Below are 46,342 nucleotides of genomic sequence, written 5' to 3' on the forward strand. Positions count from 1 at the left end.
GTTCGCGCACCTGCCGGCCCTTCAGCTCGGGATGGTGGATGCGCAGCGGGCGCGCCAGGTGATGGCCGATCGAGTGGTACGGGTTCAGCGAGGCGAACGGATCCTGGAACACCATCTGCACCTCAGAGCGGTAGCTGGCGATCTCGCGCCCCCCGGTGCCGGTCTCGCGGCCGTTCAGCAGGATCTGCCCCGAGGTGGGGGTCTCGAGCTTCATCAGCATCCGAGCGATGGTCGATTTGCCCGACCCCGACTCCCCCACCAGGGCGATCGTCTTGCCCGCCTCGATCGTGAACGAGACGTCGTTGACGGCGTGCAGCGGCCGGGTCTTGAACCCGGACCGCAGGGTGAACGTCTTGTTGAGGTCGCGTGCCTCGAGGGTTGCCGGCCGGCTCATCGCACCTGCTCCAGACCGGGGCGAGCGCTGTGGCGCACGAAGTCGCCGCGCTCACCCCGCAGACTCGGGAAGCTGGAGAGCAGCTTCTTGGTGTATTCGTGCTGCGGGTTGCGGTAGATCTCCTCCGCCGTGCCCTGCTCTACGATCTTCCCCTGCAGCATCACGGCGATGCGATCACTGATCTCGATCAGCATGGGCAGGTCGTGGGTGATGAAGATCACGGCGAAGCCGAGCTTCTCACGCAGCCGCATGATCTCGCGGATGATGTCGCGCTGCACGACCACGTCCAGAGCGGTGGTCGGCTCGTCCATGATCATCACCTGCGGGTCGAGCGCCAGCGCCATCGCGATCATCATGCGCTGGCGCATGCCACCCGACAGCTCGTGCGGAAAGCTGGTGAGCCGATTCGGGTCGACGCCCACCAGCGTCAGCAGTTCTTCGGCACGACGCTTCTTCTCGGCGCGGGAGGTGCCAGGGCGGTGCGTGTCGAAGATGTCGTAGATCTGCGCCTTGACGCTGATCACCGGGTTGAGCGAGTTCATCGCGCCTTGGAACACCATCGAGATCTTGTCCCAGCGGAACGCGCGCAGTTGCTCGGCACCGAGCGACACCACATCGATGTCGTCTCCGCTGCGGTCGTGGAACGTGATCTCGCCGGCCTCCATCAGCGCCGGCGGCTTCAGCAGGCGGTTCAGCCCGTAGGCGAGCGTCGTCTTGCCGCAGCCCGATTCGCCGGCAAGGCCCAGGATCTCGCCGCGGTGCAGGGTGAGCGACACGTCGCGCACGGCCTTGACCGGCGGGTCGACCTCGTACTCGATCGACACGTTGCGTGCGGTGAGCACGGGCTCGAGCGCGGTCATGCCGATGCTCCCATCGCCTTGGCGGCCTTGCGGACGCTGCGGGCCGCCTGCGGGGCGCCTCGCAGCTTGGGGTTGATGACCTCGTCGATCGCGAAGTTGATCAGGGCGAGGCCGGCACCGAGGCCGGCGATCATCACGCCCGGCGGGATGAACCACCACCACGCGCCGCGGCTGAGAGCCTGACCGGACTGGGCGTCGTTGAGGATGGTGCCCCAGGTGATCGATGAATTCGGTCCGAGACCCAGATACGACAGCCCCGCCTCGTTGAGGATCGCGAAGATGATCGCGAACAGGAACTGCGCCGTCAGCAGCGGCAGCAGGTTGGGCATCAGCTCGACGAGGATCGTGCGCCAGGACTTCTCGCCGGCGACCTTGGCCGCGTACACGTAGTCGCGCGAGCGCAGCGAGCGGGCCTGCAGGCGCAGCACGTAGGCGGCGCCGGCCCACGAGGTGAAGCCCAGGATGATGGCGACCAGCTGCCAGCTGCGGTTGGAGACGAACGAGGCGATGACCATGATCAGCGGCAGGCCCGGGATGACGATCATGACGTTGGTGATCAGCGCGAGGGCATCCTCTCGCCAGCCTGCGAGGTAGCCGGCCAGCACACCGAAGATCAGCGAGAGCGCGATCGCGATGCCGCCGGCCAGCACGCCGACCAGCAGCGAGCCGCGGGCGCCGGTGGCCAGCTGCGCGAGCATGTCGTTGCCGAGCTTGGTGGTGCCCAGCCAGTGCTCCGCCGACGGCGGCTGCAGGGAGTCGTTGCCGGTGAACGTCGGATCCTGTGCGAACAGCGGCACGAGGATCGCGAAGAGGGTGATGCCCACGACCAGCACGACGCCGGTGATGAACTTGCCCGATCGCAGGGGGGATCCGCTGCGTGGCCGGCGGGTGCGCGAGGTCACGACGGCGCTCGTGCTGGACGGCCCGGTGGTCGGGGCGTCGACGGCGCTCTCGCGCGCCTCTTCGGTGGTGATGGTGGTTTCAGACATTCTGGCGAGCCCTCGGATCGACGAACCCGTAGACCAGGTCCATGAAGAAGTTGGCGCCGAGCACGGCGATCGTGATGACGAGGAACAGTCCCTGCATCAGGGCGTAGTCGTTCATCGTGACGGCCTGGAACATCAGCTTGCCCACGCCCGGGTAGGTGAACACCTGCTCCATCACGATGGAGCCGGCCACGACGAAGCCGAGCGTGATCGAGAAGCCCGAGATCGACGGGATGGCCGCGTTGCGTGCGGCGTACGTGGTCATGACACGGCGCGGATGCAGACCCTTGGCCTCTGCGGTGAGCACGTAGTCCTCGGCGAGGGTGGAGACCATCATGTTGCGCATGCCGAACAGCCAGCCGCCGACCGAGCTGACCACGATGGTGACCGCAGGCAGGATCGCATGGGCCACGGCATCGGTGAAGAAGGCCCAGCTGGCCTCCGGCCCGTAGGGGAAGCTGAAGACGTCGTACCCGCCGAAGATCGGGAACCAGCCCAGCGTCACGGCGAAGACGAACACCAGCACGAGCGCGAGCCAGAAGTACGGGATGGACTGCAGCACGGTCGTGGCCGGGATGAGGTGGTCGACCCAGGTGCCGCGCTTCCACCCCGCCCAGGCGCCGAGTCCGACGCCGAGGATGAACGAGATGAGAGTGGCGGTGCCGACCAGGATGAGCGTCCACGGCAGCGCCTCGGCGATGAGCTCGGAGACGGGCTTGGGGAAGTCGGTCACCGAGATGCCGAGGTCGCCGCGGAACATCTGACCCCAGTACTGGAAGTACTGCTGCCAGAGGGGGATGTCCTCACCGCCGAGAAGCATGCGGATGTTGCGGATGGTGGTCTCGGAGACCTCACCGCCGGCCCGCTGCATCTTGGCGATCATGATGTCGGCCGGGTTCCCCGGCATCAGCCGGGGAAGCAGGAAGTTGAGCGAGATCGCGGCCCACAGCGTGAATGCGTAGAACCCGATCCTTCGTAGGTAGAACTTCATTTATCTTGACTTCCTGCGTCCCCGACCGACATGATGCGCGCCGGTGTTATCCGGCCGGCTGGAGATGCTGGAGGATGTACCCGGCAGCGATCGAGCCCCACGAGGGCGGGAACGCGTAGAGGTCGTCCTCGGTCGGCCACCCCGTGAAGTCCTTCGTGTTGTAGAAGGTCTGGGTCGCGTTGACCACCAGCGGGATGTAGGGCACGTCGTCGACGATGTGCTCCTGGATGGTGCTGTACAGCGCCTTGCGCTCGGCCTCATCGTCGGTGCTGACGGCGGCCTGGATGGCGGCGTCGACCTCGGCGTTGCTGTAGCGGCTGAAGTTCCAGCGCCCCGGGGGCACCTCCTCGCCGACCTTGGAGGTCGACTCGACGGCCGCGCCGCCGAACCAGTCACGGTAGATCTGGAACGGGTCGGCGACCGAGGTGCCGATGACGCCGCCCATGATCAGCTCGTACTCGCCACTCTGGCGGGCATCCGAGAACTCCTGCCACTGCACGGTCGAGACGTTGATCTTGATGCCGGCAGCCTTCGCCTGCTCGCCGATCAGCTTGGCCGCGTCGTTGTAGTCGGTCCAGCCGTCGACCGACGTCAGGCTGAGCTCGATCGCCTTGCCGTCCTTGCCGTAGAAGCCGTCCGCATCCTTCGTGTAGCCGGCGGCTTCGAGGATCTTGCCGGCCTCGGCGGCGTCGGGGTCCTGCGGGCTGAGCTTGTCGGCCGAGTCGGCGACCCACTTCTCGTCACGCGGGATCAGCGCGAAGGTCGGCGAGATTTCACCGGTCATGCCGACGAACGCCTTCTCCTTGATGGTCGCGCGGTCGATCGCGACGTTCAGTGCCTGACGCACGGCGACGTCGGTCTGCGCGCCGACGCAGCCCAGGTCGGCGTTCGAGCAGGTGTACAGCACCGTCGGGTCCTGCGGGGTGTTGATCCACTCGATCTTGCCGTTGCCGGTGACCGACTCGGGGTTCGGGATGAACATGCCCGCCCAGTCGAGCTTGCCGGCGGCCAGCAGGTCCTGCGCGGTCTGGTTGTTGTCGACGCCGATGTACTGCACGCTCTTGACGCCCAGCTCGTCGGCATCGCGGAAGTTCTCGTTGGCGACGAGGGTGTACGACTCACTGGTGGTGGTGTCGACGACGTACGCGCCAGAGCCGACCGGGTCCTCGTTCGCGAAGTTCGCGAAGTCGGTGATCTCGCCCCAGATGTGCTTCGGCAGGATCAGGGTCGAGCCGAGGCGCTGGAACGCGGTGGTGTACTGCGCGGCGTCGTAGGTGAGCACGACGGTGGTCTCGTCGGTCGCCTCGGCCGAGATCAGGCCGTTGGCCTCAGGGTTGTTCGGCTCGTACAGGAACGTGAAGGCGACGTCCTCTGCCGTGAGGGGCTCACCGTCGGACCACTTCAGGTCGCTCTTGAGCTTGATCGTGATCACGGTGCCGTCTTCGTTGTACTCGTACGCCTCGCCGAGCATGCCGACGGGCTCGGTGTCGGCGGTCTTGTTGAAGAAGAACAGCGGCTCGTAGATCGGGCCGAGTGCGCCGTGCAGGACGGTGGGGGCGAACGGGTTGTAGTTCGCAGTGATCGGGGTCGTGCTGCCGGCCCACACGCGCAGCGGGCGGTCGTTGGACTCGCCCGAGTCGCCGGCGTCGGCGGTCGAACATCCGGTCAGGGCGAGGGCGAGCACAGACGCCCCCGCGGCGGTGGTCAACGCGATCTTGCGCGTCTTATTGCGGATCATTCGGTCATTCCTCTCGGTGCTGCATTGCAGGAGGGGTTCTCCCCGTGGAGGGCAAACCTCCAGGCGAGGTTTGTTAGGACAGCAACCTAACAAATAAAGATCGAGAGGGACAAGTCGCACCGAATAACGATTGGGACTCGCCGACGGAAATGCCGATCGGGCGGGCTCCGGGCAGGCGTCGTCGCCGGTTTCCGGGCTCGCTTGCGGGCTCGCTTCGGGCTCGCTTCGGGGCTCGCCGAGCAGCGCCGCGAGGGCGCGGATGCTGCGATGTCGAGCTGCGAGCCCGCTACGAGATGCCGAGTTGCGCGGCGAGCACCATCACCGCTGCCCCCCGCAGCACGATGTCGGGCTGGGTGGTGCGGTGGATCGTGATGTCGTCGAAGACGCCGTCGAGGGTGCGTGCGTGCAGGGTGTCGACGGCCGCGCCGATGAACACCTCGTCGAGCAGATCGGCCGGTCCCGACAGCACGATGTCCGACAGGTCGAGGGCGGCGACGATCGGGGCGATGCCGATGGCCATCCGCGCCCCGGCATCGCGCAGGATCTCATCGCGCGTCGCGGGGCTCGCCTCGATGGCTCCGCTCAGGCGCACGACGTTGAGCCAGGCCTCCAGGCATCCGTCTCTTCCGCACACGCAGCGCGGGCCGCCGTCGGTGCCGACCACGACGTGCCCGATCTCACCGGCCGCGAAGCGGCTGCCGGTGAGCGGCTGTCCCCCGGTGATCAGCCCGGCGCCGACGCCGCGGTCGACCTTGATGAGCATGAAGTCGCTGCGCGCTCCCCCGAAGGTGTACTCGGCGAGCACCGCGGCGTTGGCGTCGTTGCCGACGATGACGGGCAGGTCGAGCTCTTCGCGGGTGCGGGCGCGCAGGGGCATCCCCTGCCAGCCCAGGTTGGGTGAGCTGAGCACGACTCCGTCGGTGCTGACGACACCCTGGGTGCCGATGCCGACGCCCAGGATCGGCTTGTCGGATGCTGCGATGAGCCGTCTGGCCAGCTCGAGCATCCCGGCGAAGGTGGCATCGCCGTCCTCGGGCGGGCGCTCGATGGCATCCCTGGTGACGACGTCGCCGTCGAGGTTCATGACCGCGCCCTCGAAGCGGGTCGATCCCGACATGTCGATGCCGATGATGTGGTGCCCGGCGCGGTCGACGTCGATCAGGGTCGCCGGCTTGCCGGGGCCGGAGGCCTCACGCGTGCCGACCTCTCTCACGATCTCGTCGGCGATCAGCTCGGAGACCAGGTCGGAGATGGTGACCCTGGTGAGCCCGGTCTCGCGGGCGAGGTCGGCGCGGCTGACCTCGCCCGCGTGGTACAGGGTTTGCAGCACGAGGGAGCGGTTGTGGGCGCGCGCGTACTCCGGAAGCAGCTTCGCGCGCGATCGCAGTTTGCGCGACGGGCCGAAGGCTCCGGTGAAGCGGTCGACGTGCTTCGCCGACTCGTGGGGTCCGTTCACGTCACACACCTTTGTTAGTAAACTTTACGAACAAAGATAGTACAGGCTATCTCCGGGAAGACTACCGCGCCGACCGTGCTTTGCCCGTGACCGCCGGGGCTGCGGGCACCCGAAACGCAGGACTTCGCCCGAAATGCAGGGCGCATACGGGCATCCGCCCCTGCGTTTCGTGCGAAGTCCTGCAAATCGTGCGAGCGCCTTGCGGGCACAGGCCCGCAGCCGGCGTCACTCCACGGTGACGGACTTGGCCAGGTTCCTCGGCTGGTCGACGTCGAGGCCCTTCGCGGTGGCGAGGGCCATGGCGAAGATCTGCAGCGGCACGACGGCCAGCAGCGGCTCGAGCAGCGGCGAGGCCAGCGGAATGCGGATGACCTCGTCGGCATAAGGCAACACTGCGGCATCCCCCTCTTCGGCGACGACGATCACGCGGGCTCCACGGGCGCGGATCTCCTGGATGTTCGAGACGACCTTCGAGTGGATCAGTGCCGAGTGGCGCGGCGAGGGCACGATCACGAACACCGGCTGGCCGGGCTCGATCAGCGCGATGGGTCCGTGCTTGAGCTCGCCGGCGGCGAAGCCCTCGGCGTGGATGTACGAGATCTCCTTGAGCTTGAGCGCACCCTCGAGGGCGATCGGGTAGCCCACGTGCCGGCCGAGGAACAGCACCGAGCGGGTGTCGGCCATCCAGCCAGCCAGCTGCGAGACGTGCTCGGTCTCGTCGGCGAGCACCTGCGCGACCTTCTCGGGCAGCTCCTGCAGTTCGGCGACGACGTCGGCGGCCGACGCGTCGAGCGATCCGCGCACGCGGCCCATGTGCAGGCCGAGCAGCAGCAGCGCGGTGATCTGCGCCGAGAACGCCTTGGTCGAGGCGACAGCCACCTCGGGGCCGGCGTGGGTGTAGACGACGGCATCCGATTCGCGGGGAATCGTCGCGCCCTGCGTGTTGCACACCGACAGGGTGCGAGCGCCGCGCTCGCGCGCGTACTTGACGGCCATCAGGGTGTCCATGGTCTCGCCCGACTGGCTGATCGAGACGACCAGCGTGTCGTCGCCGATCACCGGGTCGCGGTAGCGGAACTCGTGCGCCAGCTCGACGTCGACGGGCACGCGCGCCCACTGCTCGATCGCGTACTTGCCGACCAGCGCGGCGTACGAGGCGGTGCCGCAGGCGGTGATGATGACGCGTCGGATGCCCGTGAACAGGTCATCCAGTCCGTCGAGCTCGGGGATGACGACCTGGTCGCCCTGCACCCGCCCGCGGATGGTGTTGGCGACGGCCTCGGGCTGCTCGGCGACCTCCTTGGCCATGAACGACGACCAGCCGCCCTTCTCGGCGGCGGCGGCGTCCCACGACACCTCGAACGGCTGCGCCTCGACCGGGTTGCCGTCGAAGTCGGTGACGGTGACCTGTGCGGGGGTGATCGCGACGATCTGGTCCTGCCCGATCGCGAGGGCGCTGCGGGTGTGCTCGACGAAGGCGGCGACGTCGGAGCCGAGGAAGTTCTCGCCCTCCCCCAGGCCGATCACGAGCGGCGAGTTGCGGCGTGCGCCGACGACGAGACCGGGGTGGTCCTCGTGCATGGCGAGGAGTGTGAAGGCGCCCTCGAGACGGTTCACGACGTTGCGGAACGCCGTCTGCAGGTCTTCGGATGCCCGGTACTCGCGTCCGAGCAAAGCCGCCGCGACCTCGGTGTCGGTCTCGCTGAGGAACGTCACGCCCTCGGCGGTCAGCTCATCGCGCAGTGCGGCGAAATTCTCGATGATGCCGTTGTGGATGACGGCCAGCTTGTCATCGTCAGCGAGATGCGGGTGGGCGTTGACGTCGGTGGGGCCGCCGTGCGTGGCCCACCGGGTGTGCCCGATGCCGGTGGAGCCGTCAGGCATGGCGGCATCGGTGAGCGAATCGCGCAGCACGGCGAGCTTGCCGGCCTTCTTGCGCATGTCCAGCGAGCCGGCCTCATCGATGACGGCGATGCCGGCCGAGTCGTAGCCGCGGTACTCGAGACGGGCCAGGCCCGCGAGAAGGATGTCCTGGCTGGGCCGCGGGCCCACGTATCCGACGATTCCACACATGAGTTACAGCGTAAACGGCGCTTTTTGCGAGGGATCCATGCGTAAACGGGGTGACGACCGCGCGCTGGATACAATGGCGCCCATGCTCACCGGGTCACATGCGACGACAACGGACGCCGCCGGGATCCGCTACTACGGTGACGGACGCTGTCGTTCGATCTGGCGTTGGCAGCTCATCCTGGCCTTCACCATCGTCGCCATCGGCGTGGGCGTCGCCCTGCTGACGCCGCGGCTGCTGACCGATCCCGCAGTCAGCTCGGGCATGCTGCTTATCATCCTGGTCACCGTCGTCTCACTCGCCGTGCCGTGGAACCGCTTCGGCCAGGGCGCGGTTCTCGTGCTCCCGGTGCTGAACGCACTCGCCATCGGGCTGATCTACACCGGCGCGGATGCTGCGAGCGCCTTCCTGTGGGTGTTCCCGGTGGCCTGGGTGGCGTCGTACTACTCGGCGGTCACCCTGGTGGCGATGCTCGCGCTCATCTGCACGATGCTGATGACGAATCTGGGCATCCGCGGGTTCACCGTTGCGGCGACGCTCGACATCGTGATGCTGATGATCGCGATGTCGTTCGTCGGCGTGATCATGTTCGTCGGCTCGGAGCGCAACCGGTCGGTGCGCCAACTGCTGCGTGGGCAGTCCGCTCGGCTAGGGCACGCGCTGCAGCGGGTGAATCAGGAGCGGGCGCGCAATCGCCGGCTGCTCGACTCGCTCGAGATCGGCGTCGCGCGCGTGGTGGACGGCGGTGTGGTCGTGATGTCGAACAGCGCGTTCCACCGCATCTACGCACTCGAAGAGCAGCGTGGCTACCATCACAGCTGGGCGGTCGAGTACGACTCCCGCCGCGGTCAGCCGGTGCCGGCGCGGCAGATGACGATCGCGCGCGCCTCGCGCGGCGAGCTGTTCGAGAACCACACGGTGTGGCTGTTCGGCCTGGACGGTCGCTGGCGTGCGATCCGCGCCACCACGCGCCCGATCGAGAACGGCGACTTCGCGGACGACGGCGTGCTGCTCGTCGTCGAGGAGATCACCGAGAACGTCGACCCGCGCGCCGGCGACGATGCGCGGCGCCGGACGATCTCGCACGAGCTGCGCAACCCGCTGACCGCCGTGCTCGGTCACATCGATCTGCTGCTCGAGCGCGACGATCTGTCGGCGCCGGCCCGCACGCAGCTCGACGTCATCGAGCGGGCGGGGTCGCGCATGGAGCAGCTGATCGATCAGGTGCTCGCCGCCCCTGCCGCCGAGGCCGACGACCAGGCGGTTGATTTCGACCTCGCCCGGGTCACGCTGGCATCCGTCGAGGGTTTCTTGCCGACGGCGGATGCCAGTGGCGTGCTTCTGGATGTCTGCCTGTCCGAGCCGCTGCGGCTGCGGGCCGATGCGTTCCGCCTGCGGCAGGTGCTCGACAACCTGGTCAGCAACGCCATCAAGTACGCGCAGCGCGGTGGCAAGGTGACGGTGCACGGCGCCCGGCCGACAGTGGATGAGGTGAGCATCGTCATCACCGACACCGGCATCGGCATCGCCGAGGACGATCTGCCGCGCATCTTCGAGCCGGAGTTCCGCACTGAGCACGCCCGGCGGCAGGGCATCCCCGGCACCGGGCTGGGGCTTGCCATCTCTCGCGAGATCGTCGTGGCCCAGGGCGGCCGACTCGAAGTGCAAAGCCGATTCGGCGAGGGCACCCAGGTGACGGTGACGCTGCCCTCGTCATCACAGGAGCGGTTGTCTCAAGAACGGATGCTGTCATGATCACTTCGACTCTGGCGATGCCGGTTGTCGCGCTGACCACGCTGGCGACGGTGATGTTCATCGGGCTGGGGTTCCTGCCCCGGCCGTCGAGGGCGACGGCGGTGTGGTCGGCCGCGTTCACCGTGGCGATGGTGGGGTCGTACGTCTGGATCGGGCAGGACTACCTGTATCCCGAGCAGCTGCGTGCGGTCGGATCAGGGCTGCTGATCGGGTCGATGGGGCTGATCTGGTCGGGGCTGCGCGCCTACCGACAGCAGCCACGGCAGTATGTGTCTGTCGCGATCACGCTGACCTTCGCTGCGCCGCTGATTCTGCTCGTGGCGGTGCAGCTGGGCGCGTACGGCGTCGTGTTCCGGGTGGTGTTCGCGGCGATGGCGGTCATCGCGGCGCTGATCGTCGCGGAGTTGATGCGTCTGGGTCCGCAGCTGCGCGATGAGGCGCTGCCGCTGATGGGCGCCTCGACGCTGTTCATCGCCTTCGCCGCCATAACCATCGTCAACGGTGTACTGGTCGCCGGCGGCCAGGCGACCGTCTCGGACAGTCTGCTGTTCGTGCGCACGATCAACCTGATCGGTGCGGCGGTGTATGTCGTCTGCGCGCTGATGACAGTGCTGCTGCTGACCAGAAGCGACGACAGCGCGGTACAGGCCGGCAACGGATTCGAGAGCACCGTGCGCACACGGCTGAACCGGGCCGAGGCGGCCGCGGACACCTCCTGGTCGCTGCTCGACATCCGCATCGACGATCCGGATGACATCCGTCTGGCCACCACCACGGCGGCCTTCAATGCGGCGACGCACCGGTTCGAACGGGATGTCGACGCCGTGCTGCCGGCGGAGGCCGATATCCAGCGGATCAGCCCGACCCGGATCGTCGTGCTCATTCCCCGCGCACGGGGCGGCATCCGGGAGCTGCTGCCCGACCTTCTCAAGCGGATCTCATCGGAGCACGACAGCGATCCGCTGCCGGTGCGCATGACGGCGAGTGTCGGCTGGGCGCAGGTGTCGGTCACAGGGTACGACTACGATGCGCTGCTGCGCTGTGCGTCGGCTGCGGCACTGACGGCGCATGCGAAGGGCGGCGACCGCTGGGAGCGCGTGACCGATGCGACCACGTGAAGCGGCTCGCCGGAATCCCGCTCTGAGAAGACGCGTCTCGCTGCTGGTGATCGCCGTGGTCGCTGTTGCGGTGGGTGCCGCGGTGGTGATCGCGGTCGCGCTCGTGCAGCGGTGGGCGTTCACGGCGGCCGCCACGCCGCCGGGGGTGGGCACGACCGTGATCGCACCGCACCAGTCGAAGGCGCAGCGCGCGTTGGCGGAGGACGGGTCGGATGCTGAGATCGCCGCGACCGAATATCTTGCCGCGCAGCCGACGGCGTACTGGCTCACTCCGGAGCAGGATCCGCCCGGTGCGGTCGGCAGGACCGTCACTGCGCTGACGTCGCAGGCGCGGAACGAGGATGCCGCGGTGGCGGTGGTCGTGTACGGGCTGCCCGGCCGCGACTGCGGCAGTCACTCGGCCGGGGGTCTGGCGGCGTCGGAGTATCCGGCGTGGGTGTCCGAGATCGCAGATGCACTTGAGGCGGCTCCCGATGTTCAGAAGGTCGTGGTGCTCGAGCCCGACAGCCTGGCGCTTGCTCCCTCGTGCGGAGACGGGGATCAGCGCTTCGCGCAGCTTCGCGCGGCGGCGCACGAGCTCTCCGGCCCTGACACATGGATCTATCTCGACGGCGGGCACAGCGGCTGGCTGCCGGCCGCTGAGATGGCAACCCTGATCTCGCGTGTGGATGCTGGGACTCAGGTGCGCGGTTTCGCGACGAACGTGTCGAACTACCGGGCGACGCATGACGAGTTCGCCTACGCGCATGAGCTGTCCGGGCATCTCGGCGGGATGCACGCGATCGTCGACACGTCGCGCAACGGCGCGGCGACGGCGGGAGCGGAGTGGTGCAATCCTGCCGGGCAGCGCGTCGGCGAGCCGAGCGGCACGTTCGGCGACGACGTGGTCGATATGAATCTGTGGGTCAAGCCGCCGGGCGAGAGCGACGGACCGTGCAACGGCGGACCCGCCGCAGGAGTCTGGTGGCCCGAGGGAGCAGTAACACTGGCCGGGGCATCCGCAGCAGAACACTAGTATATCGGTGGGGGCGTGTAGCACGACTGTTGGGACCCGGTACTGGCCTCCTTGATGAGGAGCTGCCACCATGCTCGATGAGACTCAGCCGAAGACTGCGGTGATCGTTGAAGACGACCCCGATGTGCGTCATCTGCTCTCCGACGTGCTCGAATCGGCCGGCTTCTCCACGATCTGCGTCGGCAACGGCATCGACGGCGTGCGCGCCGTGCTCACCTATCAGCCGCTGATCACGACCCTCGATGTGAACCTGCCGGGCATCGACGGCTTCGAAGCCGCGCGGCGCATCCGCGCCCAGAGCGACACGCACATCATCATGCTCACCGCCCTCGATGAAGAGGCCGATGTGGTGCTCGGCCTCGGTTCAGGTGCCGATGTCTATCTGAACAAGCCGTTCCGCCCGCGCGAGCTGCGGGCGCGCATCGAAGCGCTGCTGCGCCGGTCGCGCACCAGCGGCAGCAGCGTGCCGCAACAGGAGCAGGTGGGCCCGTCATTCCCGCAGGCGCGCGCAGCCCAGCATCCGACCGCACCGCATTCGAGCGCACCGCATCCGCACGTCTTCCAGCAGCAGCCGATGCAGACGACCTTCCCTCCCCCGCCTGCGGACTGGCAGCCGGCTGCCCAGAACCCCCCGACTGCCCAGAACCCCCCGGCCGCCCAGCACCCTCCGGCCGCGCAACCCGCGCCTCCGGCCACCTCGACGGCGATCGACGAGAGGGACTGGATCTCGCATCGCGATCTTCGGCTGAATCCTGAGGAGCGCCTCGTGTCGGTGCGCGGGCAGGAGGTCGACCTGACGCGTACCGAGTTCGATCTGCTGTGCGCGCTGATGGAGTCGAAGCGGCGCGTGCGCAGCAAGGCGGATCTGACGCTGGTGCTGCGCGGCGAGTCGTACGTCACCAGCTACTTCGTCGGCGAGGCGGACAAGCGCGCGATTGAGGCGCACATGACGAATCTGCGGCGCAAACTGGGTGATTCGGTGTCACAGCCGAGCTACATCGAGACCGTGCGCGGCGTCGGGTACCGGCTCACCGCCGAGGTCAGCTGATACAGACGGTCAGCTGATTCAGACCCGGTAACCCTGGTGGCGGCGCAGCAGCTTGAATATCATCAGCACGGTCTGCGCCACGGTCACCAGCCCGACCACGGGCCATCCGACCCAGAGCACCGACGACTGCGCGACCGGCCCGAGCAGGTTCCACGCCACCGCCAGGCCGACGAGCACGACCAGCAGCAGCACCATGGGTATCCAGTGCGTGCTGCCGCCGCCTTTCTCGGCCTTGGCCTGCATCGCCCAGTTGTCGACCTTCTTGCGGGAGAGAAAGCGGAACCATGACCGCATGAAGTGGCTGAGTCTGATCCACATGAACAGCTCGGCGGGAACGACCAGTGCGGCGAAGAACACATCTCCGGCCGTGCGATCCTTCATGGTCATCGCGATGCGCACGTTCAGCAACACCGCGACCAGCGGCGGCAGCAGCCACCACGGCGAGAAGACGAAGGCATTGATCGACAGCGAGCCGGCCAGCAGCGTCAGGAAAGCGATCCGCACGAACAGGTTGGTCAGCATCCCGAAGTTCTCGAACCAGCGCAGCCGCAGATTCGGGTGCAGCGGCTGGCCCTTGGTGTCGCCGCGCTGCCCGGGCCACATCAGCTCGATGGCGCCGTAGGTCCACTTCACCTGCTGGGCGTCGTAGGCGCGCAGCGTCGTCATTCCGCCGACGTCGGCGCGCGCGTACGGGCTGATCTTGGTCAGATAGCCCGCGCTCTTGATCTGCAGCGACAGCAGCGAGTCCTCGACCTCGCTGTCACGCACCCACGGCGTGCGCTGGTGGTTCTCTTTGATCACTGCGCGCAGCGCTGTAGTCGAGAAGATCGAGAACTGGCCCCCGAGCACGGCCATGTTGCGTCCGCGCAGCAGGTTCTGCAGGTTGAAGGCCGCGAACTGGGTGCGCTGACCGGCGGTGAGAAAGCGGGCGATCGCGCCGGTGATGGGTGCCGGGTCGATCGAGTAGATGGCCGAGATGCCGCCGATGCGCGAGTCTGAGACGGCCTCGGTTTCGAGGTACTCCACGGCGCGGCGGTCGGCGACGGTGTCGCCATCGACGCCGAGCAGGTAGTCGTAGCCCTCGACCAGCGCGTACCCGTAGTTGAGGGCGCCGACCTTCTTGTCGGGGTTCTTGCCGATGTCGTGCACGAACACCTCGGTGAACTGCTCCCCCAGGTCGGTGGTGATCTCGTGCGGACCGGCGAACTGTGAGGCCACGCGCACGGTCCGGTCGGTGGAGTTGTTCACCACGACGTGGATGACGTCGGGCACGCGGGTCTGTGCGAGCAGCGAGGAGATGACCCCGGCGATGGAATCCTCTTCGTTGTAGGCGGGGATCACGCAGCCGATCGTCGAGCGGTGCGCCGTGGTGTCGTCGAGCACCGCCGCGAAGTCGTCGGCGAACCCGAGGTGCTGCTCGATCGGGGCGAGCTCGTCGTACGAGTGCCTGCCCGAATCGGGGCCGGTGAGAGGCGTGACCATGTCGGCTCCTGTTCCTGATCAGCGGGGTGTGGAGGCTGATACGGCGAGTCTGGCGGAGCCGGCTTCGGATGCCCGCGAGAAGCCCCTCGGGTCGGCTCAAGATCTGCCGAGGAGCTGCTCAGGGCTGGGGTGACGAGGTCATCCGGCGTTGTCGCCGGCGTGGATCGCGATCGGCAGGGTCTGGTAGATCACCTGCTGCTGAAAGCTGGTGTCGTCGTTCGCCGCGCCCTCGACCGACACCGTCAGCTCGAACTGCAGGGTGATGCCGTACGTGTCGGCGGGCAGCTGGTGGATCGTTGCCTGGGGCACGAGCAGCCCGCCCTGGTAGCTGTTCAGCAGCAGCCCGCGGGAGGAGCGCAGCGTGTCGGTCGGGACCAGGGTGCGAGGATCGGCGTTGAACAGGAAGGGCGCCGAGACCTGGTTCGAGGTCTGCGCGGTCTGCGACGAGATCGCGATGTGCGAGATGTAGACCCGGCGCTTCTCGGTGAGTACCGCCTTCTCGTCGACCCGATGGTCGTAGACGTTCACGGCGAGGCCGAAGGTCTTCTCGCCGTCGGGTCGCCATTCCATGGTGCGCTTGGGGTCGTGAGCCCACACGTCCAGGCGCACCTCGAGGTCTTCGGCGACGTCACTGGACAGCGAGACCGAGCCGTCGCGCGTGAACTGCGATTCGAAGGCGACGGCGTCGTTCGCCGACGGATGCGGCGTGGGTGTCACTACCGTCGGCACCTGCGCCGCGTTGAACAGGTCTACGGTCTGCGCGCAGCCGGTGAGAGCGGCGACGACGACCAGCCCGGATATCGCGAGAGCGGCGCGGGCAGGGCCGTGGATACGGCGAGCGGTCATGGATGCTCGTTTCACGATCGGGAGGATGTCCGCGGATGCGCGGTTCTCTCACGGTATCCGCGCCCGATCGAGCGCGAGCGCGTGGCGGCGCCGATCGGGTGATTCTCGCGCTGATCTTGCGCTGGTCTTGAGGTTGCTTGAGCGTCGCGCCTTGCGTCTCAGCGGGCGATCGCGATCGTCAGCGAATCGCTGGCCGTCTGCTTGGCGTATTCCTTCGAGGTGGGCGTGGTCTGTGCCAGGAAGTCGTAGGTGAACTGCACGGTCACGAAGGTCGCGTCGGGGTCGACCGGGCCGACGTTGAACGTCTGCGAGTAGCTGTACGGGTCGCTCACCAGGTAGCCCGGTGCGACGGTGGCCACGTCGGCCTGCACCTCGAGCGGCGGGAACGTTGCGTCGGCGTTGCCCGGCACGACGAGCATCGATGCCTTCTGCAGGTACACCTTCTGGCCGTCGTCGGGGGTGATGGTGGTCACCAGTGAGAAGCTGATCGGCTTGACAGCCCCGGCATCCCATCGATCCATCGACAGCGTCGACCAGTATTCGATCTCGGCGCTGACCGCGCCGGCCGACAGCTCCCGCTGGGTGCTGCCCCCGGAGAGGTCGTTGGGCACGGGGGCGGATGCTGTCGGCGGCGGGCTCGACGGCGGGGCGGTCTGCTCGTCAGCCCACGGCGCCGGGCCGCAGCCGGCCGTGACGATGACCGAGAACGCCGCGGCGGCACACAGCGCTGCCCGGCGTGCCGCTGTGATTCGCATGCCGTCTCCCCCGGTGAACTGTTCGGCCTCGCCCAATCCTAGGGGCAGGCGGTCAGCCGTCCGGGTCCCGGGCCGGGACCCGGACGGCTGCTTTTCCCACCCGGGGTGTGCAGGCGATCAGCTGTCGGTCTGCGCCTCGGTCTGCGAGGGCTCGGGCACCGCGGCGTTCGCGTCGATCGCGAGACGTCCTGATGGCATCAGCGATCGTGCCTGCGGCGATGCAGCCGACGACTTCGTGCGCGGCAGGCAGGCTTCGTAGCTGAGATCGCCGATGCCGATGTGCTGGTTCGACGAGCTGTTCTGCCCGGCCACGTAGCGCACCGTGACGGTCTGCACTGTGCCCGGCCAGGTGACGCGCACCCGGCCGGCACCTTCGTTGATCGGCGTGTCGCCCCAGGCGATCGGCTGGAACGGGTTCGAGCTCGTGCCGGCACCGGTGATGTTCGACCCGCGGCTGGCAGTGAAACCGGCCGGCGAGACGTACGCGGTGTCGATCCAGTTGCTCTTGTCGATGTCGTGAATGATGAACGACAGCCCCTCCACCGGTTCACTCAGGTGGAACGTGAGTTCGACCCAGTCATTCCTGTCGACGCGCCCTGACATCTGCATCTCGATGTAGCTCCAGGCCGGATTCGTGGTTGTGCGTGCGACTTCTCCGCTGGCCCCGTAGCCCACCTGCCCGTTCTTGCGCCTGCGTGTCACGGTCGCCGTCACCTGCGATGGCAGGAACGTGAGCGTGGAGGGCCGCGTACCCGGTCTCAGGTCGTCGAAGCTGGTGGTCTGCACACACGATGCTGCGGCTACCGGAACGGTGGCTGCGACGGCGATGGCCGGTGCACTCCAGGCCATGGCCTTCGCGACGGTTCGGCGGCTGATTCCCTGTTTCGAGGCGCGCTCGACGTCATTCATTTGTTTCCCCAGTCTGCACGCGTACTGGCTCTCCCACAGAGCCGTCGGGCACACGCGCGGTTTTGACCTTAGTGGACCCTAACTACGCCTGACAACCGCGAGCTCAGACCTTGCGCAGCTGCACGGTCTCGACGGCGTGGTCGGCGCCCTTGCGCAGCACGAGGGTCGCGCGGTGCTTGGTGGGCATGACGTTCTCGACGAGGTTGGGCATGTTGATGTCGTTCCAGTACCCGAGCGCGGTGGCGACGGCCTCGTCGTCGGTGAGGTGCGCGAAGACGTTGAAGTACGACGACGGGTTGCTGAAGGCGCCCTGGCGCAGCGCGAGGAACCGGTCGATGTACCAGCGCTCGATGTGCTCGGTTTCGGCGTCGACGAAGATCGAGAAATCGAACAGGTCGCTGACGGCGGGGTCATGCGGCGCGGGCGGCGGCTGCAGCACATTGAGACCTTCGACGATGACGACGTCGGGGCTGCGCAGCACGACGTGCGCATCGGGCACGATGTCGTACCGCATGTGCGAGTAGAACGGGGCCCGCACCTCGGGGGCGCCGCTCTTGACCTCGGTGAGGAACTGCAGCAGCGCACGCCGGTCGTAGGCCTCAGGGAATCCCTTGCGGTCCATGATCCCGCGACGTTCGAGTTCGGCGTTCGGGTAGAGGAACCCATCGGTGGTGACCAGCTCCACGCGGGGTGTACCGGGCCAGCGGCTCATCAGCTCGCGCAGCAGGCGGGCGATGGTCGACTTGCCGACGGCGACCGAACCGGCGACGGCGACGACGAACGGCGTGGTGGTGTCTTCCTCCTGCAGGAAGTCGCTGGTGGCCGCGCCGAGTTGGCGGGTCGAGCTGGCGTACAGGCTGAGCAGGCGGCTGAGCGGCAGGTACACCTCGCGCACCTCGGTGAGGTCGAGTCGGTCGCCGATGCCACGCAGCTCGACGATCTCGGTCTCGCTGAGCGGCTGCGTGAGCCCCGCGGCCAGGCGCGCCCAGTCGGCTCTGTCTATCTCGCGGTACGGAGACAGGGGCAGGGTCGGGTCTGCGGCGGTCACGCGCTCCATCGTAACGCCGGGTGGGCCCGCGCCCGTCGAGGTGTCTCCGTGGGCGCTGCGCGAGAGCGTGCCGTCGCGTTACACAGAATCGATGCACCTCGACCGTCCATACTGAGTGCATGACTTCGAGTGATTCCGATTTCGCCCTCCACGCGACACCGCGTCGCCGGCGTCGCTGGCCGTGGGTGATCGTGTTCGTGCTGGTCGGTGCACTGCTCGCCGCCGCGGCGACCGCGGGCGTCTACCTCTGGAATCTGAGCTCGTCGTTCGAGAAGGCCGAGAAGCTTCCGGCCGCCGAGGTGTTCCCGACGGTGCGGCCGACGGCGACGAATCCCGAGGCGGTGAACATCCTGATGCTCGGGTCGGATTCGCGCAGCGGTCTGGATGGCGATCTGGAGGGCATCCGCGGGCAGCGTGCCGACTCGATCCTGCTCGTGCACATTCCCGCCGACAGGTCGGGCGCGCAGGTGATCTCGTTCATGCGCGACAACTGGGTCGAGATCCCCGGGCACGGTGAGCGCAAGCTCAACGCGGCGCTGGCGCTGGGCGGTGTGCCGCTGCTGATCGAGACGCTCGAGGGCATCATCGATGTGCCGATCGATCACGTGGCGATCACCGACTTCGAGGGGTTCAAGGGGCTGACCGAAGCACTCGACGGGGTGTCGGTGGACAACTCGATCCCGTTCACGTCGGACGGCTTCACGTACGAGCAGGGCGTTGTCGATGTGCGTGGCGACAAGGCGCTGGCGTTCGTGCGCGCCCGGTACCCCTTCACAGACGGCGACTACCAGCGCGTCCGCAACCAGCAGTCGTTCATCAAGGGTGTGCTCGACAAGATGCTCAGTCGCGAGACGCTGACCGATCCGGGTCGCATCGCCGCGTCGGTGGATGCCATCTCGCCGTACCTGACGGTGGATGCCGGGCTCGATGTCGCGACGATCGGTTCGCTCGGCTTCAGCCTGCGCGGCATCGATCAGAGCGACATCATCTTCATGACCTCGCCGACGCTGGGCACCGGCATGGTCGGCGACCAGTCGATCGTGCGGCCCGACTGGGAGGGCCTGGCGGCTCTGTCTGAGGCGCTGAAGAACGACACCGTTCCCGAGTTCGCTGCGGCGGGGTGACGCGACCGCGCCCTGAAACAGATGATCGCGGGCGCGAGTAGACCTAAAGACTGAGGTGTGCGCCCGCGATCACGGCGCTGGGGACGCCGATACTGGGGAGACTCCAGAATATTGGCTCGGCTCTCGGCAACGGTATGTCCGAACGGCGAGACCGCAGTGGACTTTCGTCTAGACCTGCGGTGCCTGCCCGTCTCAGCTGACGGGCAAGCGCGCGGCGACGCGCCACTGGTCGCCCTCTGCGCCGGTCGTGAACTCTCCGCTGGCGCCGATCACGCGCTCGGCCATGCGGCGCAGTCCGGTGCCGCTCGAGGGCACGTCTCTGCGGGGCGCCTCGGCGAGCGGACTCAGGATGGTCAGCGCGATCGATTCGTCGTCGGTCTCGACGCGAATGGTGACGTCGCCGGGGCCGGCGTACTTCAGGATGTTGGTCGTCGACTCGCGGACGATGCGCGCGAGCACGATCTCGGCGATGCGCGGAATGCGCTCGTCGCCGGGGTCTCCCTCGGTGACCACCTGGTGCCCGGCCGCCTCGATCTCGGCTGCGGCTTCGGTGATTGCAGTGGCGAGGTCACCGGCGTGCGTCACCGTCGAGCGCGGCCCGTCATCGGCGAGGTCGATCACGAAGCGCAGGTCGGCCATCGCCTTGCGAGTGGCGATGCGGATCGCATCCTGCGAGCCCTTGAGCGTGTTCGGGTCGTCGAGCAGCTGCACATGCAGTGAGACGACGGTGAGATGGTGGGCGATGCTGTCGTGCAGTTCGCCGGCGATCCACCGTCGTTCGGCGAGCACCGCCTGCCGTTCTTGTTCGGCGCGTGCCGCCAGTTGCTGCTCCAGACTCTCACCGCGGGCCGAGGCGAGGCGCAGTGCGAAGCCGATCGCGCCGGCGACGGCGGCGATGACGAGGTAGATACCGACGTTCACCGACTCGCGGTCGACGAGTGCGACCACAGCGGTGGCCACGAGAAAACCTCCGGCGTACGACAGCACGAGCGCTGTGGCACCCAGTCGCAGCACCATCCCCGCGGCGATGGCTGCGGCGAAGAGCACGGCGGCCTCTTTGCCGACGCCCACCGAGACGGCGAAGACGAGGCCGAGGGCGACTGTGGCCGTGGCCGGCCACCAGAGGTAGAGAACGAACACCGCCGTGGCGGTGATGCTGAGCAATGAGCCGACGAGGTCGGCGCCCGGTGTGAAGACGACGTTGATGATGTCGATAGCCATCACGATCGCCAGGAAGGCGAGCATGACGATGCGCTCGACCGTGGTCAGACCCTCACCGCGGTTCAGTCGGAGGCGACCTTGTTCATCGCGCGGTGACAGGCGAAGGGGCATCGCCCCAGTATTGCTCAGAGCGCGGCGGCTCTGACGGATAGACTCAACGGATAGCGCCAAAGATGCGTGCGAGCTGCTCCCAGAAGGACATGGAATTCACCTCCACAAGTGAACATTTGGCCAGGTACGTATTGATCCTCTCGGTTGGCACGAGAGAGCACATCCGTCTCGTGGCCAGACTTGACTGCCCAAACGTCTATATCGCCTCCTGACCTTCCGGCAGCACGGATATGCTCTGTCCATGCCCGAGATCAGAGTCCTCATCGTCGACGACGATCCGCTGGTGCGTTCTGCGCTGTCCCACTTCGTGTCGCGCGATCCCGAGGTCGAGGTCATCGGTGAGGCCGACAACGGCCGTGACGCGATCGCATTCCTCGAGCGCGACCTGCCCGACGTGGTGATGATGGACGTGCAGATGCCCGAGATGAACGGCATCGAGGCGACGGCGGCGATCGCGAAGCGCTGGCCCGACGTACGCATCCTGGCGGTGACCACGCTCGACGGCAGCGACACGGTGCTGCCGATGCTGAGCGCCGGAGCATCCGGATACATGCTCAAGGACTCCAGCGCCGAGAGCATTCTCGCGGGCGTGCGCGAGGTGCACAGCGGTGCCAGTTCGCTGTCGCCGCGGATCGCCGAGTTGCTGGTGCGACATGTGCGCAGCACGGCACCGTCGAGCGAGACGGGTGCGCTGGAGGAATTGACCGACCGCGAGACCGAGGTGCTGCAGCGGCTGTCGCAGGGCATGTCGAACGCCGAGATCGCGCACTCGCTGATCGTGTCCGAGGGCACCGTCAAGGCGCACCTGGGCCGCATCATGGCGAAGTGGCACGTGCGTGACCGGGTGCAGATCCTCGTGGTGGCCGCGCGCGCCGGTCTCATCGACTTCCGCTGATCGCTGGATAGCCTGTAACCATGACCGACGCTGCCCGTTCTGCGCGCCCACCCCTGCGGCGTGCCGATCTTCGACGTATGCGCGAAGCTCTTGACGCCGCACCAGCAACGATCCTGACCGTGTGCACGGGCAACATCTGCCGTTCGCCGATGGCCCAGGTGCTGCTGCGTGCGTCGCTGAGTGATGCGGGGGTGCGGGTACACAGTGGTGGCACGCATGCGTTGGTCGATCATGAGATGACCGAGCAGGCGCAGCAGCTCGCGGTGACGCATGGGGCGAATGCCACCGACTCGGCGGCCCATCGTGCGCGCCTGTTGACAGAAGCGCTGCTGAACGAGAGCGATCTGATCCTGGCAATGGCGCGCGAGCACCGGTCGCACATCGTGCAGATGGCGCCGGCGGTGCTGCACCGTACATTCACGGTGCGCGAGTTCGCGCGCCTGGCGGCGACGCTCAGCGATGACGAGGTGCGTAACGGGGTCGCCGAGGCAGGATCGGATGCCGGAGCGCGCCTGCAGGCCCTGGCTCGCCTGGTCGGCCGCCAGCGTGGGATGGTGCCTGCGCAGCCCGATGAGGACGACGTGATCGACCCCTATCGCCGCTCACAGAACACCTATGACCTGTCGGCGTCGCAGCTCGTGCCGGCCGTTGCAGAGGTCGAGCGCGTCGTGCGGGTGGCGCTGGGCTGACGCCGGTCACCCTCGACCGCTAGAGTGCGCTATATAGACGTTGCAATGTTCTGGATCGTGTTCCTTGGGATCCTCGTCGCGGCCGGCGTCTGGACGTGGAAGACCACGAAGCGAGAGCAGGCAGCAGATACCGCTGATGGCGTGATCGCGAGCTTGTCCATTCCTGGGGCCGCAAAGCGGCGCCTTATGCGGCAAACAGGTCCGAGCTACTAGACCACTCTTGAGACCGCTCCGATACCCGTGCGACGCTTGGCGACACCGTCCAGACTGAGTCAGCCTGCTCGACCGCCGCATAGCTGACATGATCGGAGCGTGAAGCAAAGCGAAGCGAAGGCCCTGATCCGAGACGCCATGCGCCGCGCGCAGTCAGCACGCAAATCGTCCAGCGACGCACTCGCGGATATTGGAGAGGAGAACGCGGTAGAGGCCTTCAGCGCCCTTGAACGTCAAGGCGACGGAGCTTTCGTCGGTGCCACAAACGAGCTCAAAGCCTTCTTGTGGGAGCTGGCCCGTGCACACGATGACACACACCTGCGCGGATACAACACGCATCCCAACTTGCTACCGCGAGTAATAAATGCTCTCACCGTTGCCTTGGGGAAGGACGACCTGCGTGGACAAGCACTACGTGTCAACCTATTGAGGAGTCGCGTCGCCACCGAACTCGGCTTTAAACCTGACACCGGCTGGCCAGAAGGAGGCGAGACCACGGTGTACGACGAGTTAACGCTACTTGATCAGCTCGAACTCGCCGAAGAACAACGGGCGTCACTGGAACTGACAAAGCAACTCATCGCGGAGCATCGGAACGACGTCCGCTCCACCATCAAGTTCGACCTGCCGCACCCGCTGGTTCGACGCTATACCACGCTCGCTCTCTCCTACGCAGATGCGCGAATACGCATTGTCATCGTTCCGACACCGTCGGCTACTAACCTCGTTTCGTTTCCTGAAGGCACCAGCTACGCACTTTCTGTTCTGGGAGGAGGCGCTTGGCCGCCCGGAGTCTCTCAGGTGATGATCGTCTTCGATGGCCTCGTCGACTGGACGACTTCGGTCGAAACCTACGAAGATGAAGCTCTCTCGAGCAGCCGTGGCCAGTCACCGGTGATCCCGTGGGTGGCGGCCGACGTTGTTCGCTCAGCGCTGCTCGCGCTACAGAACCAGGCAGAGGAGGAATTGGATGGGTACTGGATGCCAGTCGCCAACGATGTCCGTTCCTACGAGTTCCAGGTCGGCACTGCCTCCCACCCGAACGCCTACCACCGGCACTACCTGCAGCCCGGCGGTGCACGAGCCACGGTCCTCGACGGGCCGGAGTTCGAGTCTGCACTCGGCGATGTAGAACGCCCACGTCCTTGGCAGGCAGCACGTGTATACGCCCACGGTGCCCTCAGAAGTGCTCGCTACTTCGACTCCGTGGTCTGGGCGAATGTCGCGATCGAAGCGTACATAGACATGGTGCTGAACACATTGTCGACGACGCCGGGACTGGATACTTCCGGACTCGCAAAGGCGACCAGCGTCTTTGCAGACGCTGAGGAGATCGTCGCCCGCGCACACCCCGAGCTCGCTGGAAAGATCAACTGGCCAGTTGCTGAGAAAGCTCCTTCGCGCTTCCGCCAGATCGGTGCCGCGGCTCAGGTAGCAAAGATGACAGTTCCCAAGAAGGAGCTCCAACGGCTCTATGCATCAGTTTCGCGTTCACGTAACGACGCTGTGCACGGGCGTTCGATTGATTCCGTGAAAGCGGTCGAGGCACGCACAGCGCTTACCGCTCTAGATGACTTTGTCGAGAAGTTTCGTGCGAACGAAGTGTGAGTTGTATTTCGCGCACCTCACCCAGCAGGCGCAGCACACACTCGGTAGCGCCCGCCCTCGACCAGCATCTCGGTCTCGCAGGCCGCGCCAGTGAGCCGAGGCACGTCGGCCATGGCGGGGGCATCCCAAAGGCCCACGTGGGCGCCCGAGAGCACGATCGGTGCAACGGCTGCTCCCCACGGGTGGGCCGCGATCCACTCGGTACCCGTCTGGTCGACCCACTCACGGATCGGTGCAACGTCCGCGCGCTGGGTCGCGAGGGTTTCGCCGCGCGGTTGCGAGGTCTGAGCGAGGTGCCCGGCGACGCTCCAGGTGAGCGACGCACACAGCAGCGCGGTTGCGCCGACCGCCAGCACCCGCGCGGCGGCACCCCGCGTGTACAACACGCGCACTCCCCAGAGGGCGACGATCACGAGCACGGGGAAGAACGCGAGAACTCCGGATGCCGGGTGCCGCACCCACAGCGGAGTGTGCGCCGCGGTGGCCCACCAGCCGATGAAGGCGAGTGATCCGACGCCGGCGGCGGCCGCGAGCATGAGAACGTGTTGCGTGTGACCGGTGCGGCGCTCGTCGGCGTCGACGCCTTGCCGCGGGAGCACAAGGCCGAGCACGGCGATGAGGATGCAGAGCAGGGCGGTGACGAGCGCGATGCCTGTCGGCACGAACCAGGCACCGGCGAGCGTGTCGAGTTTCTGCACCACCGTGGTGGGAGCGAAGCGCTGCCCTCCCCCGCGCACAAAGCGCACCAGCTCGCGCAGGTGGTCGATATACGTGAACGACTTCACTCAGAGCAAGCTTGACTACTACGTGCAGCTCGACGTCGCGGCGGAGTCCACCCAGTGCACCGCACCGGACGCACCGAGTTTCGCGCTCACCGCGACGCTCGCCAACACGGTCACCCCCGAAATGGCTCCTGACCTGCCGCGTTCCATCGCCCCGGCAAGGTACTTCGAGAAGGGGCGTATCGCGACCAACCTCGTTTTCTACGGCCCGGTCGGCTCGAAGTCGGCGACCGTGACTGTCGACGGCAAGGCGCAAGACCGCACGTCTCTGCCGCATCGCGGTCGCCCTGCGGTCATGGTGCCGGTCTACAACGACCCGGGGCAGCAGCACACCGTGACCGTGCAGTTCCACGGTCCGGCGGGCGAGTACGGCCCACTCGAGGTGCGCCACACCCCGATGGTGCGTGAGGTGCCCGTGGCGCTCAGCGCGCCGAACTGCGACTGAGTCACAGCGGGTCCACTCGGCATCCTGCCCAGGCGGCTTCCACAGCGAGGCACGTCCCGGACGACAGTCCCTAGGTCTCACAGGAACCGAGGCAGGTCAGGTGATTGGATGCGACGTCGGGGTGGCCCGATAGGCTACTCTGCGCAGATCATGCGGTTCTGAGTGGGACGCGGGCGCGACTAGATCTAGCAGCATCCATCTGGCCTAAGATCCAAACGAGGAGAAAGCATGAAAATCGCCGTCGTCGGCACCGGCTATGTCGGGCTCTCCAATGCAATCATTCTCGCCCGCCACCACGATGTCACTGCTGTTGACATCGACGAGGAACGCGTGGCTATGGTTGCAGCGGGCACCTCCCCCATCGTTGATGCCGAGATGTCCCACTACCTGGCCAATGAGCCCCTCAACCTAGCTGCTACGACGGATGCAGAGTCCGCGTACGTCAATGCCGACTACGTAGTGATCGCGACGCCCACCAATTACGACACGTTGACCAACCACTTCGACACCTCTTCGGTCGAGTCCGTATTGGGTGAGGCAATCGCCGTCAACCCTGCGGCACGTGTGATCGTCAAGTCGACGGTCCCGGTGGGGTTCACTGTCTCCATGCACGCACGGCATCCCGGGGCAACGATCATCTTTTCCCCTGAGTTCCTCCGCGAGGGCCGGGCGCTGCACGACAACCTCTATCCGTCACGAATCGTCGTCGGAGATCGCGGAGCGGCGGGTCAGGAGTTCGCACGTCTGCTCCAGGAGGGCAGCAACGAGCAGGATGTACCCGTTCTGTTGACCGACCCAACCGAAGCGGAAGCAATCAAGCTCTTCTCCAACACGTATCTTGCGCTGCGCGTTGCGTACTTTAACGAGCTAGACACTTACGCCGCTTCGCATGGCCTCAACTCCGCCCAGATCATCAATGGCGTCGGGCTCGATTCCAGGATCGGCACGCACTACAACAACCCATCTTTCGGGTATGGCGGCTATTGCCTGCCGAAGGACACCAAGCAGTTGCTGGCCAACTACGCAGAGGTCCCGCAGAACCTGATCTCGGCAATTGTCGATGCGAACCGCACACGCAAGGACTTCATTGCCGACGACATCCTCGCGCGCGAGCCCAAGGTCGTTGGTGTCTACCGGCTCGTCATGAAGGAAGGTTCAGACAACTTCCGCGAGTCCGCGATTCAGGGCATCATGAAGCGTATCAAAGCGAAGGGCGTGCCGGTGATCGTCTATGAGCCCACGCTCGACGCGGATGAGTTCTTCAAATCTCAAGTCGTCACCGACCTTGAAGAGTTCAAGAACCTCGCAGACGTCATCATCGCGAATCGACGGACCGAAGCGCTCCAGGATGTTCCGGAGAAGGTCTACACCCGCGATCTTTACGGGCGCGACTGAAGCTACCGCGCGAACGGCGCGTTCGCCCGATGCGCCGGATCAAGCTCCTGCTCAGTTACAGGGCGTTGGCGACGGAAGGACTGCCGAGGTAGCTTCAATGCCCTACACGCGAGCGGCGAGCTCTCACACGATTGTTCGGCGTTCGACCTGAGTCGTGCCCCTTTAGCACGCTTTTGGGGTGTTGAGTTTTGCGAGGATGTCGGCGCCTTCGCCCTCGGGTGGGGTGGTCGCGGTGATCTGCTGGCCTTAGACGCTGATGACGACGTCGCGGAGTGGTGAAATTCGGGCGAGGTGAGCGATAGCTGTGGCGTTGGCGGCCCAGGCGTCCCGTCGACCTTCTGGTGTCTCCGCAGCGTCGACAGCGGTGTAGGCGGCCACGTTGGCGATCGTGCCGTAGTCGCGCCAGCGTCGGGCGGTGTCGAGGTCCCGCAAACGTGCTCAGCTCAGGCCAGCAACTCGGCCGCCCGACTGTGAAGGTCGAGTTGCACAACATCCTGGCGAGCACGCGCACGATCGGGTTCTCCCTCGCGGGCGCGGATCGACCGGTGCAGGTGTGGCACACGCCCATGAACCGTGACTCCGCGGTGAATGTCGGAGGCGGCTCCGGTTGAGCGGTGGCGTTACGGGCGGCCCATCCCGTGATACTTTCACCCGGCGGACCGCCCGGCAGCGGGCTCCAGGCAGTTCCGCCCGTCGATGATGATCCGCCCGGCCCTCATGGATGCAGCGTGCTCTGGGAGGAGCTTCCGACGGCACTCGTCCCATTCCATCACGACGATCACGACATCGGCGCCGCGGAGCGCTTCGTCCCGGTCCGCGATGTAGTTCAACTGCGGATGCTCACGCCGGGCGTTCTCGATGGCCTCCGGATCAGTCACGGTGACGTTCGAACGACTCGCCGCCGGTCGATTGGACAGCCTATACCACCCTATAGCGGACGGCTCCGCTTCTCGGGCGAGGAAGGTCACTGCACCACCCGGTAGAATCGTAGGGAATCCATCGCGGCCGGAGCGGGGAGGTTGGTCATGGCCGTCGCTCTTGCGATGTGCGTACTCATGTTCGCGAGCACCTGGCTCGCCCGCGCGATCGGCATGCCTCGGTTCAACGTCCTCTCTGCGTTCGCGATCAGCTGGATCACGATGATCGTCATCGCCGTCCTCTTCGGCGGGCTGACCGATCCCGTCGCCGACTTCACCTGGGTCATCATCATCTCCGGATGGTTCGCGTTGCTCGTGGGCGCCGTCATCGGATGGGCGGCGGGAAAGCAAAGCCAGCTCCCACTCGCACCGCTCAGCATCGACATCACACGAACTCTGCGCCTGCATTACCTCTTCTCACTCGTCTTCGCGATCTACGTGGTCTTCCAGCTGTCGACGGCCTGGCCGCTGATACAAGCTGCTGGAGGCATCTCCCACATCCTGTCCTCCGGCGGAAACGCCTATCGTGCAGCCTCTCTGAATCAGGCACTGGCAGATTCCCAAGTCGGTTTGAGCGGAGGAATCATCGGCCCGCTGGTCAACTACGGGACCTTCATCATCGGATCTCTGTCGATCTACACCGGCGCGATCGTCTGGAAGGCGGGACGACGACTCGTCGCGATCATGCCGCTTCTGATCGGGGGCGCTCTCGGCCTTCTTACGCTCCAGAGGACTTCGATCGTCCTGGTCTTTCTCCTCTTCGCCGTCGGCGTATGGTCGCTGTCGCTTTCCGGTGTTTCCATCCCTCTCGCACCTAGAGCGGGGCGACGCGCCCCCGAGAATAGGATGATACGGCGACCTCGGCTCGTCAGGACAGTTGCCTCCGCCGTCGTGGCGCTCTCCGTCGTCGGCGGCTTCCTCTACGCGACCACGAGCGCGCGCACCAGCGAAGCTGCCGGCGGCAGCCTGCTGTCGACCGCTGGCGAGTACGTGGTCGGCGGGCTCGCCGGGCTGAACTCACGAAGCGCGGGAGGTCCCGAGTGGGCCAAAATCCCGTCGGATGTCGCCGGAGTCTTCGATCCCTACCCTGGCGGCGGAGGTTATACGTTCACCGGCCTGTGGTCCGTCCTCGACCGGCTGGGACTTCCCGTGGAGACGACTCGGGTCAACCTGGACTTCACGCCCGTGACGCTGTTTGGAGAGTCGACGATCACCAACGTCGTCTCGGCGTTGGGCGAGTTCTACCTCGACTTCCGCATGCCCGGTGTGGTCATTCTGAGCTTCCTCCTCGGATTCGGGACCGCATTCTTCCAGCGACGGATGATGGACAGTCGCCGCGTCCTGCTCGTCCCGCTCGTCGTCTTCCTCCTCACGTTCGCGTTCTGGTCCTTCTTCGTCGCATGGACAAGTGACCTCCGCCAGATCCTGATCGCCATGGTCGGCGGCCCGATCCTTACCTGGGCGGTCCGGTATCGCACTGCTCCGCACACCGACGGCATGGCCGTGACCACGCCCGCCACGATCCCTGGACGCTGATCGCACATGTTCCTCAAGAGGCTCCCCCGGGGAGCGGGATGGATGACGTACTCGTACGTCGCCGGCTTCGCCCTGCAGGGTGCATACTTCGTGTTGCTCGCTCGCGCTCTCGGCGCCGCGGAATACGGCGTCTTCGTCGGAGCGCTGTCACTCGTGACCGTCTTCGCATCAGTCGCGGGCTTGGGCAGCGGCAACGTGCTGGTGCTGAATACCGCACGGGACCGCGAACGGTATCGCATCCAGCTCGGCACAGCGCTCGTCTACGTGTCGGCTTCGTTCCTTCCTCTTCTCGCCATCACGCTGCTGGCAGCTCAACTCCTCGCCCCAAACGTCATCACTGCGCTGCTTCCGCTTCTGATCTCCGAACTCCTCTTCACCCGGGTCTATGACGTTGGACTGCAGTCCTTCCAGTCGCACGACCAGCTCAAGGGCGTCGCTCATCTCAATGTCACAACCGCGCTGCTCCGCGTCCTGCTGTGCGGGCTGTTCCTCTGGTTCGGGCTGGAAGGAGCGGAGACGTGGTCCTGGTTCTACGCCGCCGCGACAGTCCTGATCGCGCTGGCCATTCTCGCCGTGTGCTTCGCTCGATTCGGGACACCACGTCTCGAGCGTGAGTCGATCACGACCACCTGGCGCCTCGGCGTCTTCTTCGCGCTCGGAATGTCGTCGCGAATCCTGCTGAACGACAGCGACAAGTTCGTCCTCGCCGGCAGCGGCCGAACGGCCGAGGCCGGTCAGTACGGAGCCGCACATCGGCTGGTGAACATGGCCTTTGCTCCGCTCCAGGCGATCACCTACTCGTTGAACACCCATCTGTTCCGTGCAGGGGTTCACGGTTACGACGCCGTGTGGCGCATTCTGAGACGGGTGCTGCCGATCTCGGCCGGTTACGTGCTCGTCGCCGGGCTCGCGCTCTGGCTGCTCGCACCGCTGGCAGTGTCGATCCTCGGTTCCGACTACGCGTCCGTCGGCCAGATGCTCCCGGTCCTCGCTGTGTTGCTCGTCGGGCAGGCCGGCGCGTACTTCTTCGGCGACGCCCTGATGGGACTGGGGCGGCAGGGGGTTCGCAGCGTTCTCCAGGCGTCCGTAGGAGTCGGAGTCCTGATACTCAACCTCTTGCTTACACCGACCTACGGGTGGCTGGCGGCCGCCTCGATAGCCATCGGAGCCAGTCTGTTGCTCGCAGCGCTGCTCTGCACGGTGTTCTTCATCGGGCTTCACCGCGAACGGCGGGCCGAGACCGAGACTGTTTAGCCCAGTCGCATGGTCTCGCTGAAGTCGCCTCGTTCGCCGTCTCGGATGGCACGGCGAAATGCTCGGAATCCCCTCCAGGATGAGGTGGGCACGGCGCTGAGCGCCGCGACGCCGAGGACGACGATCCTGTTGAGCGCGTAGCGCAGACGTTGTGCTGTGGTACTGACGCGCGACCTGTCGTACCAGGTGCGATTGCGGGTGGAAAGGTAGAGCCGATCCGTGTGCTGACTTCGGATCGATGCGCTCACCGAGTTCTTCGACGACCCCTGAGTCCACTTGCCATCGGCGTCCTCGATGACGGCGTCCAGCGCGAGGACGATGGGGTGTCCCGCAGCGACGATCCCGGATGTCCAGACGGTATCGTCCGAGTAGAGAACGAGCTCGCCCCTAGGCGGCCCGACCTCATCGAGGATCTCGGAACGTATCAGCAGCCCGCCATATGGCGCATAGGGGATACGCGGCGGGGTGCGATGTCCCACGGTCGTCGTGGGTGGTCGCAGAAATCGGCTGGCATAGTTCATCACATCGAACCCAAGGAACGCTCCAGGCAGCGGGTAGACCGCATCAGCTGCGACTCCTGCGTTCACCCTGTCGTGAAAGCTGTTCGGCACGCGTCGAGCGCAGACCACGACGCCACCGCCATCTTCGCTCGTCGACGCGCTCTGGTGGACGGAGATCAATCTGTCCAACGTCTCCGGCGCGACCCAGTTATCGTCGTCGAGCAGCCAGATGAAGTCAGGGTCGCCTTGGCGCGCCTCGGTGAGAGCGGCTCCGAACGCCGCCGCAGAACCGATGTTGCGCTCGTTGCGCAATACCGTCAGTCGGTCGGAGGCCGCCGCGAGTCTGGACAGTGCCGCCGAACTCGATTCGGTCGAGCCGTTGTCGACCACGACCATCTCCGATACGCCGGCCGCAAAGGCCCGCTCGATCGTCTCGCGGCACAGCCGGTCGAACCTGTCGCCGTACGTGACGGTGACTGCGGTGATCCGCGGCACCGTCAGGCCCTGTTCTCGGGAAGAGCTCCCCAGACGTCGACGGTGTCGCGCGCCCAATCGAGTTGCCGTGCCAGGCCTTCTTCGATCGTGACACGACTGCGCCAGCCGAGGAGCTCCCGCACTCGATCGCTCGATCCTCCCGTGCGGAACACGTCGCCTCGAGCACGTTCGACGTACTGGACATCGAGCGGGTGATCGACCATGTCGTCGAGGATACGCAGCACCTCGTTGACGGAGATTTTGCTCCCGCCCGAGACGTTCACGACCTGCCCCGGTGACACATTCGTCGCCTCTCCTGCGAGAAGGTTGGCTGCGACGATGTCGTCGACGAAGGTGAAGTCCCGGATCTGCTCGCCCGTGCCGAAGATGCGGATCCGGCGCTCTGCGACGGCCGCTTGCACGAATCTCGTGAAAGCCATGTCCGGCCGCTGCCCGGGACCGTACACGGTGAAGTACCGTAGCGAGATGGTCGGCACACCGAAGTTGGTTCCATACAGCGACACGAGATGCTCGGCGGCGAGCTTTGTGACCCCGTACGGAGACACCGGGCGCGGTAGATCGGCCTCCGTCGTCGGGAATCGCTCCGCATCGCCGTAGATCGAGGAGGAGGAGGCGTAGACGAACTTCTTGAGCGCGTCGGACTTGGCCGCTCCTTCGAGCAGACGCTGCGTGGCGAGGATGTTGTTGCGTGTGTAGATCTCGAAATCTTCGCCCCACGAGGCGCGTACACCGGGCTGACCGGCCTGATGAAACACGACATCGACGCCATCAAGCAGTTCTTCGATATCCGCATCGACGATGTCCTGACGCCGGAACTCGAAAGTCGGCGCTTCCAGCGTCGACAGGTTCTGGCTCTTGAGCTCTTCCGCGTAATACGGCGTCAGTGCGTCGACGCCGAGGACGTCGTGTCCGTCGTCCAGCAGATGACGGGCAATCCTGCTTCCGACAAATCCTGCCGCACCGGTGACCAATGCCTTCATCGCTTCTCCTCCGAGGCTTCGTTGTCTAGTTCGATTGTCCGTGCATCATCGCCGTCGATGGGGGTGATGCTGCTGCGCAGTTCCTCTGACCAGCGAGCGGCGTCAGTTGTGCTGCCGTCATAGCGTCGGCGCATCACGATCGCTCCTTGGCCGAGGGCTGATGCGACCCGCACAACCAATTGCTTGAGAAGCGACTGCGCCACGATCGACGCCGTCCGTATGCACCCGATCCTGGGCGGGCCATACCTGCGGATGATCTTCCGTTCGTAACGAGCCGATCGCGCATATTTCCGGGGATTCAGATCGTTCATCACCCGGTAGAAGAGAATCGGCTCCGGATCGCGGAAATACTCCGAGTCGGAGGCCGCGGTGATCCACAGTGCCTTGTCCTGGCATCTAAGCAACGTCTCGTCGTAAGGATGTGTGCGGAACCACTCCGTCCTGGCGATCACCGTCGGATGTATGAACGGCGTCTTCTGTAGCATGGACTCCGCGTCGACCCGGGCGGACACGTGAGGACTCTCCGTGACGATCCTAGTCTCCTCGTCCACGATCACTGCACGTCCGGTGACGACATCCGCCTTCGTCTCAGCGAGGACACGAAGCTGATGCGCGAGACGGCTGGAGACCATGATGTCATCGGCGTCCATGCGAGCCAGGAACTCGCCCCGCGCGAGGCCCGATATCTCGTTGAGACGCGCCGCCAGGCCTCTCGAGTCCGGATGTGCGATGACACGGACCCGGGCATCCTCGAACGAGCGGAGGAACTCGACCGTTGCGCGCGGCGCCCCATCGACGACCACGATCAGCTCCCAGTCTTGGAAGCTTTGATTGAGGACGGAGAGGACAGCATCGCGCACATAGTCGAGAGGCTCGTTCGCCACCGGCAGACCGACGGTCACTCTTACTGTCACGTCGACTCCTTCGGATTCACGCTCATCGCGACCAACTCAGCCACGACTTCCTCTTCTTCTCGCTACCAGGCCGCGCCGCAGGTGATCCGCCGCCGCTTCCAAGACCCGCCACTGGTCGAACTCCTCGAGCGCCCTTTCGCGGGCAGACTGTGCCATAGACCATACTCAAAGAAGGACCCCGTCGAGGCCGTGCTCGGTGGCACCGTACCGATAACAAGGTACGTGAAACAGATTACAAGCTTCAGTGCATCGGAAGCGATCGCCGATTCATCCACGATCGCGCCAAAGTGAGTCGGAGTGTAGAGAACCGCAGTTGGGGAGGTAACTACGTGAACCGCGCCAAAGAACAGCAGAGCGTGAGGAAGGATACGTAGCTTCTGTTCGACGATGAAAAGCAGTAGACAAACGAGCATGAGTGGGTCGGCGATGGACAGATTTACTCCGGCAATCACGCCCGACTGGTTGAGCGCCGCGGCCATGGCCGCGAGGACGAGCGCGATGAGGGACGGTTTTGGTTGCGACGTCGCGCCGCGTCATGAGAGGACCGCCGCTTCGAATTCGCGCTGCCATCGGCGCTGCACCGTCGCCGCCGCATAGTGCGTCTCGACCTCGTCTGACGCTCGCCTAACGATTGCCTGTGTCGCCTTTTCGTCGGTGAGCGCTCGTGCGAGTGCATGCCCGAGTGCCCTGCCGTCGTCGATTGGGACGAGGAAGCCCGTCTCCCCGTCTTTGACAAGGTCGACGATGCCCGTTGCGCTGCTCGCCACGACAGGTACGCCGGCGGCGAACGCTTCCAAGATGACCGTCGGCAAACCCTCGCGTCGGCTAGGGAGGCAGAACACGTCACTGATCCCGAGGTAGGGTGCAACATCGTCGACTTCGCCCGTGAAGGTCACGCCCCGAAGAGTAGCCCGCAGATTGTCAAGGCTCACCGCACCAGTGTCGTCGTCTGCAGCACCCACGACCAGTAAGTGAGCCGCAGGGTTGATGTTATCCAAAGCCATCATCGCCTTGGTGAGCGCCTCCAGGCCTTTGTCTGCGGTAAGTCGTCCGACGAAGGTAACGACAGCAGCATCGTTCGAGATTTCGAGCGAGGCACGAGTCGCGGCGCGCGCCTCAAGGTCCTGTCGCGCAGCTGCAAAACGAGCCACATCGACGCCATTCGGGCTGCCAGCGCCCAGTACGCGGATCTTACGAGTGGGGACAATCCCCTCGGCGATCGCGCGCTCACGCAAAGAGGGACTGACCGCGATCACATCAGTCGAGGCTCCACACGCGATGCGCTCCATCGATCGGAGCACGCGACGTAGCGGACCGATTGCGCTTTCCAGCCTCAGACCGTGCAGCTCATACACGCGCGTTTGCACTCGGACCAGTCTGGCGGCAACGCTACCAAGCAGCCCAGCCTTCGGCGTCCCTACGACCAGGGCCGACGGTCGGATTCGTCTCAGAACCCCGACCCATTGGAACAGCGACCGCAAATCTGTCAACGGGCTGGGGTTTCGCGCCATGACGAGCTCGTGCACTGTGATTCCAGGATGTTGACCCAAGCGCGTGCCTATCGGCCCCTTCCCCGACACCAGGTGCACTTGCCATCCGGCATCCGCCAGCCGCTGATAGAGCCCGTCGTGGTACCGCAATTGATAATCGATGGTCACGCCAAACACGACCGTTCTTGGACTCCTGATCTTCGGCATTACGGCTTCGCACCCCCGAGGATTCGAGTCAACTCCAGAGACTCCACAGTAAGCGACTCCTGCTGCCAGCCAGCGATTTGGCCTTGTCCGAACCACATGACCTCAAGGCGCCGCGAGATTCCTGAGAGCGCTGGAAACGCCTTTCCTATGCCGAAACCGCACGAGATTAGTGCCCGACACAGCCACGCCGGCAGAACTCTAGGCTCCCTGCCAGGAGCCGCGGCCTTGAGCACGTCGCGAGTACTCAGCCCTTCCCAGGGTTGAAGGGCGATTCTGGGGGTGGCTGACGTCGAGGCGCCGAGTGCGACTGTCGTCGCCGCGAGTTTGGTGATGCTGCTCACAACTGACGGAGCCGTTCCAGGTGCTGCGACGCTAGCGAGAGGTGAGCGTGCAAGCCGGATGAGTTTCTGCGTCGTGGGTCGGCCGGGCCCCTGTACAGAAGTCGCCCGCAACACGACGATCTGCATCGCCCCGCTTCTCGTCGCCAGGTCGAGGAGAGCCTGCTCCCCCAGAGCCTTGGAATGCGAGTATGCCGAAAAGGGCGCTACGCCCGTGGAGTTGTCGAGCATCGGTCGACGACCTTGCACCGCGGCAGAGCTCAAATGCACCATACGCGTCACGCCCGCCTTCGCGCCAGCGGCGGCAACAACCGCAGGAAGCAGCGAATTGGCACCATACAGGTATGCGTCCCCTGCCGAGTCTGGGGACGCCAACCCTGCGGCATTGATCACGACATCCACATCCGCGAGCACGTCTGCAAGTCCAGTCAGAACAGGATCCGATTCTGCGGCACTCATAATCTTGACGACGTCGATTGCATCGCCGACGGTCGACGAGAGACGAGGGCTCTTGATCTCGACCACTTCATACTGCGCTTGCTTGAGCCGAGTCATCACGGCGTTCCCCACGAACCCCGAGGCTCCGAATACTGCCCACCGCTTGGGTGCAAAGCCAGCGATCGCAGGATTCGGTGCGGGCTCTTCAATCTGAGGGACCACGTACGACACTGGTTTGGGCAGCTGGCTTCCTCGAAGCCTGGGCAACGCGAGGTAGAGCCAGCACACGAGGAGGATGGCCGGAAGCGCGATCCATGCGGGAAGCCACTCCAACTGGACAGCAAGCCCGACAGTACTACACAGCATCGCAAGCAAGGTGACGATTGCCGCAACGCTGATGTGGGACCATCCGGTATCCGTCAGCCTCTGATACGCGTGTGTGCGGTGCGGTGCTGTAATCCGCTCCCCGCGGATCAGTCTCCGAAGCATCGTGGCGACGGTGTCCGCGATGTACACCGCAAGAGGAGCGATCAGAGTCAAGACAGGCAACCCCGCACCGATCGCGAACAACGCCGTGACGGCGATGCTCCCTCCGAGAAGGTAGCTTCCGACGTCACCGAGAAAGAACCCTGATCCGGACAGGTTCCACGGCAGAAAAGCGACGAAGGCCACCGCGATGACGAGTCCGATCCCCATCAACCATGTCTGTCCAGCCACAGTACCGACGACGGCGAATGCGGTGCCGACAACGGCGCCGTGCAGGCCGGACAACGCGTTGATCCCGTCCATGAAGTTTGCGGTGTTGACATATCCGACCATCAAGACCGCGCCGAATGGTAAGAACCACCATGCCGTTGAGCCCGTGACCACTGCGGCAGCGGTGGTGGCAAGGATAGCGATACTGATCTGGATCCCGAGCCTCGGCAGCGCGCGAAGCCCTCTGAGATCATCAGCGAATCCCAGAGCTGCAAGCCCCATCGCAGCGACCCCGGCAACTCCGAGGAGCCAGACAGACTGTGGTTGCGCCACGCACAGCAGCCCGACGCCGACGATCCACCCCGCCAATGGAGCCAGTCCGCCAGCGCGCAGAGTCGTCGTCGAATGGGACGAACGCTCGTTCGGAACATCGACGACACCTAAGCGCTGGAGCAATGGTCGGAATGCGAACGGCGCGAGAGCACTCACGCATAGGGCCATTGCACCGATCCAGTAGACACTCAGCGTCACGACGTCGCGACTCCCTGGCCACTCGCCGGCTTCAGCGTCAACGGCTCGATCACGGACGTGTCGTTGTTGCGCGGCTCCGCCTTCATCCGCGCCTCCCATCCCGCCTTGTCCAGGCGCTCAGGGCTGATCGAATCCGCGCGTGTATGCGACACCTGCGGGTGGAACGGTCGCTCCAGGTTCTCACGCGAACCCACCAGCTCCTCGTGCAGCTTCTCTCCGGTGCGCAGTCCTGTGAACACGATCTCGATGTTCTTGCCCGACATCGCGATCATGCGCTTGGCCACCTCGAGAATCGACACCGGCTCGCCCATGTCGAGAATCAGCACTTCACCAGGTCGGCCGATGCCACCGGCCTGAATCACCAGCTGGCACGCTTCGGGAATCGTCATGAAGTACCGCGTCGCATCGGGGTGCGTCACCGTCAGCGGCTTACCCTCACGGATCAGCGCCTGGAATGTCGGCAGCATCGACCCGCGACTGCCGATCACGTTGCCGAACCGCACCGACACGTAGTTCATACCGCTCTGCTCTGCCGCCCAAGCAGTGAGCTTCTCAGCCACCCGCTTGGAGTGCCCCAGCACGCTGGTCGGGTTCGCCGCCTTGTCCGTCGAGATGTTGACGAAGTGCTCAACACCAACCGCCATCGCCGCAGTCAGCACGTTGCGCGTGCCGAGCACATTCGTCTTCCATGCTTCGTCGGGGTACTGCTCGAGCATCGGCAGGTGCTTGAGTGCGGCGGCGTGGAAGACGACCTCGGGCCGCCGCTTCTCGAAGATGCTCGTGATGACCTGTTCGTCACGGATGTTCGCCAGCACGACGTCATCGGTGTGCAGCAGACCGTGCCCCGACGTGCCCAGCTGAGCCAGCTGCAGGCCCGTCTCGTCGCGGTCGAGCATGATCAGCTCGGCCGGGCCGAACTTCGACAGCTGTCGGCACAGTTCCGAGCCGATAGAACCGCCGGCGCCGGTGACCAGTACCCGCTTCCCCGTGATGTAGCCGGCGATCAGTTCGATATTCGTGTCGACCGGGTGACGCCCGATCAGGTCTTCGATGCTGATGTCGCGTACATCTGTCGGCGACAACTCACCCGACGCGAGCGCGTTCAGCGACGGTGTGATCGCGACACGCGCACCGGCTCTGACGGCGCGATCACTGATCTTGCGCAGCATGACGCTGTTGGCCTGGCCGATCGCGATGATCACCATCGTGGCGCCCGTCCGCGAGATCACATCTTCGATCTGCGACGTGCGCCCGACCACCGGAACACCCCGCAGCACGAGGTTGTGCTTGGACACGTCATCGTCGAGCAGTCCGACGGGCCGAATCGGCGAGGTCGGGTCGGTGGTGATGTTGTGCAGCAGCTTGTCGGCGATGAAACCCGCCCCGACGATCAGTGCGGGCTCGGCGTCGTTGCCGGGCTTGCGCGAGCGGTCGATCATCAGACGCGCCAGATACCGCACGCCGAACATCAGCAGCAGAGCGATCGGTGCCGCCAGGAACATCGTCCCGCGCGGCACACCCACCAGCAGACCGAACATCAGCGCGACCAGGCTCAACAGCGATGTGATGCCGAGCACGATCAGCCCGAGAAGCCGCACCTCGTCAAAAGACCCGTAGGTGTGGCGGCCTCGGTACAGCTTCGTCGCGTAGCCGAGCGTGATCTGGAGGCCCGCCGCGATCAGCGCCAGCACGACCGTCGCGATCCACCCTCCGTGCGGCACCGTGAACTCGAATCGCAGCATCACGGCGAGCAGCACGCCCAGAATCCACGCGACACCGTCCACCGCCGCAGCAGCGACGCGACGACGGCGACGGCCGGCCTTCACGTGCAGTGGAATTCTGATCTCTCCGGTCGCGGGCACGACGACATCAGCCCCCGGTGGCACCATTCGGCCATCCCTCCGCATCACCTAACGCTGCTTATATGCTCTCACATGAAACTCTAGGTTTCGGACACTACGCTCCGGTGCCCTCCTCGGGCGGACCCGTGGGCTCGGCAGGGTCGGGCGTCGGCTCAGCGGGCGGGTTGTCGGGCTCGGGCTCGGGCTCCTCCGGGTCAGGAGTCGTCTCGGGCTGCGGCTGCTGTTGCTGCTGGCGCTGCCGCTCCTCTTCCTCACGCCGCTCCTGCTCCGCCCGCACGCGGTCGGCGTACACCTGGCTCTCGACCAGAGCGACCACCGCGTCGCGATACGGCACCAGCGCCGCCTTCCCCTGCGCGTCGAGCAGGTCGGCGCGCGCGACCGACTGCCCTGCCGCGATCACGGCTTCAGCCAACTCGGGCTCAGCATCAGGATGCTGCTCGACCGCGGTCTGCGCCACCCCGGGGAACGTTCCGGTAAACACCGCCAGTTCGGCCTCGAACTGCGTCGTCAGCGCGTCGACCTCCGCTCGCGTCTCGCGCAGCGCTGCTGTCGCCTGGTCGATCTGTGCCAGCTGCAACTGCGCCGCATCGATGGCGGTGGCCACGTCGGTCAGAGAATCCGCGTCGATGTCGGCCCGGGCATACGCCGCCGGCGCCTCGGGCAACGCAATGGCCGCCAGATCCGTGCGGTATGTCTCGACCGCGGTCAGCGCCGCATCCAGTGCGTCCGGATCGGCGATCGCGATCACACCGGCGTCTTCGGGCACCTCGGTCCATCCCGGCGGTATGTCAGCCGGGTCAGTCACCTCACGCACCTGCTGCAGCTCGGCAGGCAGCGCGGCCGCGGCAGCATCCGCCTCGGTGATCGACTCGGCAAGTCGGGCGTGCGCCGACTCGAGGCCTGCCATCGCACTGTCGATCGTCTTCTCATCGGCCGCCAGCGCGCTCAGCGCATCATCGGCAGGGCTGGCCGTTGCCAGCTGCACTCCCCCGATCGCTCCCGTCACCACCAGGGCCGCCACCGCGAGCCCGCCGGCGACGACGCTGAACGCGTCGAAGCGCCGCCGACGGCGTGTATCAGGACGCGAGACCGGCGGCACCTCGCCGAGCGGGCGCGCATCGGCGACGGCGCCGTCGACCATCGCCACCAGCGCCGGACGAGCGGATGCCCGATGCGTGCGGTCAAGATCAGCACGCCGGTCACCGAACATCGCATCGAGCCGGCGCACCGTGTGGTGGTCGTCGACGACGGGCGCCGCGGTCTGGCGCGGGCCGTCGGGAAAGAGATCGTCAAGAGTCGTCATCGGTGTGTGTGCTCGTCGGTGTTCGTCATCGCGGATTCCGGTGTCGGCGCCGACACCCGGTAGCCTCTGAGGATACTCGGGGGAACGGCCCCGTGGCCCGCCGACCGGGAGCACGATGGACCTGCGCGACTACATCCGCGTTCTGCGACGACACCTCATCGTCGTGATCGCGGCGACGCTGATCGGTCTGAGCGCGGGCACCCTCGCCGCCCTGCTCACCCCGCAGCGTTACGAAGCCTCGACGCAGCTGATGGTCGCCGTCGACACCGGCGACAGCGCCTCATCGTGGGAGATGAACCAGGCGAACAGCTATGCCCAGCAGGTCGTCGAGAGCTACCGCCGGGTACTCACCAGTTCGCTCGTACTGCAGCCCGTCGTCGACGACCTCGGTCTCGACCTCACCGCGCAGCAACTGGCTTCCGAGGTCGATGTGGGGGTCGCCACGCGCGGCGTGATCCTCACCGTCACCGTCACCGACGCCAACCCCGGCCAGGCCGCACGCATCGCCAACGCCATCGGCGACAGCTTCTCGACCGTCATCACCGACCGCGTCGAACAGCGCGACGGCGCCGCCTACAGCATCCGCATCGTCCCGCTGCAGACCGCCACCGTGCCCACCACGCCCGCCGCACCCAACGTGCCGATGTACATCGCCCTCGGCACGCTCGTCGGCCTGGGCGCCGGCATCGGCATCGCCCTGCTGCGCGGCACGCTCGACCGACGCATCCGCCGAATCGAAGACGCCGACAGGGCGATCGACGCGCCCGTGCTGGGCGGCATCGCGCTCGACCCGAAGGCTGCCTCGCGCCCGCTGATCATGGCCAACGCCCCGCGCGACCCGCGCGCCGAGGCCTACCGCAGCCTGCGCACCAACGTGCGATTCCTGTTTCCCGCTGACGACACCGGCGTCTTCGTCGTCACCAGCGCCGGCCCCGCCGAGGGCAAATCGACCACCGCCGCGAACCTGGCCATCGCGCTCGGTGAAGCCGGCTACCGGGTCGCCCTCGTCGACGCCGACCTGCGCAAGCCGCGCGTGGCAGGACTGCTCGGCATCGAAGGAGCGATCGGGCTGACCGACGTGCTGATCGGCCGCGTCGCGATCAACGATGTGATCCAGCGGTGGGGCCGCGGCACGTTCTTCACCCTGCCCGCCGGTACGATCCCCCCGAACCCCGCTGAGCTGCTCGGGTCCGACGCGATGCGCACGCTGGTGGCAGATCTGAAGGCCGCCTTCGACGTCGTCATCATCGACGCACCCCCGGTGCTGCCCGTCACCGACGCCGCCGTGCTGTCGCGCCTGACCACCGGTGTGATCCTCGTCGCCGCTGCCGAGGTCACCACCACCGATCACCTGGCCGCCGCCGCCGATCGCATCACTGCGGCCGACGGCCGTGTACTCGGTGCCGTCGTGACCATGCTGCCCGTCCGCGGCGCCGACAAGACGGCTTACGGCACCTACGGGTACGGCGCACTCGCCAAGGCCTGACATCAGAATGCGCCCGGCCGGGTGTGTGAGAATCGACAGATTGATCAAAACGAGGGGGAGTTGCGTTGGAGCTTCGCGACTACGTGCGCATCCTGCACAAGAACTGGATCCTGATCCTGATCCTGCTCGTGCTCGGACTCGCGGGCGGCGCCGGGTACGCGGCCCTGCAGGCGCCGAAGTACGTCGCATCCACTCAGCTGTACGTCTCGGTGCGCACCGAGGGTGCCGCCACCGGTGACCTCGTGCAGGGCACCACCTTTGCCCGGCAGATGGTCACCAGCTATGTCGACGTGATCAACACCGCTCTCGTGCTCGACCCGGTCATCGACGAACTCGGCCTCGACATCGCCGCCGGCAAGCTCGCCCCGCAGGTCTCAGCATCAGCGCCCCTGAACACGGTGCTCATCGACATCTCTGTCACCGACGGCGACCCCGAACAGGCCGCAGTCATCGCCAACGCCGTCGCCGACAGCTTCACCGACGTCGTGCAGAGCACTCTCGAGCAGCCCGCGGCCGAAGGCGGCGCCAGCCCCGTGCTCGTCACCGTCACCGAACCGGCCGTCGCGCCCACCGCAGCCGCCAGCCCCAACGTGCGCATGCTGATCGTTCTCGGCGGCCTGCTCGGCCTGGCGCTCGGCGTCGGCATCGCCATGCTTCGTACGGTGCTCGACACGCGCATCCACACGCTGCACGACCTTGAAGAGATCACCGACCGTCCCATGCTCGGCGGTATCGCCTTCGACCCCGAGGCGCAGAAGCGCCCGCTGATCGTGCACGCCGACCCGCGCAGCCCGCGCGCCGAGTCATTCCGCAGCCTGCGCACCAACCTGCAGTTCCTCGATGTCGAGGGCGGCCCTCGGGTGTTCGTCGTCTCGAGCGCCGGCCCGGGTGAGGGCAAGTCGACCACCACCGCGAACCTGGCGATCGCACTGGCCGAGACCGGGGCGCGCGTCGCCCTGATCGACGGCGACCTGCGTCTGCCCCGCATCGCCGACTACATGGGCCTGGAAGGCGGCGTCGGACTCACCGACGTGCTGATCGGGCGCGTCGATGTCGCCGACGCCCTGCAGAAGTGGGGGCAGAACGAACTGTTCGTGCTCACCAGCGGACGCATTCCCCCGAACCCCAGCGAGCTGCTCGGCTCGGCCGCGATGAACCAGGTGCTGCAGCCCCTGGGCGAGTACTTCGACTACGTGCTCATCGATGCCCCGCCGCTGCTGCTCGTCACCGACGCCGCCGTGCTCGGCAAGAAGACCCGCGGTGTGATCCTGGTGGCCGCATCGGGCAAGTCGAAGAAGCAAGAACTCGCCGGCGCGGTGCGCACGCTCGAGACCGCCGGCGTCGACCTGCTCGGCACCGTCGTCACGATGCTGCCCACCAAGGGCCCCGACAGCTACGGCTACGGCAGCTACACCTACGGCGCGACCCACACCACCGAGCAGGCCAAGCCCGAGCTGAGCCGCGCGCAGGCCAAGCCCAAGCGCCGCGCGACCGCCAAGGTCTGACGGCCCTCACACGCCGGCGAGGATCCCCTCGCCGGTCAGCTGATCCAGGGTCGACTGCACGATCGCACGGGCGTCGCCATGCGGCGGGTCACCGAACTCGTCTGTGACCGCGGTGACGACCCCGTCGAGATCGTGACCGGCGCGAAGCGCGTCCCACACCGCCGGGGCGATGCCGTCGAGCACCTGCACACGCCGGCCGGTGAACAGCACCGCACGGTCGCCGAATCGCACTGCATCGAGCACGGGCGACGCGGTGTACCGCCCCCCGAGCACCGTGCCACCCGGAGCCGGGACCGCGTGCCACGGCTCGCCCTCACGGCGATGGTCGAGCAGTCCCGGCACGAGCGGAGTCACCGACTCAGCATCCGAATACCGCAACCGTGTGAAACCGCCGATGCGGTCGGCCGTCACCGCGAGGGTCTGCAACGGCGTGGGCAGGTCGGCCAGATAGCTCATCTGCGGCACGACCTCGGCGACCGCATCGCAGAAGTCCACCGCCTCGACCGTGGGGGCCACGACCCCAGCATCCCGGTCGAGGATCGTGATCGCCGACAGCTGCAGACGCGCATCATCGGCATCCACCAGGCCGAACGCCCGCGGCGCGACCTGCTGTTTCGGCGCGCCCCGCCGCACCACCGACAGCGGCTTGCGGTACGACAGCACGCGCCCACCGGGTTCTGCCCCGACCGTCTCATCCGAGACATACCCGAAGTGCTGCCCGAGCGTGCGGCTGAGTGTCGTCTTGCCGCGCCCCGACGGCCCCACGAACGCCGCGACCCGGCCCCGCGCATCGGCGACACCGGCCGCGTGGAACATCAGCAGCTGAGCACGCCGCTTTCGCAGCGCCGCGAGCGTCACCTCGACGGTGAGCCGCTCGGCCATGGCGTCCGGTTCGCGCTCGGCGGTGACGGGCACGACGGCATCCGGTGCTCCTGGCGTATGCAGCGCCGCATCGATCCATGCGCTGCGCACGGCCTCGACGGTCGTCGCGGGCAGATCATCGTCGAAAGCGAACCGCACGCGGGTTCCGAGAGCGGCGACATCGAACACGTTCGTCATGCGCGCGACTCCCCCTGCTCCCCGATCGAGCACCTGCTCTGAACCTACTACAGCGGCGCGAGAGCTCTGCCGGGCGGGGCGACGGCAGGGCAGGATGGGAGCATGACCGACGTCGAACGCCCCGCCCGGTGGCGACGCATCATCGGCAGCGCCTGGTTCCACCTCGCACTGGCGTTCGTGGTGGTGGGCGCGCTGCTGTCGTTCGTCGCGAAACCGTACTGGGTGCCGTCGGGCTCGATGGAGCAGACCCTGCTCGTCGGCGACCGCGTGCTGGTCAACCGCCTCGCCTACGTCGGCGACGCGCACCCGAGCACCGGCGAGATCGTCGTCTTCGACGCGGACGAGAGCTGGGGGTCCGGTGCAGACCTCGACGAGGGACCGGTCAAGAGCGTGCTGCGCCGGCTGGGCGAGCTGAGCGGATTCGGCCCATCCGGCACCCACACCCTGATCAAGCGCGTGATCGCCGGCCCGGGCCAGACCGTCGCGTGCTGCAGCGCGGAGGGCGCGGTGACCGTCGACGGCGAAGCACTGGACGAACCGTACGTGTTCGAAGACTTCCCGTTCGAGCCCGGCGCACTCGACTGCACGACCACACCGGCGTCGCCCCGGTGCCTGCCCGAGGTGACCGTTCCCGAGGGACGCTACCTCGTGCTCGGCGACCACCGCTCGCTGTCCGCCGACAGCGCCCAGCACTGCCGCGGCGGCACAGAGAACGACGGCGGATGCTGGCTGTGGGCCCGCGACGAAGACATCGTCGGCCGGGCGATCGTCATCCTGTGGCCGGTGTCCCGCTGGGGCGGCTTGTAGCCCGGGCGGGACGCTCGCCGTGCAGACTCTCGTAGATGTCACCGACGAACGACTGGATCTCTTGGGCCCCCGTCACCGGCCCGCCTGCGAGCAGACCGTCCAGGCCGAACAGCACCGCGGAGGGCGTTCTGCTCGTCCCGATCGACTGGCTCACGTACCGGTGCGGGTCATGCAGGGATTCGGGTTCGCCGGTCTCAGTCCACGCCGAATCGCCCGGGTCCTGCGACAGCAGCAGGCGCACGCTGACCTCGGGCAATGTCGCACGGATCTCGTCGAGGCTCTCGTAGACATCGACGCACGACCCACACCCGGGGTTGAGCTGCAGCGCCAGCAGCGGGCGCCCGGTCATGCTCAGCGTGCGCAGATCGGTCAGCTCGCCTCCGGCGAGCGTGACCGGCACGGCGGGAGTGCGCGAGCGGATGTAGTCGAGGTCGTCGTCGGATGCCGGTGCCCCGGCCACCTCGCTGATCCCCGGGTCGGCGGTCGAGGTCTCTTCGGGTGTCGGCCACATCGTGATGGCGACCGTGATCGCTGCCGCGAGCAGGCCGAGCGCCCACAGCCAGCGGTCGCCGCTGAGCGCCATCAGCGGGCCACCCCACAGCGGATTCGCCCAGGTGGTCGCGGCGACCGTGGCGGCGAGCGCCACGTACCAGGCGTTTCGCGTGATCGTCGCACCGGTGACACGCTTGCGTACACCGAAGCACGCACAGCTGGCGTCGGCGCCACTGCGCACGATGCGGGCGACGAAGACGAGGTAGCCGATCATCAGCGCGAGGGCGACGATGGCCGCGAGCTCGCCGAGCAGGCCGCCGAGCAGCGCCAGGGCGAGACCGAGCACGATTTCGCCCCACGGGTGGAACTTGAGCAGCCAGGTGCGCCGGAACACTGCCGGCACACCGAGATCGGCCCACCCGGCGAGGTCGTCGGGCCGGCGGAGCTTGGCGACTCCGCTGGCGATCAGCACGGCGGCGAGCAGCAGCGGCGGAATGACGGTCAACGGTCCTGGCACGGAATCATTGTCTCGCGAATGCGACCCCGCGGCGCCGGTCATGTTCTCGCTTCGGGCATC

The 46,342-nt window shown here is 66.3% G+C and carries 40 protein-coding genes (1 of these 40 running past the window's edge); 15 read left to right on the plus strand and 25 right to left on the minus strand.

Features of this window, described 5'->3' with window-relative positions:
* The 7 genes from WDU99_RS13430 to glmS form a co-directional block, all read right to left on the minus strand.
* Positions 1–394, minus strand: the 5' portion of a protein-coding gene (locus WDU99_RS13430) for an ABC transporter ATP-binding protein (protein WP_337332963.1). It extends 446 nt beyond the left edge of the window; only the first 394 of its 840 coding nucleotides appear in the window; it begins with the start codon at positions 392–394; its stop codon lies beyond the left edge, outside the window.
* A complete protein-coding gene (locus WDU99_RS13435) occupies positions 391–1,254 on the minus strand; it encodes an ABC transporter ATP-binding protein (protein ID WP_337332964.1) in 864 nt (287 codons plus the stop codon). The genes WDU99_RS13430 and WDU99_RS13435 overlap by 4 nt, the downstream gene beginning before the upstream one ends.
* Positions 1,251–2,243, minus strand: a complete 993-nt coding sequence (locus WDU99_RS13440; protein WP_337332965.1) for an ABC transporter permease — start codon at positions 2,241–2,243, stop codon at positions 1,251–1,253. Before WDU99_RS13440 ends, WDU99_RS13435 begins: the two co-directional genes overlap by 4 nt.
* Positions 2,236–3,231, minus strand: coding sequence for an ABC transporter permease (locus tag WDU99_RS13445; protein ID WP_337332966.1), 996 nt, complete (start codon positions 3,229–3,231; stop codon positions 2,236–2,238). The genes WDU99_RS13440 and WDU99_RS13445 overlap by 8 nt, the downstream gene beginning before the upstream one ends.
* A 46-nt stretch (positions 3,232–3,277) precedes the next feature.
* Positions 3,278–4,969, minus strand: coding sequence for an ABC transporter substrate-binding protein (locus WDU99_RS13450; RefSeq protein WP_337332967.1), 1,692 nt, complete (start codon positions 4,967–4,969; stop codon positions 3,278–3,280).
* Positions 4,970–5,255: 286 nt separating this feature from the next.
* A complete protein-coding gene (locus WDU99_RS13455) occupies positions 5,256–6,425 on the minus strand; it encodes an ROK family transcriptional regulator (protein WP_420064014.1) in 1,170 nt (389 codons plus the stop codon).
* 225 nt (positions 6,426–6,650) lie between these two features.
* Positions 6,651–8,498 (minus strand): glutamine--fructose-6-phosphate transaminase (isomerizing), encoded by a 1,848-nt coding sequence (glmS, locus tag WDU99_RS13460; RefSeq protein WP_337332968.1) that lies wholly within the window; start codon positions 8,496–8,498, stop codon positions 6,651–6,653.
* Between the two features lie 82 nt (positions 8,499–8,580).
* Here glmS and WDU99_RS13465 point away from each other — a divergent pair, with 82 nt between their 5' ends.
* The 4 genes from WDU99_RS13465 to WDU99_RS13480 all read left to right on the plus strand — a co-directional run bounded on the left by WDU99_RS13465 (position 8,581) and on the right by WDU99_RS13480 (position 13,432).
* Positions 8,581–10,251: a sensor histidine kinase gene (locus tag WDU99_RS13465; protein WP_337332969.1), complete on the plus strand. Its 1,671-nt coding sequence runs from the start codon at positions 8,581–8,583 to the stop codon at positions 10,249–10,251.
* Positions 10,248–11,369, plus strand: a complete 1,122-nt coding sequence (locus WDU99_RS13470; RefSeq protein ID WP_337332970.1) for a hypothetical protein — start codon at positions 10,248–10,250, stop codon at positions 11,367–11,369. The genes WDU99_RS13465 and WDU99_RS13470 overlap by 4 nt, the downstream gene beginning before the upstream one ends.
* On the plus strand, positions 11,356–12,384 hold the full coding sequence (locus tag WDU99_RS13475; protein WP_337332971.1) for a glycoside hydrolase family 6 protein: 1,029 nt from the start codon (positions 11,356–11,358) through the stop codon (positions 12,382–12,384). The genes WDU99_RS13470 and WDU99_RS13475 overlap by 14 nt, the downstream gene beginning before the upstream one ends.
* 70 nt (positions 12,385–12,454) lie before the next feature.
* Positions 12,455–13,432, plus strand: coding sequence for a response regulator transcription factor (locus WDU99_RS13480; protein ID WP_337332972.1), 978 nt, complete (start codon positions 12,455–12,457; stop codon positions 13,430–13,432).
* 18 nt (positions 13,433–13,450) lie between these two features.
* On the opposite strand, the gene WDU99_RS13485 is transcribed toward WDU99_RS13480, so the two are convergent.
* From WDU99_RS13485 to coaA, 5 genes are all read right to left on the minus strand, one after another.
* Positions 13,451–14,914 (minus strand): glycosyltransferase family 2 protein, encoded by a 1,464-nt coding sequence (locus tag WDU99_RS13485; protein ID WP_337332973.1) that lies wholly within the window; start codon positions 14,912–14,914, stop codon positions 13,451–13,453.
* 138 nt (positions 14,915–15,052) lie between these two features.
* The gene (locus WDU99_RS13490) at positions 15,053–15,760 is read right to left on the minus strand and encodes a fructose 1,6-bisphosphatase (RefSeq protein WP_337332974.1); all 708 of its coding nucleotides are present in this window, start codon (positions 15,758–15,760) and stop codon (positions 15,053–15,055) included.
* A gap of 158 nt (positions 15,761–15,918) precedes the next feature.
* Positions 15,919–16,515: a hypothetical protein gene (locus WDU99_RS13495; protein WP_337332975.1), complete on the minus strand. Its 597-nt coding sequence runs from the start codon at positions 16,513–16,515 to the stop codon at positions 15,919–15,921.
* Between the two features lie 117 nt (positions 16,516–16,632).
* Positions 16,633–17,424 carry a hypothetical protein gene (locus tag WDU99_RS13500; RefSeq protein WP_337332976.1) on the minus strand — a complete coding sequence of 264 codons (792 nt, stop codon included), beginning with the start codon at positions 17,422–17,424 and terminating at the stop codon, positions 16,633–16,635.
* Between the two features lie 103 nt (positions 17,425–17,527).
* Entirely contained in the window at positions 17,528–18,481 is a 954-nt protein-coding gene (gene coaA, locus WDU99_RS13505) for a type I pantothenate kinase (protein ID WP_337332977.1), read from the minus strand.
* 110 nt (positions 18,482–18,591) lie between these two features.
* On the opposite strand from coaA, the gene WDU99_RS13510 reads away from it, so the two are divergent.
* A complete protein-coding gene (locus WDU99_RS13510; RefSeq protein ID WP_337332978.1) occupies positions 18,592–19,596 on the plus strand; it encodes an LCP family protein in 1,005 nt (334 codons plus the stop codon).
* Between the two features lie 192 nt (positions 19,597–19,788).
* On the opposite strand, the gene WDU99_RS13515 is transcribed toward WDU99_RS13510, so the two are convergent.
* Entirely contained in the window at positions 19,789–20,928 is a 1,140-nt protein-coding gene (locus WDU99_RS13515) for a sensor histidine kinase (RefSeq protein ID WP_337332979.1), read from the minus strand.
* Between the two features lie 241 nt (positions 20,929–21,169).
* Between WDU99_RS13515 and WDU99_RS13520 the strand changes: the two genes are divergently transcribed.
* From WDU99_RS13520 to WDU99_RS13530, 3 genes are all read left to right on the plus strand, one after another.
* Positions 21,170–21,823 carry a response regulator transcription factor gene (locus tag WDU99_RS13520; RefSeq protein WP_337332980.1) on the plus strand — a complete coding sequence of 218 codons (654 nt, stop codon included), beginning with the start codon at positions 21,170–21,172 and terminating at the stop codon, positions 21,821–21,823.
* Positions 21,824–21,843: 20 nt separating this feature from the next.
* Complete coding sequence (locus WDU99_RS13525) at positions 21,844–22,512, plus strand: arsenate reductase/protein-tyrosine-phosphatase family protein (RefSeq protein ID WP_337332981.1); 669 nt, start codon at positions 21,844–21,846, stop codon at positions 22,510–22,512.
* A 312-nt stretch (positions 22,513–22,824) separates the two neighbouring features.
* Positions 22,825–24,333: a hypothetical protein gene (locus WDU99_RS13530; RefSeq protein WP_337332982.1), complete on the plus strand. Its 1,509-nt coding sequence runs from the start codon at positions 22,825–22,827 to the stop codon at positions 24,331–24,333.
* Positions 24,334–24,350: 17 nt separating this feature from the next.
* On the opposite strand, the gene WDU99_RS13535 is transcribed toward WDU99_RS13530, so the two are convergent.
* Positions 24,351–25,118 (minus strand): hypothetical protein, encoded by a 768-nt coding sequence (locus tag WDU99_RS13535; protein WP_337332983.1) that lies wholly within the window; start codon positions 25,116–25,118, stop codon positions 24,351–24,353.
* Here WDU99_RS13535 and WDU99_RS13540 point away from each other — a divergent pair.
* Positions 25,105–25,560 carry a hypothetical protein gene (locus WDU99_RS13540; protein WP_337332984.1) on the plus strand — a complete coding sequence of 152 codons (456 nt, stop codon included), beginning with the start codon at positions 25,105–25,107 and terminating at the stop codon, positions 25,558–25,560. The genes WDU99_RS13535 and WDU99_RS13540 overlap by 14 nt on opposite strands.
* 228 nt (positions 25,561–25,788) lie before the next feature.
* Positions 25,789–26,955, plus strand: a complete 1,167-nt coding sequence (locus tag WDU99_RS13545) for a nucleotide sugar dehydrogenase (RefSeq protein WP_337332985.1) — start codon at positions 25,789–25,791, stop codon at positions 26,953–26,955.
* Between the two features lie 647 nt (positions 26,956–27,602).
* Here the strand turns inward: WDU99_RS13545 and WDU99_RS13555 are convergent.
* Both WDU99_RS13555 and WDU99_RS13560 read right to left on the minus strand, forming a co-directional pair.
* On the minus strand, positions 27,603–27,923 hold the full coding sequence (locus WDU99_RS13555) for a UDP binding domain-containing protein (RefSeq protein WP_337332986.1): 321 nt from the start codon (positions 27,921–27,923) through the stop codon (positions 27,603–27,605).
* Entirely contained in the window at positions 27,920–28,165 is a 246-nt protein-coding gene (locus WDU99_RS13560; RefSeq protein WP_337332987.1) for a hypothetical protein, read from the minus strand. Before WDU99_RS13560 ends, WDU99_RS13555 begins: the two co-directional genes overlap by 4 nt.
* 22 nt (positions 28,166–28,187) lie before the next feature.
* Here WDU99_RS13560 and WDU99_RS13565 point away from each other — a divergent pair, with 22 nt between their 5' ends.
* Together WDU99_RS13565 and WDU99_RS13570 are read left to right on the plus strand one after the other, a co-directional pair.
* A complete protein-coding gene (locus tag WDU99_RS13565) occupies positions 28,188–29,408 on the plus strand; it encodes an O-antigen polymerase (RefSeq protein ID WP_337332988.1) in 1,221 nt (406 codons plus the stop codon).
* A 6-nt stretch (positions 29,409–29,414) separates the two neighbouring features.
* Positions 29,415–30,662 (plus strand): lipopolysaccharide biosynthesis protein, encoded by a 1,248-nt coding sequence (locus WDU99_RS13570; RefSeq protein ID WP_337332989.1) that lies wholly within the window; start codon positions 29,415–29,417, stop codon positions 30,660–30,662.
* Here WDU99_RS13570 and WDU99_RS13575 read toward each other — a convergent pair.
* The 7 genes from WDU99_RS13575 to WDU99_RS13605 form a co-directional block, all read right to left on the minus strand.
* Positions 30,659–31,657 carry a glycosyltransferase family 2 protein gene (locus tag WDU99_RS13575; RefSeq protein ID WP_337332990.1) on the minus strand — a complete coding sequence of 333 codons (999 nt, stop codon included), beginning with the start codon at positions 31,655–31,657 and terminating at the stop codon, positions 30,659–30,661. The two genes, WDU99_RS13570 and WDU99_RS13575, sit on opposite strands and share 4 nt — an antisense overlap.
* A 2-nt stretch (positions 31,658–31,659) precedes the next feature.
* Complete coding sequence (locus tag WDU99_RS13580) at positions 31,660–32,637, minus strand: NAD-dependent epimerase/dehydratase family protein (RefSeq protein ID WP_337332991.1); 978 nt, start codon at positions 32,635–32,637, stop codon at positions 31,660–31,662.
* Positions 32,634–33,539, minus strand: a complete 906-nt coding sequence (locus tag WDU99_RS13585) for a glycosyltransferase (protein WP_337332992.1) — start codon at positions 33,537–33,539, stop codon at positions 32,634–32,636. Before WDU99_RS13585 ends, WDU99_RS13580 begins: the two co-directional genes overlap by 4 nt.
* 545 nt (positions 33,540–34,084) lie before the next feature.
* Complete coding sequence (locus tag WDU99_RS13590) at positions 34,085–35,209, minus strand: glycosyltransferase family 4 protein (protein ID WP_337332993.1); 1,125 nt, start codon at positions 35,207–35,209, stop codon at positions 34,085–34,087.
* 38 nt (positions 35,210–35,247) lie between these two features.
* On the minus strand, positions 35,248–37,053 hold the full coding sequence (locus tag WDU99_RS13595; protein WP_337332994.1) for an NAD-dependent epimerase/dehydratase family protein: 1,806 nt from the start codon (positions 37,051–37,053) through the stop codon (positions 35,248–35,250).
* A 194-nt stretch (positions 37,054–37,247) separates the two neighbouring features.
* Positions 37,248–39,140: a polysaccharide biosynthesis protein gene (locus WDU99_RS13600; protein ID WP_337332995.1), complete on the minus strand. Its 1,893-nt coding sequence runs from the start codon at positions 39,138–39,140 to the stop codon at positions 37,248–37,250.
* 67 nt (positions 39,141–39,207) lie between these two features.
* A complete protein-coding gene (locus WDU99_RS13605; RefSeq protein ID WP_337332996.1) occupies positions 39,208–40,416 on the minus strand; it encodes a hypothetical protein in 1,209 nt (402 codons plus the stop codon).
* A gap of 115 nt (positions 40,417–40,531) precedes the next feature.
* Between WDU99_RS13605 and WDU99_RS13610 the strand changes: the two genes are divergently transcribed.
* Together WDU99_RS13610 and WDU99_RS13615 are read left to right on the plus strand one after the other, a co-directional pair.
* On the plus strand, positions 40,532–41,902 hold the full coding sequence (locus WDU99_RS13610; protein WP_337332997.1) for a tyrosine-protein kinase domain-containing protein: 1,371 nt from the start codon (positions 40,532–40,534) through the stop codon (positions 41,900–41,902).
* Between the two features lie 65 nt (positions 41,903–41,967).
* Entirely contained in the window at positions 41,968–43,407 is a 1,440-nt protein-coding gene (locus WDU99_RS13615) for a tyrosine-protein kinase domain-containing protein (protein WP_337332998.1), read from the plus strand.
* Positions 43,408–43,413: 6 nt separating this feature from the next.
* On the opposite strand, the gene WDU99_RS13620 is transcribed toward WDU99_RS13615, so the two are convergent.
* A complete protein-coding gene (locus WDU99_RS13620; RefSeq protein ID WP_337332999.1) occupies positions 43,414–44,466 on the minus strand; it encodes a PqqD family protein in 1,053 nt (350 codons plus the stop codon).
* A gap of 102 nt (positions 44,467–44,568) precedes the next feature.
* Between WDU99_RS13620 and lepB the strand changes: the two genes are divergently transcribed.
* A complete protein-coding gene (gene lepB, locus WDU99_RS13625; protein ID WP_337333000.1) occupies positions 44,569–45,273 on the plus strand; it encodes a signal peptidase I in 705 nt (234 codons plus the stop codon).
* Here lepB and WDU99_RS13630 read toward each other — a convergent pair.
* The gene (locus WDU99_RS13630) at positions 45,236–46,282 is read right to left on the minus strand and encodes a MauE/DoxX family redox-associated membrane protein (protein WP_337333001.1); all 1,047 of its coding nucleotides are present in this window, start codon (positions 46,280–46,282) and stop codon (positions 45,236–45,238) included. The two genes, lepB and WDU99_RS13630, sit on opposite strands and share 38 nt — an antisense overlap.
* Positions 46,283–46,342 lie beyond the last annotated feature (60 nt).

This window comes from Microbacterium bandirmense (assembly GCF_037204185.1).
GTDB classification, from domain to species: Bacteria; Actinomycetota; Actinomycetes; order Actinomycetales; family Microbacteriaceae; genus Microbacterium; species Microbacterium bandirmense.

Excerpts from the sequence above, each read along its gene's own strand:
- WDU99_RS13435 (WP_337332964.1), bottom strand. The coding sequence starts at position 1,254 with ATGACCGCGCTCGAGCCCGTGCTCACCGCACGCAACGTGTCGATCGAG.
- WDU99_RS13440 (WP_337332965.1), bottom strand. The coding sequence starts at position 2,243 with ATGTCTGAAACCACCATCACCACCGAAGAGGCGCGCGAGAGCGCCGTC.
- WDU99_RS13445 (WP_337332966.1), bottom strand. The coding sequence starts at position 3,231 with ATGAAGTTCTACCTACGAAGGATCGGGTTCTACGCATTCACGCTGTGG.
- WDU99_RS13450 (WP_337332967.1), bottom strand. The coding sequence starts at position 4,969 with ATGATCCGCAATAAGACGCGCAAGATCGCGTTGACCACCGCCGCGGGG.
- glmS (WP_337332968.1), bottom strand. The coding sequence starts at position 8,498 with ATGTGTGGAATCGTCGGATACGTGGGCCCGCGGCCCAGCCAGGACATC.
- WDU99_RS13465 (WP_337332969.1), top strand. The coding sequence starts at position 8,581 with ATGCTCACCGGGTCACATGCGACGACAACGGACGCCGCCGGGATCCGC.
- WDU99_RS13470 (WP_337332970.1), top strand. The coding sequence starts at position 10,248 with ATGATCACTTCGACTCTGGCGATGCCGGTTGTCGCGCTGACCACGCTG.
- WDU99_RS13475 (WP_337332971.1), top strand. The coding sequence starts at position 11,356 with ATGCGACCACGTGAAGCGGCTCGCCGGAATCCCGCTCTGAGAAGACGC.
- WDU99_RS13480 (WP_337332972.1), top strand. The coding sequence starts at position 12,455 with ATGCTCGATGAGACTCAGCCGAAGACTGCGGTGATCGTTGAAGACGAC.
- WDU99_RS13485 (WP_337332973.1), bottom strand. The coding sequence starts at position 14,914 with ATGGTCACGCCTCTCACCGGCCCCGATTCGGGCAGGCACTCGTACGAC.
- WDU99_RS13490 (WP_337332974.1), bottom strand. The coding sequence starts at position 15,760 with ATGACCGCTCGCCGTATCCACGGCCCTGCCCGCGCCGCTCTCGCGATA.
- WDU99_RS13495 (WP_337332975.1), bottom strand. The coding sequence starts at position 16,515 with ATGCGAATCACAGCGGCACGCCGGGCAGCGCTGTGTGCCGCCGCGGCG.
- WDU99_RS13500 (WP_337332976.1), bottom strand. The coding sequence starts at position 17,424 with ATGAATGACGTCGAGCGCGCCTCGAAACAGGGAATCAGCCGCCGAACC.
- coaA (WP_337332977.1), bottom strand. The coding sequence starts at position 18,481 with ATGGAGCGCGTGACCGCCGCAGACCCGACCCTGCCCCTGTCTCCGTAC.
- WDU99_RS13510 (WP_337332978.1), top strand. The coding sequence starts at position 18,592 with ATGACTTCGAGTGATTCCGATTTCGCCCTCCACGCGACACCGCGTCGC.
- WDU99_RS13515 (WP_337332979.1), bottom strand. The coding sequence starts at position 20,928 with ATGCCCCTTCGCCTGTCACCGCGCGATGAACAAGGTCGCCTCCGACTG.
- WDU99_RS13520 (WP_337332980.1), top strand. The coding sequence starts at position 21,170 with ATGCCCGAGATCAGAGTCCTCATCGTCGACGACGATCCGCTGGTGCGT.
- WDU99_RS13525 (WP_337332981.1), top strand. The coding sequence starts at position 21,844 with ATGACCGACGCTGCCCGTTCTGCGCGCCCACCCCTGCGGCGTGCCGAT.
- WDU99_RS13545 (WP_337332985.1), top strand. The coding sequence starts at position 25,789 with ATGAAAATCGCCGTCGTCGGCACCGGCTATGTCGGGCTCTCCAATGCA.
- WDU99_RS13560 (WP_337332987.1), bottom strand. The coding sequence starts at position 28,165 with ATGATGATGACCCAGGTGAAGTCGGCGACGGGATCGGTCAGCCCGCCG.
- WDU99_RS13570 (WP_337332989.1), top strand. The coding sequence starts at position 29,415 with ATGTTCCTCAAGAGGCTCCCCCGGGGAGCGGGATGGATGACGTACTCG.
- WDU99_RS13580 (WP_337332991.1), bottom strand. The coding sequence starts at position 32,637 with ATGAAGGCATTGGTCACCGGTGCGGCAGGATTTGTCGGAAGCAGGATT.
- WDU99_RS13600 (WP_337332995.1), bottom strand. The coding sequence starts at position 39,140 with ATGGTGCCACCGGGGGCTGATGTCGTCGTGCCCGCGACCGGAGAGATC.
- WDU99_RS13605 (WP_337332996.1), bottom strand. The coding sequence starts at position 40,416 with ATGACGACTCTTGACGATCTCTTTCCCGACGGCCCGCGCCAGACCGCG.
- WDU99_RS13610 (WP_337332997.1), top strand. The coding sequence starts at position 40,532 with ATGGACCTGCGCGACTACATCCGCGTTCTGCGACGACACCTCATCGTC.
- WDU99_RS13620 (WP_337332999.1), bottom strand. The coding sequence starts at position 44,466 with ATGACGAACGTGTTCGATGTCGCCGCTCTCGGAACCCGCGTGCGGTTC.
- lepB (WP_337333000.1), top strand. The coding sequence starts at position 44,569 with ATGACCGACGTCGAACGCCCCGCCCGGTGGCGACGCATCATCGGCAGC.